The following is a 46,894-nucleotide window of genomic DNA, read 5'->3' on the forward strand; positions in this document are numbered from 1 at the left end:
GTGTGGGCCTCGGCGGCGCCGGGGGGGGCCGGGCCCGCGGTCCCCAACTTAACCGGCCTACCCGGGGGGCGCCCCCGGCGGTATTTGTTCCGGGGGGGGGGCGCCGCCGTATTGTCTAAGGGTCAACACTCCCCGAGGAGCCTTCATGACCGTCCCCGTCGTCCACTCGCTGCGCGAACAGATCCGCGAGCACATCGTGGAGGGGATCGTCAGCGGCCGCTGGAAGCCGGGCGAGCGCATCGTGGAGCGCCGGATCGCGACCGAGCTGGAGGTCAGTCAGACCCCGGTCCGCGAGGCCCTGCGCGAGCTGGAGTCACTGCGCCTGATCGAGTCGGCGCCCAACAAGGGCGTCCGGGTCCGCAATCTCACCGCGGCCGACCTGGAGGAGAGCTACCCCGTACGGGCCGGTCTGGAGCAGATCGCGGCCGAGCTGGCGGCCGGGCGGCTCGCGGCGGACTGCTCGGCCCTGGAGCCGCACGTGGCGGCCCTCTACGAGGCGGACGCGACCGCCGACGGCACGGCGCAGGTGCGGCACACGGTGGCCTTCCACCGGGAGCTGGTGAAGGCCGCGGGGAACGGCGTCCTGCTGCACACCTGGGAGACGCTCGGCATCGAGGTCTTCACGGCCCTGTCGATCCGCTGGCTGGGCACGGTCCAGAAGTCGTACGCGGAGGAGCACCAGGAGCTCGTGGAGGCCTTCCGCCGGGGCGACCCGAACATCGGTGCGCTCGTGAAGGCCCACGTGCTGGGCTGCGCACCCCGAGCCTGACCCCTGACGTCACGCACAGTGAGCGGGTCCACCCCCGGGTGGGCCCGCTCATTCGTGCGAGCACGCCCTCAGACAGCCGCTCCCACCTGCGAGAACAAGGCGAAAACAAGGCAAATTCGAGGCACCCGGTGCCCTCGCGCCTGGCACCCTGTGCCGACTTTCTCGATCTGAAGAGGTTTTCCCCTTCAACCCTTTGATCGATCATCGATCGCTGGCTTACAGTCTTCCGCGGGCCTCACCCGGCCCTTCGCCCTGTCCTGCCAGACATGGCCCCCATCTCTACCCCACCTGTCCGGAAGGCGGCGATCATGACCGATCCCGTAGGCAAGATTCCGAGCGAGCTCGACCAGCTCCCGGACCGTGACACCGAGGAGACCGCCGAATGGGCGGCCTCCCTGGACGCCGTCACCAAGGCCGCCGGCCCTCACCGGGCCGCCTACCTGATGCGTCGTACGCTCCAGCACGCCGAGGGCGCGGGCCTGGCCCTGCCCAAGCTCCTGGAGACGGACTACGTCAACACCATCCCCACCTCCGCGGAGCCGTCGATCGGCGAGTTCGGCGGCGACGAGGAGATGGAGCGGAAGATCACCGCCTGGAACCGCTGGAACGCGGCCGCGATGGTCACCCGTGGTTCCAAGTACGGCGTCGGCGGCCACATCGCCACCTTCGCCTCGGCGGCCTGGCTCTACGAGACCGGCTTCAACCACTTCTTCCAGGGCAAGGAAGCCGACGGTTCCGGCGACCAGCTCTACATCCAGGGCCACGCCTCCCCCGGCATCTACGCCCGCGCGTTCCTCGACGGGCGCCTCGACGAGGCCCAGCTCGACAACTTCCGGCAGGAGTCCGGCGGCAACGGCCTGCCCTCCTACCCGCACCCGCGCCGGCTGCCCTGGCTGTGGGAGTTCCCCACCGTCTCCATGGGTCTCGGCCCGCTCTCCGCGATCTACCAGGCGCGCTTCAACCGCTACCTGACGAACCGTTCCATCAAGGACGTCTCGGCCTCCCACGTGTGGGCCTTCCTCGGTGACGGCGAGATGGACGAGCCCGAGTCGACGGCAGCCCTCGCGCTCGCCGCCCGCGAGGGTCTGGACAACCTGACCTTCGTCATCAACTGCAACCTGCAGCGCCTCGACGGCCCGGTCCGCGCCAACTTCAAGATCGTGCAGGAGCTGGAGGCCCAGTTCCGCGGCGCCGGCTGGAACGTCGTGAAGTCGCTGTGGGGCAACGCCTGGGACGAGCTGTTCGCGCTCGACACCACCGGCGCCCTCGTCCGCCGCCTCCGCGAGGTGCCGGACGCGCAGGTCCAGACGTACCAGACCCGCGACGCCGCCTACATCCGCCAGGACTTCTTCGGCAAGGACCCGGCGCTCGTCGCGATGGCGCAGCTGCTGAGCGACGACAAGATCCTGGAGTGTTTCCACCTCTCCCGCGGTGGCCACGAGCCGCGCAAGGTGTTCGCCGCGTACAAGGCCGCCCTGGAGTTCAAGGGCGCGCCGACGGTCATCCTCGCGCAGACCGTCAAGGGCTTCACCCTCGGTGAGGGCTTCGCGTCGAAGAACGCGAACCACCAGATGAAGAAGCTGACGACCGACGAGTTCAAGAACATGCGTGACCTTCTTGAGCTCCCGATCTCGGACGCGCAGTTCGTCGACGGCCAGGTGCCCTACGGCCACCCCGGCGCCGACTCCCCCGAGGTCCGCTACCTCCAGGAGCGCCGCGCGGCCCTCGGCGGCCCGGCCCCGACCCGCCGCACCCACCCGCTCGCCCCGCTGCCGGCCCCGGCCGACAAGGCGTTCGCGGCCTTCGACAAGGGCTCCGGCTCGCAGTCGATGGCGACGACGATGGCGTTCGTGCGACTCATCAAGGACCTGATCCGCGACAAGGAGACCGGCAAGCGCTGGGTCCCGATCGTCCCGGACGAGGCCCGTACCTTCGGTATGGAGTCGCTGTTCCCGTCGCTCGGCATCTACTCGCCGAAGGGCCAGACGTACGAGCCGGTCGACCGCGACCAGCTGATGTACTACAAGGAGGCCAAGAACGGCCAGATCCTCAACGAGGGGATCACCGAGGCCGGCTCGATGGCCGACTTCATCGCCGCGTCCACCGCGTACTCCACGCACGGCGAAGCGATGATCCCGTTCTACATCTTCTACTCGATGTTCGGCTGGCAGCGGACCGCCGACCAGATGTGGCAGCTCGGCGACCAGCTCGGCCGCGGCTTCCTCGTCGGCGCGACCGCGGGCCGTACGACCCTGACCGGTGAGGGCCTCCAGCACGCCGACGGCCACTCGCCGGTGATCGCGGCCACCAACCCGGCGGCGCTGACGTACGACCCGGCGTTCGCCTACGAGGTCGCCGCCATCGTCAAGGAGGGTCTGCGCCGCATGTACGGCGAGGCCGCCGAGGGCGAGGACCAGAACGTCTTCTACTACCTGACGGTCTACAACGAGCCGATGCCGCAGCCGGCCAAGCCGTCCGGCATCGACGAGGGCATCGTCAAGGGCCTCTACCGCTTCAACACCGCGGAGTCGGCCGGTCTCGACCTGCCCGCGAACGCCTCGCGCATCCAGCTCCTCTCCTCCGGCACGGCGATCCACTGGGCCCTCGAGGCGCAGAAGACGCTGGCCGCCGAGTGGGGCGTGGCCGCCGACGTGTGGTCCGCGACCTCCTGGACGGAGCTGCGGCGCGACGCCCTGGAGGCCGACGCGGCGCTGCTGCGCGGCGAGGAGCAGGTGCCGTACATCCGCCAGGCCCTGGACGGCATCACGTCCCCGGTCCTCGCGGTCTCCGACTACATGCGCCAGGTCCCGGACCAGATCGCGCAGTGGGTCGAGCAGGACTGGTCCTCGCTGGGCGCCGACGGCTTCGGCCTGTCGGACACCCGCGCGGCGGCCCGCCGCCACTTCGGCGTCGACGCCCAGTCGATCGTCGTCGCGGCGCTCGCGCAGCTGGCGCGGCGCGGCGAGGTCCAGGCGACGGCCGTGAAGGAAGCGCGCGAGCGCTACGGCCTGTAAGGGCCCTCACGTCCCGAGGGGCCGTGCCCGTACTTCTCGTACAGGCACGGCCCCTCGGAGCGTCCGGGGCCTGGCCGGGGCCTGGGCCGTCCAGCCCTGGGGCCTGGCGAGTGAGCCGAAGGGGCGCGGCCGGGGGAACGACCCCGAGCGCGCGGCGCCTCCTGAGGAACGAAGGAGGCGAGCACGGTCGGGGTCGTGAGTCCGGCTGGAGCGCCCCGGAGGCGAAACCGAGCCCCGAGAATGGGCTTCATGCGTGCCGCCCGCCTCATCAAGTTGGTCCTGCTGCTCCAGTCCCGTCCGTCGATGACGGGGGCCGAGCTCGCCGCCGAGCTGGACGTGTCGGAGCGGACCATCACCCGTGACGCGCTCGCCCTCTCCGAGGCGGGGGTTCCCGTCTACGCGGACCGGGGGCGGGCCGGCGGCTACCGGCTGGTCGGCGGCTACCGGACGCGGCTCACGGGGCTCGCACGCGGCGAGGCCGAGGCCTTGTTCCTGTCCGGGCTGCCGGGCGCGCTGCGCGACCTGGGGCTCGCCGACGCGGCCTCGGCGGCCCGGCTGAAGGTGTCGGCGGCGCTGCTGCCCTCGCTGCGGGACGCCCCCGACGCGGTGGGCCGGCGCTTCCATCTGGACGCGCCCGGCTGGTACCAGGAGCCGGAGACCCCGGAGCTGCTCGCCCCGGTCGCGGAGGCGGTCTGGGACGACCGGCTGCTCTCCGCCCGCTATCTGCGCGGGGACGGCGAGGAGGTGGAGCGGGAGCTGTGTCCGTACGGCCTCGTCCTGAAGGCCGGTGTCTGGTACGTGTGCGCACGGGCGGACTCCTCCGTCCGCACGTACCGCGTGGACCGGTTCACGGCGGTCGCCGTGGGCGAGGAGCGCTTCGTCCGGGACGAGGACTTCGACCTGCCGTCGTTCTGGGAGGAGCGGGCGGCGGAGTTCGCCCGCTCCCTGCTGCGCGCCGAGGTCGTGCTGCGCGTCTCGGAGGCGGGTGCGCGGCGGCTGCCGTACGTGACGGACCGCGCTGCGGCCGAGGAGGCCCTGGCCGCCGGGGAGCGGGACGAGGCGACCGGCCGGACGACCGTGAGGCTCCGGGTCGAGAGCGAGGAGGTCGCCTTCTCCCAGCTGCTCGGTCTGGGCGCGGAGGCCGAGGTCCTGGCCCCGGACTCCCTCCGCGCCCGCTTCCGGGAGGCGGCCCGAGGCCTTGGGGACCTCTACCGGTAGTCGTTCACGTCCGGGTCGCCCTTCTCGTCCGCGAGCATGAAGCCCCAGGCGTCCGGCTGCGAGCCGTCCGCGTCGGTGAAGCCGTACTCCCCCGCGAGCTGACCGCTCGACAGCGACAGGCCGTTCCAGCGGCGCCGGTCGGGGTCGGCGGCGAGAGCGGCGACGGCCCGTCCCACGTACACCGGGGACTCCGCGACGGCGAAGCCGGGGATCTTCTCGACGGCGTCGCGCCAGTTCTCCTCGGTGACGCCGAAGGCGGCGAGCATCTGCTCGGACCTGAGCCAGCCGGGGGTGAGGGCGACCGCCGTGCCGCCGTACTCCTCCAGTTCCTTGCCGAGGCCGAAGGCCATCCGGAGCGGGGCGTTCTTGGCGAGGTCGTAGAAGAGGTTCTCGCGGAAGCGGGTGCCGTTGTACTCGGTGGTGCCGTCGGTGAGCTCGACGACGAGTCCGCCGGGGTTCCGGATGAGCAGCGGCAGTGCCGTGTACGAGGTGATGACGTGCGTCCGGATGCCGAGTTCGAGCATCCGGAGGCCGCCGGTGAGGTCGTTCTCCCAGGTCTTCTTGCCGAAGACGAGGAGGTGCTCGCCGCCCCACACGTCGTTGACGAGGACGTCGAGGCGGCCCCGTTCGCGGTCGATGCGGTCGACGAGCGCCCGGACCTGGTCCTGCTCCAGATGGTCGGTGGGCACGGCGATGCCCTCGCCGCCGGCGGCCGTCACCAGTTCGGCGGTCTCCTCGATGGTCTCGGTGGCCCGGCCGACCTCGCTGACCTTCTCGCGGGTGGTGCGCCCGGTGACGTACACCGTGGCTCCGGCCGCCCCCAGCTGGACGGCGATGCCCCGTCCGGCGCCCCGGGTGGCTCCCGCGACCAGGCAGACGCGTCCGTGCAGCGGCTTCTTCTCGTGTGTCTCCGTCGTCATGGAATCCAGACTGGCAGGGAAGTGCGACATCTTCTGTCTGGATTCATTTCCGGAATTCTTCGGGCATTCCGGGTGCGTCGCGCTCGCCGAGACAGGATGCTGGTCCCGTGATGGACGAGACGGAGTTCTGGGAGATCATCGACACCACCCGCGAGGCCGCCGAGGGCGACCCCGAGGAACACGCCGATCTGCTCGTGGAGCGGCTGACCCGGCTGGATCCCGACTCCGTGCTCGACTACGCCCGCCATTTCGAGGCCCGCTACAACCGCGCGTACCTCTGGGATCTCTGGGGCGCGGCGGCCGTGCTCCTCGGCGGGGCGGGCGACGACACCTTCGACTTCTTCCGCTGCTGGCTCATCGGCCAGGGCCGGGAGGTCTACGAGGGCGCGGTGCACGATCCGGACGGGCTGGCGGAGCTCCTCGACGACTTCGACACGGAGATCGACGGGGACGGCGAGGAGATCGGCTTCGCGGCGGACGAGGCGTACGAGCAGCTGACCGGCGCCGAGACCCCGGACCTGGGCATTCCGGTGCCGGGCGGGGAGCCGCTGGGCGCGCCCTTCGACCTGGAGGACGACGACGTGCTCGCGGCCCGGTTCCCGCGGCTGTGGGAGCGCTTCGGGGCCGCGTAGACGGTGAGGGACGGCAGAGGTACGGACCCGGGGGCAGGGGCCGTCCTCCCCCGAGGACTTCGTCCAGGGGGGACCCCCACCCCGGGTCCGTACCGGCTCTGCCGCCCGTCAGCCCTGCTGGAGCTGCGGGTTCTCCTGGCCGAGGATCATGTCCGTGCGCGGCTGGAGCGCCGGGAAGAGCTGTTCCGGCTGCGGGATCGCCCAGTACTTCCCCTCGGCGACCATCTCGAAGACGCGCTCGGCGTGCTCCTCGGGCGTGAGCCCGTGCTCGTCGGCGAGGGTCTGCAGGTGCTCGTTGAAGGCCGCGATCTCGGGCGGGGTGCCCTCGCCGGGCCTGGCCGCCTTGAAGATCTCGCTCTTGACCGAGCCGGGGGTCACGACGGACACCTGGATCGGCGCGCCCTTCATGAGCATCTCGTAGTGGAGCGACTCGGTGAGGGCGAGCGTGCCGAACTTGGTGACGCTGTACGGGGCCATCAGCGGGCTCGGCAGCATGCCGCCGATGGACGACACGTTCACCACCCAGGCCTTCTCGCCGCGCTCCAGCATGCGCGGGACGAAGGCACGGATGCCATTGACGTAGCCGCCGATGTTGATCCGGAGCATGGCGTCCCAGCGCTCGGCCGGGATCTCCCAGGAGTAGCCCATGGCCATGATCCCGGCGTTGTTGACCAGCAGGTCCACCGTGCCGAAGCGGGTGTACGCGTGGTCGGCGAGGGCCTCGACGGAGGCGGGCTCGGCGACGTCGGTCACCACGGCCTCGACCTCGGCTCCGGTGGCGCGCAGTTCCTCCGCGAAGGCGGCGAGCCGCTCGGCGGCGACGTCGGCGAGGACCAGCTTCATGCCGAGTCCTGCGGCGTGCCGGGCGAGGCCGGCGCCGATGCCGGAGGAGGCGCCGGTGATGACGGCCGTGCGGCCGCCGAACACGTCCCGGGCGCTCATCAGAAGTGCGTTCCGCCGTCGATGCGGACCTCGGTGCCGGTGATGAACCTGCCGTCCTCGCTCGCGAGCATCGCGACGACGCCGGCGACGGTCTCGGGGCCGGCGAAGCCCTGGCCGAGGGCGGGGGCGAGCTTCATGAAGAGGGAGAAGTCGGCGTCCTCGGGGAGGCCGGGGCCGACGCTCTGGCGGCTGGCGCCGGTGCCGTCGGTCATGCCGGAGGAGATGGAGCCGGGCTGGACGGCGGTGAAGCGGATGCCCTGCTTGGCGTACTCGGCGGCGAGGGCGTGGGTCATGGACTGGATGCCGCCCTTGCTGGCCGCGTAGGCCGCCATGTAGGGGTGGGCGAACATCGCGGAGGTGGAGGAGAAGTTCACGACGGCGGAGCCGTTGCCCTCCAGGAGGGCGGGGATCGACTCGCGGATCATGAGGAAGGTGCCGGTGAGGTTGATCCGGATCACCTGCTCGAAGGAGTCGAGGCTCGTCTCGTGGGTGTGCGAGGAGCGCAGCACGCCGGCCGCGTTGACCAGGACGTCCAGGCCGCCGAGCGCCTCGACGGCGGCGGCGACGCCGGCCCGTACGGAGGCCTCGTCGGCGACGTTCACGACGACGGTGGTGAGGCGGTCGACGGCGTCGCCGGCCTTGGCGACGGTGTCCTTGAGGCCGTCCTCGCTGATGTCGGCGGCGACGACCCGGCCGCCCTCCGCGAGCACGCGGAGCACGGTGGCCTGGCCGATGCCGGAGCCACCGCCGGTGATGAGGGCGCGGCGTCCTTCGTAACGGGTCAGCTGGTTCATGGTGGCAACCTCTCGATGTCAAGCTTTCCGTGGAACGCTGCCACCGTACGCCCGAGTGGCACGTTTTGCCAGAGATGCACGTCATGCACTTCCGGCAGCCGCGGGCGTACGCTTCGTACGGTGAGCACCAAGCCCCCCTCCCTGACGGAGCGCCGCAAGGCCGCGACCCAGCTCGACATCGCCCGCGCCGCCGCCGAGCTCTTCACCGAGCGCGGCCCCGACGGCACCACGGCCGAGGACATCGCCCAGCGGGCCGGGGTCGCGCTGCGCACCTTCTACCGGTACTTCCGCTCCAAGCAGGACGCCGTGGCCCCGCTCCTCGCGGGCGGCGCCGACCGCTGGCGCGAGCAGCTCTCGGCGGCCGGTCCCGGGGCCGGGCTCCCCGAGGCGCTGGAACGCTCGATCGCCGCGTCCCTGACCCCGGAGGACGAGGCGGCGGCCGAGGGGCTGCTCTGGACGCGCGGGCTCCTGCGGGCGGCCGCCGAGGACCCCGCCCTGCGGGCCGTCTGGTACCGGGTCAATCAGGAATCCGAGGAGAAGCTGCGCGAGGTCCTGGCCGGGCTCGCGGGCCCTGAGGCCGACCCGCTGGAGCTCCGGCTCGCGGCGGCGGCGGCCACGGACGCCATCCGGATCGCCCTGGAGAGCTGGGCGGAGTCGGACGCGCCGGTCCGCGGCGAGGGCTCGCCGGCCGCTCTCGCGGTCCGCTGCCTGCGCGAGTTGATGGGCGGGATGCGGCTGCTCGGGGACGCGGGTGCCGGGGACGGCTCGGGGGGCGGCTCGGGGGACGGCTCAGGGGACGGCTCAGTCCAGTAGCGAGCGGCCCATCAGGACGTCGTCCACGTACTCCCCCTCGATCAGCAGCTCGCCCGGCAGGACGCCCTCGACCGCGAAGCCCTCGGAGGCGTAGAGCGCGCGCGCCGGTGCGTTGTGGCCGAGGACCCGCAGGGTGATCCGGCGGGCGCCCTCCGCGCGGGCCCGCTCCACGGCCGCCCGCAGCAGGGCCCGCGCCACGCCCCGGCCCCGGGCGGACTCGGCGACCACGAGGCCCTGGATCTGGCGCACGTGGGCGGTGGCGGCGAGCGGGGTCGGCAGGACGAGCCGGATGTAGCCCACGACCTCGCCGGGCGCTTCGCCGGGCGCCCCTCCGGGCGCTCCGCCGGCCGTCGCGCCGGCGACCTCCGCGACGAGGTAGTCCTCGGGCCGGTGGCGGGCGTCGAAGAAGGGCTCGTACGGCTCCGCGGGGGCGGGCAGCACCGCGTGGAGGGGCGACCAGGCGGCCCGGTCGAGCGCGGCAAGGACGTCCTCGTCCCCGGGTTCGGCGATACGTATCTGCGTCTCCGGCACGATCATGACGGCCACTGTGCCACGCACGGCACCGGGAGGGCAGGATGGGCGTATGCAGCGTTCCGCCACCCGCAAGCGCATCGCCGTCACCGGCGCCTCCGGACTCATCGGCAAGGCCCTGGTTCGCTCCCTGCGCGCCGACGGCCACGACGTCCTCCGCCTCGTCCGGCGGCCCGCCGCGACCGCCGACGAGGTCGAGTGGGACCCGAAACGGCTGTACGTGGACGCCGCGGGGCTCGTCGGGGTGGACGCCGTCGTGCACCTCGCGGGCGCCGGTGTCGGCGAACGCCGCTGGACCGAGGCGTACAAGCGGGAGATCCGCGACAGCCGGGTCCTCGGCACGACGGCGATCGCCCAGGCGCTCGCCTCGCTCGCCGAGCCGCCGGAGGTCCTCGTGTGCGGCACGGCGCTCGGCTGGTACGGCGACACCGGCAGCCGCGCGGTCGACGAGAGCGCGCCCGCCGGGACGGGCTTCCTGCCCTCGGTGTGCGTGGAGTGGGAGGCCGCGGCGGCCCCCGCCGAGGAGGCCGGCATCCGTGTCGCCTACGCCCGCACCGGCCTGGTCGTGGCCCGCGAGGGCGGGGCCTGGGGGCGGCTCTTCCCGGTCTTCCGCGCCGGAATCGGCGGGCGGATGGGCGACGGCCGCCAGTACTGGTCCCACATCTCCCTGCACGACGAGGTGGCCGCCCTGCGCCACCTGGTCGACACCCCGTCCCTGTCGGGCCCGGTCAACCTCACGGCCCCCGAACCGGTCACCAACCGCGAGGTGACGGCCGCGATGGGCCGCGTGCTGCGGCGGCCGACGCTGTGCACGGTGCCCGCGCCCGCCCTGAAGCTGGTGCTCGGGGACTTCGCCCAGGACGTGCTGGGCAGTCAGCGGGTCCTGCCAGGGCGGCTGTTGGAGTCCGGCTTCGACTTCGCCTTCCCGACGATCGACGACGCGATCCGCGCCGCCGCCCGCTGAGCCCGCCGAGCTCGCCGAGCCCGCCGAGCCCGCCGCATCTGCCGAACCCGCTCGGCCCCCCGCCCTCCGTACCCCCGCCCGCGCCCCTCTCTCCGCCCTCCCACCTCCCCGGCCTCCCCCTGCGCTCCCCCGTGCTGCGCGCGCACCGGTGCGCGCGGGCCGACTTCCGTGGGAGCGCTGCCTAGGATCGTGGCGAACTCGGGCATTCCGGGGGCCTGTTGGGGGCATAGGCCTCCCACTGTGGGGGGCATGAGCCTCCCACCAGCCGCGCCGATCCTGGGGAGGGGCACGTGCTCAGCAGCTCAAGTACCGCACAGCGAACGGACGTCGCGGAGGTCGTCGACGTCGTCATCGTGGGGGCCGGGATCGCGGGACTCGCCGCCGCCCACCGGCTGACCGGGGCCGGGCTCTCCGTCACCGTCCTGGAGGCCGAGCCGCGGGTCGGCGGCCGGATGGCCACCGACGCCGTCGACGGCTTCCTGCTCGACCGGGTGGGGCCCCTGCTCACCCTGTCGCCCGAGGAGCTGCGGGCCGTGCCGGGGCTCGACGGCCTCGTGCTGCGCCCCTTCGCCCCTGGCGTGCTCGTGCACAGCGACGGCCGGTACGCGCGGTGGGGCGCCCCGCACCCGCGCCGGGCGGCCGGCGCGCACCGCGGCGGCGGTCACCGGAGCGTGGGGGGAGCGTTCAGCATGGCACGCGCCCTCGCGAGCGCCCCCCGGCGTCCGGCGGCCTCGCTCGACCAGGCACGGCTCGGCGCGTCCCTGGTCCGGCTCGCCGCGACCCCGTCCCAGCGGCTGCTCGCCCGCCCCGAGCGGACCGCGCGCGAGGCCCTGAGCGCCCGGCTGCCCGCCCGGACCGTGCAGGGCGTGCTGCGGCCGCTGCTCGCGGCGCTCCTGGGCGACCCGGACCTCGGTACGTCGAGCCGGCGGGCGGATCTGGCGCTGCGCGCCTTCGCCCGGGGCCGGCTCGCCGTACCGGAGGGCGGTGCGGCGGCCCTTCCGGAACGGCTCGCCGTCGCGCTGCCGCCCGGCACGGTCCGTACCGGCGTCCGGGTGACGGAGGCGTCCGTCTCCCGGGTCACGACCGCCGGGCACGGGGTCGTCGGCTGCCGCGCGGTGCTGCTCGCGACGGGGGCGCGGAGCGCGGCCGAGCTGCTGCCGGGCCTGCGGACGCCCGCCTTCCACGCGGTGACGGTCCTCCACCACACGGCGCCCGCGGCGCCCACCGCGGACCCTGCGCTGCTCCTGGAGTCCGACCCGGGCGGGCCGGTGGCCCACACGGCCGTGATGAGCGCGGTCGACCCGGCCCGCGCCCCGGAGGGCCGGGTCCTGATCACCTCGACGGTGCTCGGGGCGCCGCCGGACGACACGGAGCGCCGGGTCCGCAAGCACCTCGCGACGCTGTACGGGACGTCGACGGACGAGTGGGAGCTGCTCGCCCTGCACCACACCCCGGACGCCGTGCCGGCGATGCCGCCCCCGCACGACGCCCGCCGCCCGGTCCGGCTGCTCGCGGGCCTGTACGTGTGCGGCGACCACCGGGACGCGGGGACGCCGCACGGCGCCCTCGCCTCGGGGGCACGTGCGGCCCGCGCGCTCCTCGGCGACCTCGGCTTCCGGCTCCCGAAGGAGGACGAAGAGCCGGCGGAGGAGGCCGCGTGACTCAGCCGATGGCGGCGACGCGGTCGCGGTAGGTGCGGGCGGCCGCGGCGTCGCGGTACGGCTCCAGGCGGCGCTCGAAGTCGCGTACGTACTCGACGGCACGCGCCGACCGCATCTCGGAGGCCTGCTGGGCGGCCTCCGCACCGAGCGCGCAGGCCTGGTCGAGCTCGCCGAGGGCGAGGCGCGAGGTGGCGAGGACGACCCGGCAGAAGAGCCGGCTGCGGGCGAAGCCGGGCGCGCGGAGCTGGAGCGCGCGCTCGGCGTGCTGGGCGGCGGGCCGGTACTGCTGGAGGTCGCGGTGGCAGTGCCCGAGCTCGTCGGCGAGCTGGGCCTCGTCGAAGAGCCTCGCCCAGTAGGGCACCTCGTCGCCCGGCCGGGCCGCTTCGAGGGCCCGCTCGGCCCGTACGAGGGAGGCGCTGCACGCGCGGGCCTCGCCGAGGACGGCGTGCCCGCGGGCCTCGATGGCGTGCAGCATCGCCTGGACGACGGGCGGCGCGGCGGGCCCGACGCCCTGCTGGGCGACCCGGGCGAGCTGCACGGCCTCGCGCCCGTGGCCGAGGTAGACGGCCTGGCAGCTCATGGTGAGGAGCACGTACGAGCCGTAGGCCCGGTCCCCGGCGGCCTGGGCGAGGCGCAGGGCCTGGACGAAGTAGCGCTGGGCGAGGCCGTGGGCGGCGATGTCGTACGAGGTCCAGCCGGCGAGCCGGGTGAGGTCGGCGGCGGCGGCGAAGAGGCGGCGGCCGACGGCCTCGCCGTAGGTGCCGCGCAGCATCGGCTCGGTCTCGTGCTCCAGGTAGCGGACGAGGGCCTGGCGCGCGTGGCCGCCGCCGTAGGCGTGGTCGAGGGTGCGGAAGAGCTCGCCGACGGAGCGGAGGGCGGCGATGTCCCCGCTGGAGACCCGCTGGCCGGGCCCCCGGTCCGTGCCGCGCTGCCGGGGCACGGAGAAGCGGCCCTGCGTCGGGACGCGCGGGTCGCCGGTGATCCGCGGGTCGTGCGGGACGCGGGGTTCGTGCGGGGAGCGGAGGTCGTGCGGCGCTCGGGGGTCTCCGGCCGCCCCGCCGGGCGCCCGGGAGCCGGGCGGACCGGGGGCGAGCTCGCCGCGGGCCACCCGGTCGTCGGCGCGGCCGATGAGCCAGTCGCGGCTGGGGACGACGAGTCCCGCCGGGGTGAAGGCGATCTTGCGGAGTTCGGCGTGGCTGCCGGAGTCCTTGCGCCAGAGCCCGCTGACGATGTCGACGGCCTCCTCGGGGGTCGCCGCGAACTCCAGGCCCGCGTAGACCGGCGCGCAGGCGTCGAGACCGAGGTCCTGCGCGGAGAGCCGGCGGCCGAGGCGCCGGGTGAAGACCTCGGCGATGAGGGCGGGGGTGGTGCCGCGCGGCTGCTGGCCGCGGAGCCAGCGGGTCACGGAGGTCTTGTCGTACCGCAGGTCGAGGCCGTGTTCCAGACCGAGCTGGTCCACCCGTCTGGCGAGGCCCGCATTGGAGAACCCGGCTTCGGCGATGAGCGCGGCGAGCTGGCGGTTCGGGATGCGCTGCGGTGGTCGTTCCGTCATCAGCTGTGCGGTCTCCTGCCTTCCGGGCCCAGGTGCAGCCCGTTCGGACCCTCATGGAACGGCGCGAATTTAGCGGTCCTCACGGCCCGTACCGCCACCTTCGCCCCACATTCATCCGATCGTGTGAGGATTGACGGCGTCGCTGACGTAGCCGTCTCGGTCCATCTGACGGAGGGGGTGACCCGGCACCGCCCGTAGACGGACCCCCGGCGGCGCATCTACACGCGTCCCCGGCACCCCCGTACAGGTGTCCGTGGTGTCGCCGTACAGTGGCATGGGCGCGAATGACGCGTGGTGCCCCGCCGGCCCGGGATGATCCCCGGAACCCGGCCGCGGCACCCAGGAGGAGGCATGGCCGTGAGTGAGCTGCGATTCGTCCGCCTTGGATTCGGCGCTGATGCCGTCGACTACCAGGTGGCCTGGGACAAGCAGCGCGAAGTGCACGCCGCACGGTTCGCCGACGAGACCGCCGACACCTGTCTGCTGCTCGAACACCCGCCGGTCTACACCGCGGGCCGGCGCACGGCGGAGAACGAGCGGCCGCTGGACGGCACGCCCGTCGTGGACGTGGACCGCGGCGGCAAGATCACCTGGCACGGCCCCGGCCAGCTGGTCGGCTACCCGATCATGAAGCTGCCCCGCCCGGTGGACGTCGTCGCGCACGTCCGCCGCCTGGAGGACGCCCTGATCCGTACGGCCGCCGAGTTCGGCGTGGAGACGAGCCGGGTCGAGGGCCGCAGCGGCGTCTGGGTCCTCGGGGACCCGGTGGAGGACCGGCCGTCGTTCGGCGGGCTCTCCCTCGACTTCGACCCCCGGCTCACCGACGAGGAGTTCGATCCGCGGCTGAACGGCCCCGAGTACGCCCCGTCCAACGCCGGCCAGCGCCGCGAGGACCGCAAGCTCGCCGCCATCGGCATCCGGGTCGCCAAGGGCGTCACCATGCACGGCTTCGCCCTCAACGTGAACCCGGACAACGCGTGGTTCGACCGGATCATCCCGTGCGGCATCCGCGACGCGGGTGTGACCTCGCTCGCCAACGAACTGGGCCGGGACCTCACGATCGAGGAGGTACTCCCGGTCGTGGAGCGCCATCTGCGGGAGGTCCTGGAGCAGGCGGAGCTGAGGCCCCGCGAGATCGAGCGTCCGGCGGAGCCGGCGCCGGTCTCGCCCTGAGACCGCCTCTGAGGAATGCATGGCTCTGGCCACAGGTTGGCCAGACGTAAAGGCATGGGAAGCAACGGGCGTACCCTGGTGTGCGCCGAAGAATCGAAGCTACAGGAGCCGATGTGTCCGCAGTCGCACCCGACGGACGCAAGATGCTGCGCCTGGAGGTCCGGAACGCCCAGACCCCCATCGAGCGCAAGCCCGAGTGGATCAAGACCCGCGCCAAGATGGGTCCCGAGTACACGAAGATGCAGAGCCTCGTGAAGAGCGAGGGCCTGCACACGGTCTGCCAGGAGGCGGGCTGTCCCAACATCTTCGAGTGCTGGGAGGACCGCGAGGCGACCTTCCTCATCGGCGGCGACCAGTGCACCCGGCGCTGCGACTTCTGCCAGATCGACACGGGCAAGCCCGAGGCGCTGGACCGTGACGAGCCGCGTCGCGTGGGCGAGTCGGTCGTCACGATGGACCTGAACTACGCCACGATCACGGGCGTCGCGCGCGACGACCTGGAGGACGGCGGCGCCTGGCTGTACGCGGAGACCGTGCGCCAGATCCACCAGCAGACGGCGGAGCGCTCCGACGGCCGGACCAAGGTCGAGCTGCTCGCCCCCGACTTCAACGCGGTGCCGGAGCTCCTGAAGGAGGTCTTCGACTCGCGCCCCGAGGTCTTCGCGCACAACGTCGAGACGGTGCCGCGGATCTTCAAGCGGATCCGTCCGGGCTTCCGCTACGAGCGCTCGCTCGACGTCATCACGCAGGCGCGTGACTACGGTCTGGTCACGAAGTCGAACCTGATCCTCGGCATGGGCGAGACCCGCGAAGAGGTCAGCGAGGCGCTCCAGCAGCTGCACGACGCGGGCTGCGAGCTCATCACGATCACGCAGTACCTGCGCCCCTCCGTCCGGCACCACCCCGTCGAGCGCTGGGTGAAGCCGCAGGAGTTCGTGGAGCTCAAGGAGGAGGCCGACGAGATCGGCTTCTCCGGTGTGATGTCGGGCCCGCTGGTCCGGTCGTCGTACCGTGCGGGGCGTCTGTTCCAGCAGGCGATGGAGAAGCGCAGCCGAGCCGGAGCGTAGGTTGCGGGTCCGCCCGAGGAACGAGGGCGGGCACGCGGCCGAAGCGGTGGCGAGGCGGAGCTCGACCAGAAGGCCGGAGAAGCGCGGCGCGGTGGACAACGCCACACAGGCTGTGTGAATCGGAGCACAAGTAGTTACCGGCCGGTAGTGGCCGGATTCGACGCGGCCCGTACGGCCCCGCAGCTCAGCGGGGACGTGCGGGCCGCGTCGGCGTATCCGGCGTCGCGCACATGGCCGCATCAACGTTTCATCAGTGTTTGACCAGCGGGTCACGCCCTGGTAACACCGATCTGTGAGCCTGATTTCACTCACCGCCACCACCCGCTCGCATCCCCCCACCTCTCATCCGCAATCGAGGGAGGACCCCGACATGCCGGCCGCATCGACGCACGTCCGCGTCACCGCGATCCCGTCCGTCACCGACGCCCTGAAGGCCGTGGAGGCCCTGCTGCTCGGCGCCGGGCAGCGCACCGCCCGCCGCAACGCCTGGACCTCCGTCCTGGAGGACCGCCGCCACGCCAAGGACCGGGTCGAGGCCCAGCATGTGATGGAGGCCGCGTCTGGCCACGCCTCGCGAGCCACGTAAACTTCAGGACATGGCGAGGAAGGCAAACACGGGCAGCGCTGACGCTGCGAACCAGGGGCGGCTCAAGCAGATCGCCCTCACGTACAAGATGACCCGAAAGGCTGACCCTAAGGTCGGACTTGTCGTCGCAGGCGTGGGCATCGTCGTACTCGGTGTCCTCCTCGCGATCGGCTTCCTCATCGGTCATCCGGTCTATCTGGGCATCCTGGGCTTCGTCCTGGCGCTCCTGGCGGCGGCCATCGTGTTCGGGCGGCGCGCCGAGCGCGCGGCCTTCGGGCAGATGGAGGGCCAGCCGGGCGCGGCGGCGGCGGTGCTGCAGAACGTCGGGCGCGGCTGGACGACGACCCCCGCGGTCGCGATGAACCGCAGCCAGGACGTCGTGCACCGCGCGGTCGGCCGCGCGGGCATCGTGCTGGTGGCGGAGGGCAACCCGAACCGGGTGAAGACTCTGCTCGCGGCCGAGAAGAAGCGCATGAGCCGTGTCGTGGTGGACGTGCCGGTGCACGACATCATCGTCGGCGACGGCGAGGGCCAGGTGCCGCTGAAGAAGGTCCGCACGACCATGCTCAAGTTGCCCCGCGTGCTCACCGGCCCGCAGGTCACCGCGGCCAACGACCGGCTGCGTGCGATGGGCGACCTCATGAGCAACATGCCGCTGCCGAAGGGTCCGATGCCGAAGGGCATGCGGATGCCGCGCGGCGGAAAGACGCGCTGACGCGCCCGACCCCGTACGTGAGAAGGGCCCCGGACCACACGGTCCGGGGCCCTTCTCACGTACTCGGGGGTTCAGATGCGGACCTGGACGGCGCCGGAGAGGCGGTCGTGGAGGCCGCGGCCGTCGCGGTCCCAGATGAGGGCTGGGATGGCGAGGCAGACGAGCACGGAGCGGATCGCCACGCGCGGCAGGCTCAGCCGGCCGCCGTTCGCCAAGACGACCCGCAGACCGAAGAGGCGCTTGCCGGGAGTCGAGCCGATCGTGCCGACGGTCAGCACGCTCAGGACGAGCAGGAGCACCAGGGCCCAGTTGCCGGTGGCCTGGTTGTAGCCGTCGGTGATCAGGCCGTATGCGATCAACAGGCAGAGGGCCCAGTCGGCGGCGAGAGCGCCCAGCCGGCGGCCCGGGCGGGCGATCGAGCCGGGCCCCTCCTCGGGCAGTCCCAGCTGCTGACCCCGGTAACCGAAGTCCACGCCTGCTTGCTCCGCCGCGGCGCGGGGGCCGGAGAGCCACGATCCGAGTGCTTGCCTGTTGTCCACCCGACCACCGTACTGCGCCCGTTTTCGATCACTTCCGGCCGGGTCGGCCCAGGCACGTCGCAGCGCGCCGCACACCCGCTCCGGTTAACTTCGACGAAACAAATGGGTCATGCTTGAGAAATCCCGTCTGCCTATGGTCGGGTCCAGCGTGTGCCACCGCACTGGCCGCACGACCGAGCTGCAACCCCGCCCCTCCCCGGGCCGGGAGTAGGAGGAGTTGGATGTCCGAGAAGCACGGGTTCCAGAACGCCGACGAGGTCAACAAGTTCATCAAGGACAACGACGTCAAGATGGTCGACGTCCGGTTCTGCGACCTTCCGGGCGTGATGCAGCACTTCACGATCCCGGCGACGGCCTTCGACCCGGCGGAGGAGCTCGCCTTCGACGGCTCGTCGATCCGCGGCTTCCAGGCGATCCACGAGTCCGACATGTCGCTCCGCGCCGACCTGTCGACGGCCCGCGTGGACCCCTTCCGCCGCGACAAGACGCTGAACATCAACTTCTTCATCCACGACCCGATCACGGGCGAGCAGTACAGCCGTGACCCGCGGAACATCGCGAAGAAGGCCGAGGCGTACCTCGCCTCCACCGGCATCGCCGACACCGCCTACTTCGGCCCCGAGGCGGAGTTCTACGTCTTCGACTCGGTGCGCTTCGAGACCTCGGCGAACCAGGGCTTCTACCACATCGACTCCGAGGCCGGCGCCTGGAACACCGGTTCGGAGGAGAACAACCGCGGCTACAAGGTCCGCTACAAGGGCGGCTACTTCCCGGCCCCGCCGGTCGACCACTTCGCCGACCTGCGCTCCGAGATCTCCCTGGAGCTGGAGAACGTCGGCCTCCAGGTCGAGCGCCAGCACCACGAGGTCGGCACCGCCGGCCAGGCCGAGATCAACTACAAGTTCAACACGCTGCTCGCCGCGGCCGACGACCTGATGCTCTTCAAGTACATCGTGAAGAACGTCGCCTGGCGCAACGGCAAGACCGCGACCTTCATGCCGAAGCCGATCTTCGGCGACAACGGCTCGGGCATGCACGTCCACCAGTCGCTGTGGGCCAACGGCGACCCGCTGTTCTACGACGAGACGGGCTACGCCGGCCTCTCGGACACCGCCCGCTACTACATCGGCGGCATCCTCAAGCACGCCCCGTCGCTGCTCGCCTTCACCAACCCGACGGTGAACTCGTACCACCGCCTGGTCCCGGGCTTCGAGGCCCCGGTCAACATGGTGTACTCGCAGCGCAACCGCTCCGCCGCCATGCGCATCCCGATCACGGGCTCGAACCCGAAGGCCAAGCGCGTCGAGTTCCGCGCGCCGGACCCGTCCTCGAACCCGTACCTCGCCTTCTCGGCGCTGCTCCTCGCGGGCCTCGACGGCGTCAAGAACAAGATCGAGCCGGCGGAGCCGATCGACAAGGACCTGTACGAGCTCGCTCCCGAGGAGCACGCGAACGTCCAGCAGGTCCCGACCAACCTGGAGGCCGTCCTCCACGCCCTCGAGGACGACAACGAGTACCTCCAGGCCGGTGGCGTCTTCACGTCCGACCTGATCGAGACGTGGATCGACTACAAGCGCACCCACGAGATCGCCCCGATCCAGCTGCGCCCGCACCCGCACGAGTTCGAGCTCTACTTCGACCTCTAAGCCGGACGCGCCGCACGTACGAAGGCCGTCGCACCCGGAGCTCCGGGTGCGGCGGCCTTCGCCGTCTCCTCGGTCCCGCCCGGGGTCAGCGGCCGTAGCGGATCAGGGCGCGGACCATGCGGCAGGTGGTGTCGGAGGGCGGGTGGATGCCGATGTCGGCGGCCGTCGTGCGTATCGTCGCGTTCGTGGCCTTCGACGGGACGTAGACGCCGGCGTCGAGGAGGGCGATCGCGAGACGCATGGCCTTGAGGCGGCGGTTGTGCGTCACGTACCACTCGCGGGGGCGGCCCGCCGGGAGCGGCTTCCTCTGGAGGGGCTTCCAGGGTTCGAGGGACGGTGTCCGGATCACGGCGAGAGCCATGGGCTACCTCCTGGCGAACGATGGGGTGCGGGCCCTCCCCGGGACCCTCACCTTCACCCCTTATTTTAGTGGCCCCCACTGACAATCGCCCCTGGCCAGACAGGGTTTGGGGGGTGGTGGCGGGAGGCCTGGGGGGTACCGTGGGGGCATGGAGATCTGGATCAATCCCGCCTGTTCCAAGTGCCGCAGCGCCCTCACCCTGCTCGACGCCGAGGGCGCCGAGTACACCGTGCGGCGCTACCTGGAGGACGTGCCCTCGCCCGAGGAGATCCGGCAGGTGCTCGACCGGCTCGGGCTCGAACCGTGGGACATCACGCGGACGCAGGAGGCCGTCGCCAAGGAGCTCGGGCTGAAGGAGTGGCCCCGGGACGCGGCGAACCGGGACCGGTGGATCGAGGCGCTCGCCGGGCACCCCAAGCTGATCCAGCGGCCGATCATCACGGCGGAGGACGGCACGGCCGTCGTGGGCCGGTCGGAGGAGGCCGTGCGGGACGCCCTGTCCCGTTGAGCCGTCGGGGACACGGGCAGGGCCGGGAGGGAGTGCGGTGAGCGGGACGGTGAGCGGGACGGTGGACGGAGGGCCCGGCGGGCTCGGGGTCGATCTGCATCTGGAGCTCGGTGCGGGCGGCAGCCGGCGGGCCGTGCTCGCCGAGGCGCTGCGCGAGGCCGTGCGCGGCGGACGCCTTGCGCCCGGGACCCTGCTGCCGCCCTACCGGTCGCTCGCCGCCGACCTCGGGATCGCCCGGAACACCGTCGCCGACGCCTACGCCGAGCTCGTCGCCGAGGGCTGGCTGACCTCCCGCCAGGGCTCCGGGACGCGGGTGGCCGAGCGGGTCCTCGCTCCGGCCCCCGGACCGGCACGGCCCGCCGCGCCGGCAGCGCTCCCGTACGACCTCGTCCAGGGCAAGCCGGACCCCGGCGCCTTCCCGCGCGCGGCCTGGCTGGCGGCCGCCCGGCGGGCGCTGACCGCCGCGCCCCACGAGGCCTTCGGCATCGGGGACCCGCGCGGCCGGATCGAACTGCGCCGGGCCCTCGCCGCGTACCTGGCCCGGGTCCGGGGCGTACGGACCACCCCGGACCGGATCGTGATCTGCTCCGGCACCGCGCACGCCCTGCGGCTCCTCGCGCGCGTTCCCCTGGCGACGCACGCCCGCGAGAAACCCGCCCGCCAGACGGCCGCCCACAAGGCGCCGCCCCGTCCCTGGGCCGTCGAGGCCTACGGACTCCCCTACCACCAGGGGCTGCTGGGCGAGGCGGGCATCCACACGCTGCCCCTGGGCGTCGACGAGGACGGGGCGCGCGTCGCGGAGATCCCCCCGGAGGCGGGCACCGTCCTGCTCACCCCCGCCCATCAGTTCCCCACCGGCGGGCCGCTCCACCCCGAACGCCGGGCCGGCGTCCTGGAGTGGGCGCGGCGCTCCGGCGGGCTCGTCGTGGAGGACGACTACGACGGCGAGTTCCGCTACGACCGGCGGCCGGTGGGCGCCGTCCAGAGCCTCGACCCCGACCGGACCGTCCTCCTCGGCTCCGTCAGCAAGAGCCTCTCCCCCGCGCTGCGGATCGGCTGGATGTGCCTGCCGGAGGCCCTGGTGGACGGGGTCGTCGAGGCGAAGGGCGTGCGCGAACCGCACACGTCGGCGACGGAGCAGCTCACGCTCGCGGAGTTCGTCGACTCCGGCGCGTACGACCGGCACGTCCGTCGGATGCGCCAGCACCACCGCGTGCGGCGCGACCGGCTGGTCTCGGTGCTCGCGGAGCGCGTGCCGGCCGTCCGGGTGACCGGTCTCGCCGCCGGGCTGCACGCGCTCGTGGAACTGCCCCCGGGCACGGAGCGGGCGGCCGTCGCCGCCGCGGCCCGGCACGGGGTCGCCGTGGAGGGCCTCGCGGACTACCGGCACCCGGAGGCCCTGGGCCCGGCCCTCCCCGACGGCCTCGTCGTCGGCTACGCCACGCCCCCGGACCGGCTGTACCCGGCCGCCCTGGACGCGCTCTGTCAGGCCTTGTCCGCCGCGCTCTGAGCGGCGAGCCGCTCCGCCTCCGTCAGGATCTCGGTCAGCCGGAGGCCGAAGCGGGCGTCGCAGGGGTGCGGTTCGCCGGTGCGGGCCGCGGTGAGCAGGGCGTCCACGGCCGCGCCGAAGGCGTCCACCGCGCCGCCCCAGCGGGGCAGTTCGGCCCGGCCGGCGGTGCCGTGCAGGGAGAGCGTCACCTCCGCCGCCTCCGGTGGGGCGCTGAGCGTCAGGGTGGCCGTGCTGCTCGCGCCCGAGCTGTGGCGCAGGACCAGGTGGTGGGTGTCCTCCGGGCCCGGCACGGCCGTGATCGCGGTGACGTCGCCGAGGACCGGCAGGTAGACGGAGAGGACGTGCGGGCCGACGTCCCACAGCCCGCCCTTCTCCCGCCGCCAGGGCGAGGCCGCGTACGCGCTGGCGGAGCCGGGGCCGTAGAGCGAGCCCAGCCAGTGCGCCTCGCCAAGGAACCAGCCGCCCGCCGCCGCCCGCTCCTCGATCCAGCGGGCCGTCGTCTCCGCGAAGCGGAGGGTGCAGAACACGACGGAGGCGACTCCGGCCTTCTCCGTCGCCTCGGCGACCTCGCGGGCCCCCTCGACCGTCGTGGCGACCGGCTTGTCGAGCAGGACGTGGCAGCCGGCCCGCGCCGCCCGCACCGCCAACGGGGCCTGGACGTCCGGCGGGAGCGCGAAGGCCACGGCGTCGCTCGCCGCGAAGAGGGCGTCCACGTCGTCGTACGCGCGCGTGCCGGACGCGGCGGCGAGCCCGGCCGCCGCCTCCGGGCGTCTGCCCCACACGCCGCTGAACTCGATGCCCGGATGCCCGGCGAGCGCGGGCGCGTGCGTGCGGGCGGCCCAGGGGCCGGTGCCGAGGAGTCCGATACGGGGCTTCGCGCCCGGGTGCTTCGCCATGCCCCCAGTCTGCCGGGTGCCACCGACAGCGCGGGGTCCGGGCCGCCCGGGACCGTAATCCGCTGGCGGGGGTCCCCCTCCCCGGTGTTAGCGTTCGACGGCCGGCCGCGGGACTTCGGTGCGACTTCCGGAACCTGCCTATGAAGCAACGTCTTCGCTGTTCGTGCCCCCATTCCCCGGCCGGCGCCCACGAGAAGGGGAGAGCCTTGTCCGAGCTCGTCGCCGCCGAGGACGTGCTCCTCTTCGTCAACGCCGCCGTGACCGCCACCGGCCAGCGCGAGTTCCGCTCGTCCGCCGCCGCGCAGCACTTCTCGCTGCGGTTCGTCCACGAGTACGTACGGGTCAACTACCGGCCCGTGTACGCCGCCGCGCTCGCCCTCGACATCAACCACCACAACGCCGCCCTGATCGTCGAGCAGCTCCTGCGCACGCCCCACGACGCCGGCGGGCCCGAGGCGAAACGGGCCGAGGGACGGCTGATCGCCGCGCGGCTCGCGCTGCTGCCGCCGCAGCGCGTCTACCGGCTGTTCCGCACCCTGCGCGCCGCCGGGGTCAACAACCGCCGCACGCGCGCGATCGTGCGCGCGTGGCTCGCCGCGCGGCCCGATCCGACGCTGGACGCCGTGAAGTACCGGCCCGGGATGAAGGCCGCCCTGCGGCACGTCCACGGGCGGCCGGCCGACCCCGAGACGGGCGACTTCCTCTTCGCGCCGGGCCGCCGCGTCCGGTACGAGAGCGCCACCCTCGACGCGTACCGCCGCGCGCACTACGAGCAGACCGCCCTGTACGAGCTGCCGTTCACGGTCGCCGAGGGTTTCGCCGCGCGGCACAAGGTGCCCCGCGCGGTGTTCCTGGAGCGGATCGCGCCCCGCATGACCCGGCTGGAGCGGCTCCGGGCGGACCGGACGACGCGCGCGGTCACCGGGGCGGGGGCCGACCTGTCCGTCATGCCGCTCACCCGGCTCGCGCTGTACGTCCTCGCGCTGCCGTTCGGCGAGCGGGTGGCGCGGCGGGCCGAGCTGACGGGTGCGCTGCGGGCCGCCGCCCGGCGTGCGGCCGGGCCGTACGCGGGGAGCTGGGGGCGGGTCGCCGCCGTGCTCGACGACAGCTTCTCGTCGTCCGGTTCGACGGTGAAGCGGCGCCGTCCGCTGGCCGTCGCGCTGGGCTGCCACTTCCTCCTGGAGGCCCTCGCGGCGCCGGGGGCGTACACCGCGCTCTGGACCTCGGGCGGCTCCGATCCGCTGCTGGTCCGGCCGTACGGGCCGACGCCGCTCGGCCTGCGGATCCTGGACGCCCTGGAGACCGGCCCCGACCGGGTCGTGATCGTCTCGGACGGCTGGGACAACGCGCCGCCGGGGCTCGCTGGCGAGGTCCTGCGGGTGTGGCGCGCGCGGCTCGATCCCGGGCGCCGGACGAGCGTCGTGCACCTCAACCCCGTATACGACGCGGAGGGCTTCGACGTGCGCCGGCTGGCGCCGAGCGTGCCGACGGCCGGGATCCGGGACGCGGAGGACCTGGCGGCCCTGGTGGAGATCGCGCAGTTCGCGGAGGGCCGGACGGGGTTCGCCGAGCTGCGGGCGTATCTGGACCGGCGCGTGGAGCTGTTCCTGCCGGCCGGTCCGAAGGAGGCCGGGGGATGACGCGGATCGATCTGACCGGGCTCGACGTCCGGCCGGCGCAGGTGTGGGGCGGGGTGCGGATCGTGCCGCTGGTGCGGGACGAGCCGGTGCCCGGGCTGCGGCTGCGCCGGGAGGTGTACGAGGGCTCGGGCCTCGGCGCCGTGGACCTCGGCGACCGGACGACGTACACCTCGTACGTCCCGCACGGCTTCGTCGCCGACTGGACGGCGCCGGGGGCGGCGGCCGGGGCCGGAGCGGAGTCCGCCGTGTACGGGACCCTGCTCGGCGGCGAGGGCGCGCCGTCCTCGTGCGTGCCCGTGCGCCGCCTGCACCGGCTGGCGAAGCGGCGGCCCGCCGAGCGGCGGCTGCGCTTCCTGCCGCTCCACCTCGCCCTTGAGGGGTATCTCGCGCTGCACTTCGGCGGGCCGTCCGTGGTCTGGGACGACTGGTCGCGCAAGGCCCTCGGGCACGGTCTCTCGCCGCGCGCCGAGGCGGCGTACGCGGGGTGGACGGTGCCCGGGCTCGCGGAGGCCCTGCGGATCTTCGAGCTCCATCCGGGCCAGTGCGGGCTGCTCCTGTACGTGGCCGACGCCCTGGCCGCGGCCTTCGTCGTCCCGCACCCGGACGACTACCGCCTGCTGCACCCGACGCTCGTGGAGGACCTGTACGGGGAGCTGGTCCACCAGTACGCGTACTACGGCGGTCCGGTGCCGGAGTTCACGGCGCGGATCCGGGACGGCGCCGGCGGCATCCGTACGCTCGCGGACCTGCGGGCGGCGGCGCGCGCGCAGGAGCGGGCCTGGGTCGAGGCGCACGACGGGCTGATGGCGCGGGACCTCCTGGAGACCTCGTACGCCTTCGAGCGGGTGTACCGGATGGGGGGCTTCGACCTGCACCGGTTCCTGCCGCCGTTCCTGCGGGACGGGCGGGAGCAGCACATCGGCGAGCTGATCACCGACCACAAGGGGCGGGCGGCCTATCTGAAGACCTTCCGGCTCTCCGAGAAGCAGATCCGCAAGGGGCACCTGCTGCGGGTGCTCGCGGACCGCGACTGGCACCTGGAGCGGACGGCGGAGGCCCTCGGCACCTCGTACGCGGAGGTGGTGCGGCGGATCGAGGCGGCGGGGCTCGGGGCGCTGCTCGACGCGCACGTCGTCGCACGGCGCCTGCGGGAAAAAGAGGAAGGCTGAGTAACACGGGGTTCACAAACGGGCAACCGACGGGAAATCCCGTGTTGCGAAGCTGCGACCGGACACCGACACCGCAGCTTCTCGCAGCGCAGCGAGCCGCCGCGCACCCGCAGCAGCACGCACAAAGGATGACGCCCGTGACCTTCAAGGCTGAGTACATCTGGATCGACGGCACCGAGCCGACCGCGAAGCTCCGCTCCAAGACGAAGATCATCGTGGGCGGCGGCGCCTCGCTCGACGAGCTGCCGATCTGGGGCTTCGACGGTTCCAGCACGAACCAGGCCAAGGGCCACGCCTCGGACCGTGTCCTCAAGCCGGTCTTCGTCTGCCCGGACCCGATCCGCGGCGGCGACGACATCCTGGTGCTGTGCGAGGTCCTCAATACGGACATGACGCCGCACGACTCCAACACGCGTGCCGCGCTCGCCGAGGTGGCCGCGAAGTACGCCTCGCAGGAGCCGATCTTCGGCATCGAGCAGGAGTACACCTTCTTCGACGGCGAGCGTCCGCTCGGCTTCCCGGTCGGCGGCTTCCCGGCCCCGCAGGGCGGCTACTACTGCGGTGTCGGCGCCGACGAGATCTTCGGCCGCGACATCGTCGAGGCGCACCTGGAGAACTGCCTCACCGCGGGTCTGGGCATCTCCGGCATCAACGCCGAGGTCATGCCGGGCCAGTGGGAGTTCCAGGTCGGCCCGCTCTCCCCGCTCGTGGTCTCGGACCAGCTGTGGGTGGCCCGCTGGCTGCTGTACCGCACGGCCGAGGACTTCAAGGTCTCCGCGACCCTGGACCCGAAGCCGGTGAAGGGCGACTGGAACGGCGCGGGCGCGCACACGAACTTCTCCACCAAGGCGATGCGCGAGGGCTACGACGCGATCATCACCGCCGCCGAGTCCCTCGGCGTGGGCTCGAAGCCGCTCGACCACGTCAAGAACTACGGCGCCGGCATCGACGACCGCCTGACGGGCCTGCACGAGACCGCCCCGTGGGACGAGTACTCCTACGGCGTCTCGGACCGCGGCGCCTCGGTCCGCATCCCGTGGCAGGTCGAGCAGGACCAGAAGGGCTACATCGAGGACCGTCGCCCGAACGCGAACGTGGACCCGTACGTGGTGACCCGCCTGCTGGTGGACACCTGCTGCGAGGCCCTGGAGAAGGCCGGCCAGGTCTGACCCTCCGGTCCCGTCCCGGACCGCCGCACGCGCACCTCCGGAGAGGCGCCCACCGTTTCGTACGGTGGGCGCCTCTTCCGTCATGTGGGATGGACGACACGGGGTTTGGCCGGGGAATGACTCGTCGAGGGCATTCCCTTCTGGTTCAATAGGGATATGGCCACGATGAAGAACGAGACCGCGACAGGTCGCTGCGACCTTGAGCCGTTCTGGCCTTCCCGGCAGCACGACGACTTCGACCGAGTCTGTTGCCGCGCGAGGAACGCGTCGGCCCTCTAAAGCCCCCGATCGGTTCGGTCCGATCCCGGCCTTCGGCCGACGCGCACGACGAATGACGTACGACGCCTGTCCGTTCGTTTCTCCGCGCGAAAGAGCTGACCTTCCATGGCCCACATCCAGACTGCCCCCCTCGCCGCCGTCCGCCCCGGGCGGCACCGGCTGCGCGCCGTCGACCCCAACGAGGTCGTCGGTCTCCCGCCGCTCTCGCCGCTCGCCCAGCTCTCCCAGGTGGCCGACCTGCTGCCGCCGGGTGCCACCCTGCTGCCCGCGCCGCAGCACGCGCTGCCGACGCTGCCGGGGCGCCCGCCGATGGTCGGGTACCTCGTGCTCGTACCGGCCGATCAGCAGCCCCCGGCGCCCGTGGCCGCCCCCGTCCCCGCGCCGTCCTCGGCCGCGGAGGAGCAGGGGCCGGTGACCATCGACGGGGTCCGGCGGATCGCCGTCGTCGACGGGGAGGAGCTCGACCTGACATATCTGGAGTTCGAGCTCCTCGCCCATCTGGTGGCGAACCCCCACCGGGTGCACACCCGCGACCAGTTGGTCACGACGGTGTGGGGGTACGGGCACGTGGGCGACGGCCGTACGGTCGACGTGCACGTGGCCCGGCTGCGCCGGAAGCTGGGCGCCGAGCACCGCCACACGATCCAGACCGTGCGGCGGGTCGGCTACAAGTACACGCCCTGATCCCGGACTTGATCAGGCGTTCCGCGTGGACCTCGCCCTCAGCCTCGCCACGAGGGCGAGGGTGAGGTCCACCGCGAGGAACAGCAGCAGGCTGAGGCCGAGCAGCGGGACGAACCAGCCGACGAGGGCCGTGACCGCCGCGAGCGGCAGCAGCATCGTCACCGGGACCTTGCGCCAGGCCCCGCGCGCCACCGGGCGGCCCGGGCGGCGCTGCCACCACATGCGGTAGCCCCAGAGGATCAGCAGGATCAGGGCGAGCGCGAGGGCCGCGAGCGCCAGCTGGTTGAACAGGCCGAGGAACACTCCGGTGTGCGCGTCGATGCCTATGCGGGTCAGCTTGGCGAGGAGCGGGTAGTCGGCGAAGGCGAGGCGGTCGAGGACCGTGCCGTCCGCCGGGTTCACCGCCGCCGAGTCCAGCTCCAGCGGGAACTGCGTGTCGGTCTCCTTGACCACGTACCCCTTGCCCTCGGCGGGCAGGACGACCGAGATCCTCGGGCTGTCGATGCCGGCCGCGCGGGCCGCCTCGACCGCCTTGTCGACGCCGATGTCCGGGCCCTGGGCGGTGGAGCCGCCCTGCGGGTGGCCGCCGCCGTGGCCCGCGTGCTCCGAGCCGGCGCCGGCCGCGCCGTCGAGCGTCGCGGTGAGCGTGGGGGTCGCGCCGCCGAGACCGTCCTGCACGGTGCCGATGTTCTCGCCCGCGTACCGCGACCAGGTCAGGCCCGTCGCGGAGAGCAGGACGAGTCCGGTCACGGCCCACAGGCCGACCGAGCCGTGCCAGGAGAGCGTGCGGCGGCGGGACTTCGGGCCGCCCTCGGGGACGAACAGCGCACGGCGGTTCTTCCTGCGGCGGCCGAGCCAGAGCGCCAGACCGCCGAGGGCGATCACCCACAGCCAGCTCGCGGCCAGTTCGCTGTAGTTGCGGCCGAGCTCGCCGAGGTGCAGATCGGCGTGGAGTCCGTCGATCCAGGTGCGCAGCGGGAGGGCGCCGGAGCTGCCGAAGCTGGGCAGCTGGCCGCGGACGTCCCCGGTGTACGGGTCGACGAAGACGGCGAGCGAGGTGCCCTCGGGGACGTCCGGGTCGGCCATCAGGACCCGGGTGGTGGCGCCCGGTTCGGCGCCGGGCCAGACGGCGGTGACGGTGCCGTTCGGGTTGACCTTGCGGGCGGTGTTCACCTGCTGCGAGAGCGGCAGGGCGGTGTCGCCGACGGGGACCTCCAGCTCGTGCGCGTAGATCACCTTCTCGGCCTGGAAGGAGAGCGCGTAGAGCAGGCCGCTGGCGGCGGCCACGAGGAGGAACGGGGCGACGAGGACGCCCGCGTAGAAGTGGAGCCGCAGGACGAGGGGGCGCAGGGCGCTCCAGGTGCCCGCCTTGCGCGGAGCGGTGGTGTCGGGCGTCTCCGACGGTGGCGCCTCGGTGGTGTCGGGGCGTGCGGGATCGTCGATGGTCATGGCTGACCGTCCTTGGAGTCGGTGGGACAACGGGAGGAGACCCCCGGTGTCAGACGTGTGCTCCGAGGGCCGTGGCGCGGGGTACGGACGGCCGGGGCGGCCCGCGCCGGGAGACGGTGTGCGCGAGGACGACGGTGTGGGGACGGTGGGCGTGGCCGCGCGTCCTGCGGACCGGGCCGCGCGGGGCCTCGGGGACGCGGACGCGCGCGCACAGCAGGCGCAGCGGGGTGAAGGCGTACGCGAGGGCCGCCTCGGCGAGCGTGAAGAACGCGGCTTCGCCGTGGGCGAGCCAGAGGCCGCAGAGGAGTGCGGCGAGAAGGTGGACGGCGAGCATGCCGGGGTCGGAGTCCATGGCCGCGCCCGCGCTCATGGCGGCGTCATGGGCGCCTGTCGTGCCCGCCATGACATGCGGGGTCGTCATGCCCGGCATGTGCATCGCGTCGTTCGCGGTGTGCGCCGACGGGTGAGAACCGGCCATCGAGAAGAGCAGGTGCAGCGCGCCCTGGAGGACGAGCATGGCGCCCGCGATCGTCGGCACGCCCCGGCGGCGGCCGGCGGCGGCCCAGGCGGCGACGGCCGTCGCGGCGAGGGCGCCGAGCAGGCCGGACGCCGGGAGCTGATGCGCAGACATGGACGAATGCCCCACGGCGGCCAAGGTCACGCACACCACCGCGAAAAGCGCGGCTCGCAGGGCGCGCAGCGGCGACCGGGCATCCGTCATCGCCCGCCATGGTGCCATCCCGCCATCTGGCCGAACAGACCCCCTCCCCCCGGGCTCGCGCGTTCCTCCTGGGCCCGGTGCGTTCCTCCCCCGGTCCGGTGCGTTCCTCCCCCGGCGGAATCCTCCCGGAGCGGAATCCCCTGGCCCCGCCCGCCGCCGCCGGGCACTCTTCGATCATGAAATTGCTGATTCTCGGTGGTACGGAGTTCGTGGGTCGCGCGGTCGTCGAGGCGGCGCTCGGCCGGGGCTGGGAGGTGACGGTCTTCCACCGGGGCCGCCACGCGCCTCCGGCCGGAGTCCACTCCCTGCACGGCGACCGCACCGCGGGACCGGACGGTCTCGCCGCCCTCGCCACCGGCTCCTGGGACGCCGTCGTGGACACCTGGTCGGCCGCGCCCTCGGCGGTCCGGGACGCGGCCCGGCTGCTCGCGGACCGGGTCGGGCGGTACGCGTACGTGTCGAGCCGCTCCGTCTACTCCTGGCCGCCGGCCGCCGGACTCGGCGAGGACGGCCCGCTGGTGGAGGGATCGCCCGACGACGGGGACATGCCGTACGCGGAGTCCAAGAGGGGCGGCGAGCTCGCCGCGACGGCCGCCTTCGGGGCGGAGCGGACGCTGCACGTCCGCGCGGGCCTGATCATCGGCCCGTACGAGAACGTCGGCCGGCTCCCCTGGTGGCTGGGCCGGATCGCCCGCGGCGGGACGGTCCTGGCGCCCGGGCCGAGCACGCTCCCCCTCCAGTACGTCGACGCCCGCGACCTCGCCGAGTGGACGCTCGACGCGGTGGCGGCCGGGCTCTCGGGGCCGTACAACCTCGTGTCGCCGCCCGGGCACACCACCATGGGCGAGCTGCTCGACGCGTGCGTGCGGGCGACGGGCGCGGAGGTCGAGCTGCGGTGGGCGGAGCCGGAGGCGCTCCTCGCGGCCGGGATCGAGCCCTGGTCGGAGCTGCCCGTGTGGCTGCCGCCGGGCGAGATGTACGACGCGATGCACACCGCCGACGTCTCCCGGGCGGTCGCGGCCGGGCTGCGCTGCCGGCCGGTCGAGGAGACCGTCGCGGACACCTGGGCGTGGCTGGAATCGCTCGGCGGTGTCGCGCCGAGGCGCCCCGACCGGCCGGAGGTCGGACTCTCCCCCGAGCGGGAGGCGGAGTTCCTGGCGAAGCACGCCCTCGGCGTCGAAAGCCACTGACGAACTGCCCCACTTCGGACGATCCACTACGGTCGATAGGAAAGGGACGAACCGGAGGAGTCGACGCCCATGCCCGCCATCCCCGCAGCCTCCGTCGCCAATCTCCGCGACCTCGGCGGCCTGCCCCTCGGTGACGGGCGCGCCGTCCGGTCCGGTCTCGCCCTCCGCTCCGCGCAGCTCGACCGGCTCGACCCGGCCGAGCCGGTGGTGGCGGACCTCGGCATCCGTACGGTCGTCGACCTCCGGACGGAGAGCGAGCGCGGCGACCGGCCGGACCACCTGCCGGCCGGCGCGCGGCTGCTCGTCGCGGACGTCCTCGCCGACCATCTGGCCGTCAGCGGGCTGCCGCCCGCCGCGCGGCTGAAGATGCTGCTCACCGACCCCGCGCTCGCCGAGGAGCACCTCGGCGGGGGCCGGGTGCGGGCGGCCTTCGCGCGCACCTACCGGACCTTCGTGTCCGGCGACTCCGCCCGCGCCGCGTACCGCGCCCTGCTGACGGAGCTGGGAACGCCGGGGGCCGGGCCGGTGCTCTTCCACTGCTCTGCGGGCAAGGACCGGACGGGGTGGGCGGCGACGGTCGTCCTGTCGCTGCTGGGCGCGGACGAGGAGACGGTACGGACGGAGTACCTGTCGGTGAATACGGCGGTACGGCAGGCGTTCGCGCCGATGATCGAGGGGTTCACGGCCCAGGGCGGGGACCCCGAGCTGGCGCTGGACCTGATCGGCGTCCTGCCGGAGTACCTGGCGGCGGGGCTCGACGAGGTGGCGGTCCGGCACGGCTCGATGGAGAAGTACGTACGGGAGGGTCTGGGCGTTCCGGACGAGGTGACGGAGCTGATCCGCGAGCGGCTGACGGTCCACTCGGCCTGAGCCGCCGCCCGGGCCGCCGCCGGGACTTCCGGGCGGCACCGGGCGCCGGGGTGACCATCGGAAGAATCGCTCGTTCTGCTGAACGTGAGCACCCAGGATCTCGACCCCTCGCCCGTGGGCCCCGTCGACGTCGAGCAGGCCGAGGCCGCGCTCGTCGAGCGGTATCCGCGCCTCGTGCGCATCGCCTATCTCGTGCTGCCGCCGACGCTCGGCCGCAACCGCCGGGTGCTGACCGCGCACGCGCTCGTCCAGCGCTCGCTGCCGCGCCGCCGGGTGCCGGGTCCCGCGGTCCCGGGTCCCCGGCGCACCGAGGACGCGGTCGATCCCGGCTACGCGTACGTGCGGGGCGAGGTGCTGCGGCAGGCCCTGATCGCCGGGCTGCCGCTGCGGCGGCGCGCGCTGCCGCGCCGGGCCCAGTTCCCGCCGCTGCTGCCGCAGGTGTGGGGGCTGCGGGTCTTCCCGAGGGTGGGCGGCGCGGACGAACTCGCCCTGGACCAGCGCCTGTCCGCCCTCTCGGGCGCCGGCCGGGCGGCGTACGTGCTCCGCGGCCTGGAGCGCCAGGGCGACCCGGAAGTCCTGCGGGTCCTGGCCGCGGCGGGCGTCACCGACCCGGCGGCGGCCCTGGCGGAGGCGGACGCGGTCGACGCGGCGGAGGAGTACGACGACGACCTGTCGGAGTCGCCGGGTACCGCCGACGGGACCGGCCGCGTGGGCGGGACCGGAGGCCCGGGCGGGACCGGAGGCCCGGCCGGATCCGGGAGCGCGCGCCGGTCCGGCGAACCGGCCCTTCCTGGCGGGGACGGCCGCGCCGAGAGGGTCGGCGAGCAGGCCGGGCCCGGCAGGACCGGCAGCCCGGGCAGGCCGGGCGACCGCGCCCGGCTCGCGGACGCCTGGCGCCGCGAGGAGAACGGCCCCGCCGGAGGGCCCGGCGACGGGCCCGGCTACGGCGAGGACACCCGGGACGACGGAGGGCCCGGAGCCTCCGGGAGGGACGGCGGCAGTGGTGCCGCCGCCGGGTACGGCGGGCGGCGGGGGGTGCGGGTCAGCGGCGCCGCTCTGTTGGAGTCGGCCGAGTTCGATCCCTGTTCCTTGCAGGCCCGGCCGACCGATCTGCTGCGGCGGCGGCAGCATGCGCGGGCCGCGCTCGTCGCCGTCGCCGCGCTCGTCGTGTGCGGGACGCTGCTCGGCCTGCCCGGGGACGGCTGGGGCAGAAACGGTGCTGCCGCCCCCTCGTACGCCCGTAACCCCGCCGCCGAGGCCGCGCTCGACCCGGGTGCCGTCAAGCGCGTGCCGCCCGCCGCCTGGCCCGCGTCGACCCGGCAGGACTTCTCGGTGTGGCCCGCGCGCGGCGGTCTCACCGGGGACCGTGCGCTGCTGCGGCGGGCGCTCGCCGTGTGGGCGCGGCCCGGGCTCTCCGTGCAGTCCTCGGCGACGCCCGGGACGCCCGTGGGGCCGCCGATGGGGCCGCCGCAGCTGTTGTTCGCGGGGCTGGTGGACGGGGTCCGGGTGGTGCTCTTCCACGACGGGCTGCGGGCCGTGCGGTACGCGGAGCCGGTGGCGGGGACCGCGGGCGCCGCGCTGGACTTCGCGCGGACGGACGCGGCCGACGCCGTCGGTGCGGCCGCTCTCGTGGTCTCCCGGTCCTCGGGCAACGTCCGCTATCTGACAGCCCCTTGGGTGCGGGAGGCGGGCGTACGGGACCTGCTCGCGCCCACGAAGGAGCCCTGGCCGCTGGCCCGGGACGCGTACGGGGTGACCGAGCCGGTGCCGAGTCCCGCGCAGGCGCAGGGGTGCGAGCGCTGGAACTCCCTCCAGGTGCGGGATGGTTCGGGCACCCGGCTGCTCACGGACCTGGGCGAGCTGGCGCCGGCCCGGCTCCTGTGGGGGCCGCCGGACGCGCCGGCGGACGTGACGGCGAAGGAGGCGCGCGAGGCGTGGGCGCGGACGGCCTGCCAGCTGACGGCCGTACGGGCGCACGGGGTGCGGTCGGTGAACGCCTGGCGGTTCGCGACGCAGCCGCTGCCCGAGGGCGCCGGGCGCGGCACCTGGGTGTGCACGCGCGCCGAGACCTGGCGCGGCACGGGCAGCCGGGTCCTCGCCCAGTTCCTCGTGCCGTCGCCGAAGGCGCCGGCGGCGCTCGCGGCCCGCTCCGAGGGTTCGCCCGCGTGCGGGGTGCGGGATCCCCGGGTCCTCGCGGGCGTGCTGTGGCGGGCGCCGGGCGGCGGGTGGTACGTCCTGGCGGCGGGCAGCCCGGACGTCGCCTCCCTGGAGACCTCCGGCGGGGTGAAGGGCCGTGCGGCCGGTCCGGTGCTCGCCGTGAAGGCGAAGGCGGGGGCGCGGGCCGATCTGGACGGCACCCTGCGGGACGGCACGCGGGTGGCCGCGCTGCGGTGAGGCAGGGGCGTCCGGGGAGCGCGGCCCGTGCGGCCCGTACCGCCGAAAAAGGCGGCGCACAGGCCTGTTGCCGGCGCCTACCCCTCAGTACATTGACGACATGTCTAATACGCAGCCTGCACCGGTGGCGTCGGAACACGTCGAGCTCAAGGCCCGCAAGGTCTCCTTCGACTGGGCGGAGACCCCCCTCCACTGGGTTCCCGGCGACCCCTTCACCACGCACACGATCAACGTGCTGCACCTGCTGCTCCCGGCGGGCGAGCGGTGGTTCGTGCACGTCTACAAGCAGGCCCTGCCGTACATCACCGACGACCGGCTGCGCGAGGACGTCATCGGCTTCATCGGCCAGGAGGCCATCCACTCCCAGGCCCACGACGACGTCCTCCCCCACCTGAGGAAGCTGGGCCTCGACCCGACCCCGTACACCGCGCAGGTCGACTGGTTCTTCGAGAAGCTCCTCGGGGACCGGACCCTGCCGCCCGGCCGGCCGCGCCGCTGGTGGCTGATGGAGCGGGTCGCGATCATCGCCGCCATCGAGCACTACACCGCCTTCCTCGGCAACTGGGTCCTCAACGCCGACGAGCTCGACCGGCGCGGCGCCGACCCCGTCATGCTCGACCTGCTGCGCTGGCACGGGGCGGAGGAGGTCGAGCACCGCTCGGTCGCCTTCGAGCTCTTCATGCACCTCGACGGCGGCTACCGGCGCCGCGCCCGCACCTGGGCGCTGGCCTTCTCCGCGCTCGTCTTCCTCTGGCAGCGGGGCGCCCGCTTCTTCATGGAGAACGACCCGAGCCTCCTCGACGGCAAGGCCTCCTTCGGCCAGTTCTACCGCAAGGGCCGGCAGGGCATGCTGCCCTCCACCCCGTCCATGCTGCGCTCCGTCCCCCGCTACCTCAGCCGCGCCTACCACCCCTCCCAGGAGGGTGACACCGCGCAGGCGCTGGCCTACCTCGCCTCCTCCCCCGGCGCCAACGGAGGCCACTGATGCCGCGGTTGGCCACCGTCGCCCTCGTCGCCGGCGCCGCGCTGCTCGTCCGGCGCGCCGTGCGCAGCCGGATGTCCACGGCCCCGCTGTGGCCGATGCCCGCCCTCGACGTGCCCGTGTCCGGGTACGGCCGGGGCAGCACGGTCCCCCGCCGGGTCCTCGTGACCGGGCGCGCCACGCCCGCCGACGGTGTCGTCGAACTGCGCCTGGAGGGCTCCGGGTTGCCCGCGTGGCAGCCGGGCGCGCATGTCGACCTCGTCCTGCCCTCCGGGCTCGTGCGGCAGTACTCGCTCTGCGGCGACCCGGCCGACACCGGCTCGTACACGGTCGCGACGCGCCTCATCGAGGACGGCCAGGGCGGTTCGCGCGAGGTCCACGAGCAGCTCCACGAGGGCACGGAGGTCGAGATCCGCGGGCCGCGCAACCGCTTCCCGCTGGTCGACGCCCCCGCGTACGTCTTCCTCGCCGGCGGCATCGGCATCACCCCGGTCCTGCCGATGGTGCGCGCCGCCGAGGCGGCCGGGGCGGACTGGCGGCTCGTGTACTGCGGGCGGAGCCGGGCCACGATGCCGTACGCGGAGGAGATCGAACGGCTCGGGGGCGACCGCGTCACGGTCGTCGCCGAGGACGAGTCCGGCTTTCCCGAGCTGGACTTCCTCGCGCACGTGCCCGTCGAGACCCTCGTCTACTGCTGCGGTCCCGACGGGCTGATGGACGCGGTGGGCGCGGCGATGCCCGAGGGCCGGGTGCCGCGCCTGGAGCGCTTCTCCGCCGCCGCGCCGGCCGGCGGCACCGCCTTCGAGGTCGAACTGCGCCGCTCCGGGCGGACGGTGACGGTGGCGGCCGACCAGTCGGTGCTCGCCGCGGTCCGCGAGGAGGTGCCCGGCCTCATGTACTCCTGCCGGCAGGGCTTCTGCGGGACCTGCCAACAGCGGGTCCTGGAAGGGGAGATCGACCACCGGGACGAGCTGCTCACCGACGCGGAGCGGGACGACTCGATGCTGATCTGCGTCTCGCGCTGCGCGGGGAAGCGGCTCGTCCTGGACCTGTAGGCCCTCTCAGGGCTTACGGCAGGATCAGCCAGTCGAAGGCGAGGGCGGCGAGCAGGCCGCTCACCAGGAGCCAGGTGGCCAGTCGCGTACGGCCGTTGCGGGAGAGCTCGATCACGACGCCGCAGAGGATCATCGCGAGGCCGTACACGCCGACGACCAGGACGGACGTACGGCTCGCGAGGCGGATCACCAGGACCACGGCGAGGGCGACGAGCAGGACGGACGCGGCGGCCACGCGGAGCCGTCGCGCCTGCTTGGGCGTGAGGCCGCCCGTCAAGGGCGCCTCGTCGGCGTCCTCGTCGAGGATCTCGTCGGCGTCCTCTTCGGCGTCCTCTTCGAGGATCTCGTCGGTCTCCTCGTCGGTCTCCTCGATGGCCTCTTCGGAGGTCTCGTCGGTCTCGGGGGCCTCAGGTGCCTCGGGGGCCTCGGCGGCCGGGGTGTCCTGGTCGGAAGCGGTCATGGAGCAGGAGCGTAACGGACCCCGTTAGGCTGTTCGTATGACGACCGGGGTACGCCGCAGGATGGGCGTCGAGGAGCGCAAGCAGCAGCTGATCGGGGTGGCTCTCGAACTCTTCAGCCACCGCTCTCCCGACGAGGTGTCCATCGACGAGATCGCCGCGGCCGCGGGGATCTCGCGACCGCTGGTCTACCACTACTTCCCCGGGAAGCAGAGCCTCTACGAGGCGGCGCTGCGGCGGGCGGCCGACGAGCTGGCGGCCCGGTTCGTGGAGCCGCCGCAGGGCCCGCTGGGGGCGCGGCTGCTACGGGTGATGGGCCGGTTCTTCGACTTCGTGGACGAGCACGGGCCGGGCTTCGCGGCGCTGATGCGCGGCGGTCCCGCGGTGGGCTCCTCCACGACGAACGCGATGATCGACGAGGTGCGGCAGGCCGCGTACGAGCAGATCCTGGCCCATCTGAAGGTCGACCGGCCCTCGGCCCGGCTCGAACTGGTCGTCCGCTCCTGGGTGTCGCTCGCCGAGTCGACGGCCCTGCTCTGGCTGGACGGCCGCCGGATCCCGCGCGCGGAGCTGGAGTTGCAGCTCGTGCACGACTTCGCGGCGCTGGCCGCGGTGAGCGCCGCGTACGACCCGGAGATGGCGGAGATCCTGGTCGGCATCCTCGCCGACGAGCCGGCCGACGGCCCCTTCGGGGACCTGGTGGCCCGGCTCGCCTCGCTCGTGCCGGCGGCCGGGGCGGCGCCCGCCGTGTCCGCCGTGCCCGATCAGCGCTTGCGGTAGGACACTTCGAGGTCGCGGATCTCGACGGAGAGCCGGACGTTCTCGGTCGCCTTGACGTACTGCGGCAGGAGGGCGAGGACGGCCTTCGACAGCCGGATCTTGGCGTCGTCGGTGCGGCCGTGCAGCAGGGCGATCTCGACGTGGACGATGACGTCCTCGGTCGATCCGTCGCCGACGACCGTCTCCTCGACCTCGCGGAAGCGGGTCTTGCAGGCGTCGAGCGTGGCGTTCACGGTCTCGACGACGAGCGGGTGCAGGGCGAGCGCGAAGCCGCGCCGGTCGAGGGGCGCGGAGTAGTCCACGGTGATCTGCGGCATGGGGTCACTCCCGGACGGTAGGGGTGCGGATGTCGAATGTCTGGCCACACCTTTACGGTGATCGGCATGACGACACAAGTGACCTTCCGGCAGGCGGACGCCGGTGATCTGGACCTTCTGGTGGGGCTGTTCGACGGGCTGGCCCACTGGATGGTGCGGAACGGGATCGACCAGTGGAAACCGGGCGCGAAGGGTGCGGAGCACTTCCGGGGGCGCATCGCCGACGGTGAGGTGTGGCTGGCCCTCGACGGGGGCCGGGCGGTCGGCGCGTACGAGCTGTGGTGGGAGGACGAGCAGGCCTGGGGCCCGCAGCCGCCGGTCGCCGGGTACGTGCACCGGCTGATGACCGACCGGGAGGCGGCGCCCGCCGGGGCCGGGCGGGTGCTGCTCGCCCACGCGGAGGAGCGGATCGCGGCCCGCGGGCGGGAGGTCGCGCGTCTCGACTCCATGACGAGCAACCCGCGGCTCCGTACCTACTACGAAGCCGCGGGCTATCGGGCCGTCGGCGAGGAGCCGGGAAAGCTCGCCGCCGACGGCACGCGCTACGGGGTCATCCTGTGGGAGAAGGCGCTCACCCGGCCGTGAAGACCGCCACCGTCCGGGCCGGGACCGTGAAGGTGCCCGAACCGGCCTCGTAGGACGCGGACTTCACCACGGGGTCCGAGCCGTTCGCCTGGACCGGGTGGAGGCGGTAGCCCTTGCCCGCCAGGTCCGCGACCTTCTGCGTCCGCTGCCCCGGGGTCGCGTTGAGGACGACGACCAGGTCGCCGAGGCGCATGGTGATGACGCCGGGGGTCTCCTCGCTGCCCGAGAGCGGGAAGGACAGGGCGGACTGGACCTGACCGGCCGTGGCCAGGGAGAACACCGGCTCGGTGGTGCGGATCTTCTGGAGGTCGCGGTAGGCGGCGGAGGCGCCGTCGATCTGCTCGCAGCCGGCCGTCAGGGCCGGGTTCACGAGGAGCGGCTTCCCGTAGGACCACTTGGCCTTGTTGTCGGGGGCCGGGGGCAGGCCGCGGCCGAAGCCGTTGCCGTCGCGGCAGTCCCAGTGGATCGCGTTGAACCAGTCGCCGCTGTCGTACGAGTTGCGGTCGAGGGACTTGGAGCGCAGCAGGTCCGAGCCGGCCTGGGAGAGCGCCGGGCCCTGGGAGAGGGTGGCCGTCGCCATGGCGAGGACCTGCATGCGGGCCCGGTCCGTGGCCGGCGTGCCGGCCGGGAGCTTGAACGCGAGCGCGTCGTACAGGGCCTCGTTGTCGTGGGCGTCGACGTAGGCGAGGGCGTCGCCGGGGGCCGCGGCGTAGCCGGCCGGGGCTCCGTTGTAGTCGACGTCGGAGCCCTTGACCGTACGCCCGGAGGTGTCGGTGAAGGTGTACGCGGCGAGGTTGCCGGTCAGGCCGACCTTGATCAGGTCCTGGTAGTGCAGGAGGCGGGCCTTCTGTTCGGCCGGGGTGCCGTTGGCCGTCGAGGAGTTGGGGTCGGTGAAGAGTCCGGAGGCGAAGCCCTGGACGCCCGGGTCCTCGTCGAAGGGGCCGCCGCCGCGCACGGCGTCGCGGGCGCGGTCGGAGAAGGTCGCGACGCCGGTTCCGGCCATGTTCTTCTGGGTGGCCTGGACGAAGCGGGAGTCGTCGGCGATCTCGCCGAAGTTCCAGCCCTCGCCGTAGAGGACGATCGCCTTGCCGTCGACGCCGTCCTTGGCGACGGTCAGGGCGTCGAGGGCCTTCCGTACGGCCAGGATGTTGGCCTTCGGGTGGTGGCCCATGAGGTCGAAGCGGAAGCCGTCCACCTTGTAGTCGCGGGCCCAGGTGACGACCGAGTCGACGACGAGCTTGCCCATCATGGCGTTCTCGGGCGCGGTGTTGGCGCAGCAGGTGGAGGTGGCGACGGTGCCGTCGGCCTGGAGGCGCTGGTAGTAGCCGGGGACGATCTTGTCGAGGACGGACTTGTCGGACTGTCCGGCGGCGACGGTGTGGTTGTAGACGACGTCCATGACGGTGCGCAGGCCGTTGCCGTTGAGGGCCTGGACCATCTGCCGGAACTCGACCGTGCGGCGGGTGCCTTCGGGGTCGGTGGCGTAGGAGCCCTCGGGGACGGTGTAGTGCAGGGGGTCGTAGCCCCAGTTGTAGGCGTCCTTGGCCGCGGCGGCGGCGACGCAGGCCTGCTGCTCCTCGGAGTCGGGGGCGTAGACCTTCAGGTCGCAGGCGGGGGTGGTCTGGTCCGACTTCTTCTCGGGGATGGTGCCGATGTCGAAGGCCGGGAGGAGGTGGACGTAGGAGGTGCCGGTGGCGGCGAGGTCGCGGAGGTGCTGCGAGCCCTTGCTTCCCTTGTCGGTGAAGGCGAGGTAGGTGCCGCGGTGGTCGGCCTTCGCCGTCGGGTCCGCGATCGAGAAGTCGCGGATGTGGAGTTCCTGGATCTGGGCGTCCCGCAGCGGTACGGCGGCGGGCTTCCGCAGGTTCTTCCAGCCCTGGGGTGCGAGCCGGGTGTCGGTGAGGTCGACGGCGAGGCTGCGGGCGGAGTCGGTGGTGAGGGCGGTGGAGTAGGGGTCGGTGACCTTGTTGACCACGACCTTCTGGACGCTGGGGGCCCAGACCTTGACCTCATACCGGTACGGCTTGCCGGTCCAGGACTTCGGGCCGGTGACCGACCAGACGCCGGAGCTGTCGTCGCGGCGCATGGGCACGGTCCGGCCGTCGAGTTCGAGGCTGACGGACCGGGCGGTGGGGGCCCAGAGGGAGAGGGTGGTGCGGCCGTCGCGGAACGTCGGCCCCAGGTTCGCGCCGGTGGCCTTCGTCGCGTACAGGTCGTCGAGGACGCCGGCGGTCTGGACGCCGGTGGCGGCGAGCAGGGCGCCGTTGGCCGCGCGCTGGGTGGCGACGAGCTGGCCGCGGAGGGAGGCGCGGACGCGGTCGGCGTCGCGCGGGTCGAGGGTGAAGGCCGGGTACTCCTTGAGGTGCGGGTACTTCGCCTTCTGGGCGTCGCTCAGGGAGGAGGGGGTGAGCCGGAGCCACTGGCCCTCGGTGTTCAGGGCCCCGTCGGTGACGGTGATCCCGCCGTCCTTCGCGTACACCAGCTGCTGGCTGGTGGCGTCGGTGGTCTTCACCTTCCAGACGACGGTGTTCCGGTCGATCCACTGGGCCTCGGCCTTGGTGAGGTCGAGGTTCGGGGCGCCGCCGACAGTCGGGAGCAGGTACTTCTGCTGGCCGGAGAGCGCCCAGATCTCGTGGCCGTAGGTGGCGAGGTCGAGGGACTGGTCGGTGGGCAGGTCCTTCTCGTCGCCCTTGTGGAGGATGTACGAGAGGGAGGTCGCGCCCTCGGTGAGCGGCACCTCGTAGACGGCGCCGTACGCGTCGAAGCGGACCGGCAGGAGGGGCTTGGACCAGTCGGTGGGCTGGGCGGCGCCGGTCCAGGTGTGGAGGCCCCAGCCGTCGTAGTTCCCGTCGGGCCGCTGGTAGTGGACGACGGCCTTGGTCTTGTCCTGCGGGGCGGGGGCGGGGGCGGTGTCGGACTGGCCGTCCTGGCCCTGCGTGATCCAGACCTCGCCGGTGCGGCCGAGGGTGATGCTCCGCTGGGGGCCGTCGGCGGCGCCGTCCTTCTCGACGGTGTAGGAGACGGTGGACGCGCCGTCGGGGACCTTGACCCAGGCGAAGGCGCCGTGGGCGTCGCGGCCGGTGAACGCGCTCTCCTGGCCTGCGGCCTTGAGGGTCCAGCCGTCGTAGTTCCCGTCGGGCCGCTGGTAGTGGACGACGGCGTACGTGCGCTCGACGGCGACGGGCTTCTCGGGTGCGGGGACCTGTCCGGCGGTGGTGGCGGCGGCGGCGCTCGCGGTGCGGCCCGCGCTGTCGACGACGACGGCCTTGTACCGCAGGGCCGTGCCGGCGGCGGCGGTCACGTGCTGGGTGACCTTGTAGGGGGCGTGGTCGGCGGTGCCGAGGGTCTGCCAGCGGCCGTTGCCGACCTGGGCGGCGAAGACGACGCGGTTGAGGCCGCCGCCGGTGACGTCGGCGGTGAGCTCGACGGTGCCGGTGGCTCCGGCGGCCGGGGCGTCCAGCGTCAGGCTGGGCCCGGTGGCCGGGGCCGGGAGGGCGCGGTCGGCCTTGAGGACCAGGGAGGAGAGCCCCGGGACGGTGACGGTGACCTTGCCGTCCTTCGCGGCGACGGCGCCCTGACCCCCGTACAGGGCGTGGAAGGCCGCGGAGTCGACGGGGACGGTGACGGTCTTCTCGGTGGTGGCGCTGTTGGTGGCGACGAGGTACTCGGTCCGCGTCTTCGTGTCCGTACGGGAGAAGGCGTAGACGGAGCCTTCGGCGAGCCGCTCCTGCTGGACGCCGTCCCGGAGGGCCGGGTGCGTCTTCGTGAGGCGCGACAGTTCGGCGACGGAGGCGTAGACGGGGTGCTTCGTGTCGTACGCGTCGGTGGCGTGGGTGCGGTCGGTGCCGAGCTGGTCGTCGTCGAGGTAGTCGGCGGCCCGGGAGGCGAAGAGGGGCTGGCGGGCGTCCTTGTCGCCGCCGGCGCCGGTGAAGCCCTGCTCGTCGCCGGAGTAGATCACCGGGTTGCCGCGCGACAGGAACATCAGCTCGTTGGCGAGCTCGGCCCGGCGGAGGAGTTCGGCGTCGGAGGCGTTCGGGTTGTCCTGCTTGAGGAAGGTGCCGATGCGGCCCATGTCGTGGTTGCCGAGGAAGGTCACCTGCTCGTAGGCGTTGGCCTTGTCGGTGGTGTACCGGTAGTCCTCGGCGAAGACCTTCGCGAGGCGGTCGGCGCCGGCACCCTGGGAGGCGAAGGCGCGGGCCGCGTCCTGGAAGGGGAAGTCGAGGGTGGCGTCGAGGCGGCCCCGGGTGACGTACGGGGCGGTGACGGTGGTGTCGGCGGAGTAGACCTCGCCGAACATGAAGAAGTCCTCGCGGCCGCGCTTCTTGGCGTACGTGTCGAGGGCGGTGGCCCACTGGGTCCAGAAGTCCAGGTCGACGTGTTTGACGGTGTCGATGCGGAAGCCGTCGATCTTGAAGTCGCGGACCCACTTCTCGTAGATCCGCTCCATGCCCTCGACGACCTCGGGGCGCTCGGTCCACAGGTCGTCGAGGCCGACGAAGTCGCCGTACTCGGCGGACTCGCCGGCCCAGGTGGAGTCGCCCCGGTTGTGGTACATCGTGGGGTCGTTGAGCCAGGCGGGGACCTTGGTGTTCGCCTTCTCGACGGGCGTGTACGGGAAGGAGTCGGCGTCGGTCTTCCCGATCGCGGTCCGGTCGTCGAAGGGGCGGCCGTCCTTGTCGAGGTACGGGTAGGCGCCCTTGGGGCGGTAGCCGTACTTCTTCTCGGCGTAGTCGACGGTGTCGGCGGTGTGGTTGGTGATGACGTCGAAGAAGACCTTCATGCCCTTGGCGTGGGCGGCGGCGATCAGCTTCTCCAGGTCCTCGTTGGTCCCGAAGTGCGGGTCGACCTGGGTGAAGTCGGTGATCCAGTAGCCGTGGTAGCCGGCGGAGGCGTCCTTGCCCTCGCCCTGTACGGGCCGGTTCTTGAAGATCGGGGCCATCCAGATGGCGGTGGTCCCGAGGCCCTTGATGTAGTCGAGCCGCTGGGTGAGGCCCTTGAGGTCGCCGCCCTGGTAGAAGCCCTTGTCGGTGGGGTCGAAGCCGGTCTGGGTGCGGCTGCCGGTGAGGCCGCCGCGGTCGTTGGACGTGTCGCCGTTGGCGAACCGGTCCGGCAGGACGAAGTAGAACTGCTCGCGCGTGAGGTCCTGGCGGGCGGGCTCGGCCGCGAGCGCGCGGTCGGAGGGCGGGGCGGGGGGCCGGGGCGCGGCGGCCGCGGGGACGGCGGGCACGAGGGCCGCGCACAGGGCGGCGGCCAGCGCGACCGCCGTTCTCTTGGGTGTCACGGGGGTGCTCCCTGGAGGAGGGACGGGGGTACGGGTGGGAGGGCCGCCCCGTTGGAGGGGCGACCCTGCGAGGAGGGGAGAGTCAGCTGCGGAAGGTGTCGTTCAGGACGATCTGGCCGGAGGCCGGGACGGTCGCGGTGCGGTTGGCGCCGGACTCCCAGGTGACGTTTCCGGCGGCGTCCTTGCGGACGTACTTGTACTCGAAGGTCGTTCCGGCGGGCAGGCCGACGGTGAGCTTCCAGACGGGGTACGCGGCAGGGTCGAGCTTCAGGGCGGAGGCCGGGGCCCAGTTGCCGAGCTCGGCGCGGTTGCCGGTGACGTAGATGTTCTGGCCGGTCACCGTGGTGGCGGTGGCGTTGAAGGACGCGCCGGCGGTGGCCGGGGGCGTCGTCGGCGGCGTGGTGGGGGTGGTGCCCCCTCCGCAGCCGGTGGCGTTCACGTGCAGGGCCAGGGCCGTGTTGGCGGCGAGGGTGGCCGTGAACTGGCCGGACGAGTTCACCGTCACGGGCGTGTTCGACTGGACGTCGCAGTAGGCGCCGGGGGCGAGCTGCGTCTGGAAGGTGCGGGTGAGCGCCGAGGACTCGTGGTTGATCGCCACGTACGCCTTGGAGCCGCGGCCGAACGCGATCGCGTTGTTGCCGTTGTCCCACCAGTCGGTGACGGACTGGCCGCGTGCCGCGTTGCGGAAGCCGACCATGGAGGAGATCTCGCGCCAGGCGTGCTGGCACTTCCAGCCGTCGGTGTAGCAGGCGTTCACCTGGCCGCCGTTGGGCGGTCCGGCGTCCTTGTCGGTCCACTCGTAGCCGGAGTGGACGTCCGGGGAGCCGTAGGGCCAGGCGAGCATGAAGACGGAGGCGAGGGTGTAGTTCGCGCCGTCCTTGTAGCTGAGGGTGTCGCCGCCGCGCTCGGTGTCGTGGTTGTCGACGAAGACGCCGGACTGGCCGGAGGGCATGTAGCCCCAGGCCTCGCCGAAGTTCTTCAGGTGGGCGAGTTTCTCGCCCTGGACGACGCGCTTGAGGTCGCGGGCGTAGCGGAACTCCTGGACGTCTCCGGTGCCGAGGTACTCGCTCGGGGAGACGGCCTCGCCGGCGCCGTGGATGGCCTCCTGCTTCCAGTAGGCGTTCGGGTTGCTCAGCCGGGACTTGATGTTCGCGAGGTCGGCGGCCGGCATGTGCTTGGCGGCGTCGATGCGGAGGCCGTCGACGCCGAGGGAGAGCAGGTCGTTCAGGTAGCCCGCTATCTTCCCGCGGACGTACTCCTCGCCGGTGTCGAGGTCGGGGAGCTGGACCAGTTCGCAGTTCTGGACGTTGCCGCGGTCCTGGTAGTTGCTGATCGAGGAGCGGCAGTCGTCCATGTCGGAGCCGGAGTAGAGGCCCGGGTAGTCGTACTTGGAGAACGGGGTCCCGCCCGTTCCCGTGCCGGAGCCGTTCGCCATGTGGTTGACGACGGAGTCGGCCACGACCTTGACGCCGGCCGCGTGGCAGGTGTCGATCATGTTCTTGAAGGCGGTGCGGTCGCCGAGGCGTCCGGCGATCTTGTAGCTGACCGGCTGGTACGAGGTCCACCACTGGCCGCCCTGGAGGTGTTCCTGGGGCGGGGAGACCTGGACGTATCCGTATCCGGCGGGGCCGAGGCGGTCGGTGCACTCCCGGGCCACCGAGGCGAACTTCCACTCGAACATCACCGCGGTGACGTCCTTCTCGCCGGGCGGGGTGGCCTGCGCGGGGGCGTTGCCCGTGACGGCCACAGCGGCTCCCGCCACGAGGGCGAGTGCAGCTGCCACGGTCTTTCTGGCCATGTTTCCTCCTGCTGACTTCACTGTCGCAAGAAGTTGCCGAAAGTATCAGCAACTGTTTTCAGCCGTGACCGTACGAGTGCCCCGACGCCCGGTCAACCCTCCGGACGCCGCTCCGGACACCTCAACGCAAGTTGTTACGAAAGGACTTGCGGGACCCTGCCGGGCGGCTGCGCCGTGGAGCCGCGGACCACCAGCTCCGGCTGGAAGACGAACTCCGTGCGCTGCACGGGGTTTCCCTCGATCTCCTCCAGGAGCGCGCCGACCGCCGCCGTCGCCATCGCCTGCACCGGCTGGCGCACGGTGGAGAGCGGCGGGCTCGTGAAGGCGATGAGCGGCGAGTCGTCGAAGCCGACGACGGAGACGTCCCCGGGCACGTCGAGGCCCCGGGCGCGGACCGCGCGGATCACGCCGAGCGCCATCAGGTCGGAGGCGCAGACGATGCCCGTGCACCCCTCGCGGAGCAGGATGTCGGCCGCCGCGTGCCCGCCCTCGACGCCGAACAGCGTGGGCCTGATGAACCGTTCGGCCTCGGCCCGTTCGATGCCGAGGAGCTCGTACAGCTCGGCGGCGAAGCCCTCGGCCTTGCGGCGCGACGGCACGTACCGGGTGGGGCCGATGGCGAGCCCGATCCGCTCGTGGCCCAGCTCGACGAGGTGCCGCACGGCCATGCGGGCCGCGGCCCGGTCGTCCGGGGAGACGAAGTTGGCGTCGATGTGCTCGTTGTAGCCGTTGATGAGGACGAACGGCACGCCCCGGGCCGCGAGGCGCGCGTAGCGGGCGGGGTCGGCGGTGGCGTCCGCGTGCAGCCCGGAGAGGAAGACGATGCCGGACACCCCGCGCTCCACGAGCTGTTCGACGAGCTCGTCCTCGGTGGCGCCGCCGGGCATCTGCGTGCAGAGCACCGGCGTGTAGCCGTGGCCGGCGAGGACCTGCTCGACGACCTGCGCGAACGCCGGGAAGATCGGGTTGGTCAGCTCGGGCACGACGAGCCCGACGAGGCCCGCGCTGCGGCGTTTGAGCCGTACGGGACGCTCGTAGCCGAGCACGTCGAGCGCGGCGAGCACCTTGTGCCGGGTCGCTCCGGCCACCCCCGCCTTGCCGTTGAGGACCCGGCTGACGGTGGCCTCGCTGACGCCGGACTGGGCCGCGATGTCCGCGAGCCGCGGGGGGGCGGGGCCCGCGCCCCCCCGCCGGGGGGGGGGGCCAAACCCCCCCCCACCCCGGTGGGGGCGGGGGGGTGGATGAAGGGGTGGGGCGGGGGGTTA

Annotated in this window: 40 protein-coding genes; 25 read left to right on the top strand and 15 right to left on the bottom strand. The window is 73.1% G+C overall.

What is annotated here, in order from left to right:
* Positions 1 to 145 precede the first annotated feature (145 nt).
* The 3 genes from ACFC0G_RS37265 (at position 146) to ACFC0G_RS37275 (ending at position 5,001) form a co-directional block, all read left to right on the top strand.
* Complete coding sequence (locus ACFC0G_RS37265) at positions 146 to 769, top strand: GntR family transcriptional regulator (protein WP_150271015.1); 624 nt, start codon at positions 146 to 148, stop codon at positions 767 to 769.
* Between the two features lie 308 nt (positions 770 to 1,077).
* Positions 1,078 to 3,783, top strand: a complete 2,706-nt coding sequence (gene aceE, locus ACFC0G_RS37270) for a pyruvate dehydrogenase (acetyl-transferring), homodimeric type (protein ID WP_376412816.1) — start codon at positions 1,078 to 1,080, stop codon at positions 3,781 to 3,783.
* A 249-nt stretch (positions 3,784 to 4,032) separates the two neighbouring features.
* Complete coding sequence (locus tag ACFC0G_RS37275) at positions 4,033 to 5,001, top strand: helix-turn-helix transcriptional regulator (RefSeq protein ID WP_376412819.1); 969 nt, start codon at positions 4,033 to 4,035, stop codon at positions 4,999 to 5,001.
* Here ACFC0G_RS37275 and ACFC0G_RS37280 read toward each other — a convergent pair.
* Complete coding sequence (locus ACFC0G_RS37280) at positions 4,992 to 5,921, bottom strand: SDR family oxidoreductase (RefSeq protein WP_376412822.1); 930 nt, start codon at positions 5,919 to 5,921, stop codon at positions 4,992 to 4,994. The two genes, ACFC0G_RS37275 and ACFC0G_RS37280, sit on opposite strands and share 10 nt — an antisense overlap.
* 110 nt (positions 5,922 to 6,031) lie before the next feature.
* Between ACFC0G_RS37280 and ACFC0G_RS37285 the strand changes: the two genes are divergently transcribed.
* Complete coding sequence (locus ACFC0G_RS37285; RefSeq protein WP_376412930.1) at positions 6,032 to 6,553, top strand: DUF4240 domain-containing protein; 522 nt, start codon at positions 6,032 to 6,034, stop codon at positions 6,551 to 6,553.
* Positions 6,554 to 6,661: 108 nt separating this feature from the next.
* Here the strand turns inward: ACFC0G_RS37285 and ACFC0G_RS37290 are convergent, their stop codons facing one another.
* Positions 6,662 to 7,495: an SDR family NAD(P)-dependent oxidoreductase gene (locus ACFC0G_RS37290; protein WP_376412825.1), complete on the bottom strand. Its 834-nt coding sequence runs from the start codon at positions 7,493 to 7,495 to the stop codon at positions 6,662 to 6,664.
* A complete protein-coding gene (locus ACFC0G_RS37295; RefSeq protein WP_376412828.1) occupies positions 7,495 to 8,289 on the bottom strand; it encodes an SDR family NAD(P)-dependent oxidoreductase in 795 nt (264 codons plus the stop codon). The genes ACFC0G_RS37290 and ACFC0G_RS37295 overlap by 1 nt, the downstream gene beginning before the upstream one ends.
* A gap of 120 nt (positions 8,290 to 8,409) precedes the next feature.
* On the opposite strand from ACFC0G_RS37295, the gene ACFC0G_RS37300 reads away from it, so the two are divergent.
* Complete coding sequence (locus tag ACFC0G_RS37300; RefSeq protein WP_376412832.1) at positions 8,410 to 9,102, top strand: TetR/AcrR family transcriptional regulator; 693 nt, start codon at positions 8,410 to 8,412, stop codon at positions 9,100 to 9,102.
* Here ACFC0G_RS37300 and ACFC0G_RS37305 read toward each other — a convergent pair.
* Positions 9,091 to 9,639: a GNAT family N-acetyltransferase gene (locus tag ACFC0G_RS37305; RefSeq protein WP_376412835.1), complete on the bottom strand. Its 549-nt coding sequence runs from the start codon at positions 9,637 to 9,639 to the stop codon at positions 9,091 to 9,093. The two genes, ACFC0G_RS37300 and ACFC0G_RS37305, sit on opposite strands and share 12 nt — an antisense overlap.
* Before the next feature lie 46 nt (positions 9,640 to 9,685).
* Here ACFC0G_RS37305 and ACFC0G_RS37310 point away from each other — a divergent pair, with 46 nt between their 5' ends.
* Positions 9,686 to 10,597 (top strand): TIGR01777 family oxidoreductase, encoded by a 912-nt coding sequence (locus ACFC0G_RS37310; protein ID WP_376412839.1) that lies wholly within the window; start codon positions 9,686 to 9,688, stop codon positions 10,595 to 10,597.
* Positions 10,598 to 10,887: 290 nt separating this feature from the next.
* Positions 10,888 to 12,258, top strand: a complete 1,371-nt coding sequence (locus ACFC0G_RS37315; protein ID WP_376412842.1) for an NAD(P)/FAD-dependent oxidoreductase — start codon at positions 10,888 to 10,890, stop codon at positions 12,256 to 12,258.
* 1 nt (position 12,259) lies between these two features.
* Here ACFC0G_RS37315 and ACFC0G_RS37320 read toward each other — a convergent pair whose 3' ends face one another.
* Positions 12,260 to 13,810, bottom strand: coding sequence for a regulator (locus ACFC0G_RS37320; protein WP_376412845.1), 1,551 nt, complete (start codon positions 13,808 to 13,810; stop codon positions 12,260 to 12,262).
* Between the two features lie 357 nt (positions 13,811 to 14,167).
* Between ACFC0G_RS37320 and lipB the strand changes: the two genes are divergently transcribed.
* The 4 genes from lipB (at position 14,168) to ACFC0G_RS37340 (ending at position 17,351) form a co-directional block, all read left to right on the top strand.
* Complete coding sequence (lipB, locus tag ACFC0G_RS37325; protein WP_376412848.1) at positions 14,168 to 14,983, top strand: lipoyl(octanoyl) transferase LipB; 816 nt, start codon at positions 14,168 to 14,170, stop codon at positions 14,981 to 14,983.
* 113 nt (positions 14,984 to 15,096) lie between these two features.
* On the top strand, positions 15,097 to 16,050 hold the full coding sequence (gene lipA / locus ACFC0G_RS37330; protein ID WP_376412851.1) for a lipoyl synthase: 954 nt from the start codon (positions 15,097 to 15,099) through the stop codon (positions 16,048 to 16,050).
* A 370-nt stretch (positions 16,051 to 16,420) separates the two neighbouring features.
* Entirely contained in the window at positions 16,421 to 16,636 is a 216-nt protein-coding gene (locus tag ACFC0G_RS37335) for a hypothetical protein (protein ID WP_141295984.1), read from the top strand.
* A gap of 10 nt (positions 16,637 to 16,646) precedes the next feature.
* A complete protein-coding gene (locus ACFC0G_RS37340) occupies positions 16,647 to 17,351 on the top strand; it encodes a DUF4191 domain-containing protein (protein WP_376412854.1) in 705 nt (234 codons plus the stop codon).
* Positions 17,352 to 17,422: 71 nt separating this feature from the next.
* Here the strand turns inward: ACFC0G_RS37340 and ACFC0G_RS37345 are convergent, their stop codons facing one another.
* Positions 17,423 to 17,890: an RDD family protein gene (locus ACFC0G_RS37345; RefSeq protein ID WP_376412857.1), complete on the bottom strand. Its 468-nt coding sequence runs from the start codon at positions 17,888 to 17,890 to the stop codon at positions 17,423 to 17,425.
* A gap of 221 nt (positions 17,891 to 18,111) precedes the next feature.
* On the opposite strand from ACFC0G_RS37345, the gene glnA reads away from it, so the two are divergent.
* Positions 18,112 to 19,536, top strand: a complete 1,425-nt coding sequence (gene glnA, locus ACFC0G_RS37350) for a type I glutamate--ammonia ligase (protein WP_376412860.1) — start codon at positions 18,112 to 18,114, stop codon at positions 19,534 to 19,536.
* A gap of 85 nt (positions 19,537 to 19,621) precedes the next feature.
* On the opposite strand, the gene ACFC0G_RS37355 is transcribed toward glnA, so the two are convergent.
* Entirely contained in the window at positions 19,622 to 19,897 is a 276-nt protein-coding gene (locus ACFC0G_RS37355) for a hypothetical protein (RefSeq protein WP_024758496.1), read from the bottom strand.
* A 148-nt stretch (positions 19,898 to 20,045) separates the two neighbouring features.
* On the opposite strand from ACFC0G_RS37355, the gene ACFC0G_RS37360 reads away from it, so the two are divergent.
* Together ACFC0G_RS37360 and ACFC0G_RS37365 are read left to right on the top strand one after the other, a co-directional pair.
* On the top strand, positions 20,046 to 20,405 hold the full coding sequence (locus ACFC0G_RS37360; RefSeq protein ID WP_376412864.1) for an arsenate reductase family protein: 360 nt from the start codon (positions 20,046 to 20,048) through the stop codon (positions 20,403 to 20,405).
* A 37-nt stretch (positions 20,406 to 20,442) separates the two neighbouring features.
* Positions 20,443 to 21,915 carry a PLP-dependent aminotransferase family protein gene (locus ACFC0G_RS37365; protein WP_376412867.1) on the top strand — a complete coding sequence of 491 codons (1,473 nt, stop codon included), beginning with the start codon at positions 20,443 to 20,445 and terminating at the stop codon, positions 21,913 to 21,915.
* On the opposite strand, the gene ACFC0G_RS37370 is transcribed toward ACFC0G_RS37365, so the two are convergent.
* The gene (locus tag ACFC0G_RS37370; RefSeq protein ID WP_376412870.1) at positions 21,891 to 22,811 is read right to left on the bottom strand and encodes a Gfo/Idh/MocA family protein; all 921 of its coding nucleotides are present in this window, start codon (positions 22,809 to 22,811) and stop codon (positions 21,891 to 21,893) included. The genes ACFC0G_RS37365 and ACFC0G_RS37370 overlap by 25 nt on opposite strands.
* 206 nt (positions 22,812 to 23,017) lie before the next feature.
* Here ACFC0G_RS37370 and ACFC0G_RS37375 point away from each other — a divergent pair, with 206 nt between their 5' ends.
* The 4 genes from ACFC0G_RS37375 (at position 23,018) to ACFC0G_RS37390 (ending at position 27,752) form a co-directional block, all read left to right on the top strand.
* Positions 23,018 to 24,451 carry a hypothetical protein gene (locus tag ACFC0G_RS37375; RefSeq protein ID WP_376412873.1) on the top strand — a complete coding sequence of 478 codons (1,434 nt, stop codon included), beginning with the start codon at positions 23,018 to 23,020 and terminating at the stop codon, positions 24,449 to 24,451.
* Entirely contained in the window at positions 24,448 to 25,620 is a 1,173-nt protein-coding gene (locus tag ACFC0G_RS37380) for a hypothetical protein (RefSeq protein WP_376412876.1), read from the top strand. Before ACFC0G_RS37375 ends, ACFC0G_RS37380 begins: the two co-directional genes overlap by 4 nt.
* Positions 25,621 to 25,757: 137 nt before the next feature.
* Positions 25,758 to 26,789, top strand: coding sequence for a glutamine synthetase (gene glnII, locus ACFC0G_RS37385; RefSeq protein ID WP_376412879.1), 1,032 nt, complete (start codon positions 25,758 to 25,760; stop codon positions 26,787 to 26,789).
* Positions 26,790 to 27,173: 384 nt separating this feature from the next.
* Positions 27,174 to 27,752, top strand: a complete 579-nt coding sequence (locus ACFC0G_RS37390; RefSeq protein WP_376412882.1) for a winged helix-turn-helix domain-containing protein — start codon at positions 27,174 to 27,176, stop codon at positions 27,750 to 27,752.
* 12 nt (positions 27,753 to 27,764) lie between these two features.
* On the opposite strand, the gene ACFC0G_RS37395 is transcribed toward ACFC0G_RS37390, so the two are convergent.
* Together ACFC0G_RS37395 and ACFC0G_RS37400 are read right to left on the bottom strand one after the other, a co-directional pair.
* On the bottom strand, positions 27,765 to 29,201 hold the full coding sequence (locus ACFC0G_RS37395; RefSeq protein ID WP_376412885.1) for a PepSY-associated TM helix domain-containing protein: 1,437 nt from the start codon (positions 29,199 to 29,201) through the stop codon (positions 27,765 to 27,767).
* Positions 29,202 to 29,250: 49 nt separating this feature from the next.
* Entirely contained in the window at positions 29,251 to 29,832 is a 582-nt protein-coding gene (locus tag ACFC0G_RS37400) for a hypothetical protein (protein WP_376412888.1), read from the bottom strand.
* A gap of 266 nt (positions 29,833 to 30,098) precedes the next feature.
* On the opposite strand from ACFC0G_RS37400, the gene ACFC0G_RS37405 reads away from it, so the two are divergent.
* The 5 genes from ACFC0G_RS37405 (at position 30,099) to ACFC0G_RS37425 (ending at position 36,413) form a co-directional block, all read left to right on the top strand.
* Positions 30,099 to 31,112 carry an NAD-dependent epimerase/dehydratase family protein gene (locus ACFC0G_RS37405; protein ID WP_376412891.1) on the top strand — a complete coding sequence of 338 codons (1,014 nt, stop codon included), beginning with the start codon at positions 30,099 to 30,101 and terminating at the stop codon, positions 31,110 to 31,112.
* A 69-nt stretch (positions 31,113 to 31,181) separates the two neighbouring features.
* Positions 31,182 to 31,982, top strand: a complete 801-nt coding sequence (locus ACFC0G_RS37410; RefSeq protein WP_376412894.1) for a tyrosine-protein phosphatase — start codon at positions 31,182 to 31,184, stop codon at positions 31,980 to 31,982.
* A gap of 84 nt (positions 31,983 to 32,066) precedes the next feature.
* On the top strand, positions 32,067 to 34,376 hold the full coding sequence (locus ACFC0G_RS37415) for a hypothetical protein (protein WP_376412897.1): 2,310 nt from the start codon (positions 32,067 to 32,069) through the stop codon (positions 34,374 to 34,376).
* A 100-nt stretch (positions 34,377 to 34,476) separates the two neighbouring features.
* Positions 34,477 to 35,361 carry a metal-dependent hydrolase gene (locus ACFC0G_RS37420; protein WP_376412900.1) on the top strand — a complete coding sequence of 295 codons (885 nt, stop codon included), beginning with the start codon at positions 34,477 to 34,479 and terminating at the stop codon, positions 35,359 to 35,361.
* The gene (locus ACFC0G_RS37425; RefSeq protein WP_376412903.1) at positions 35,361 to 36,413 is read left to right on the top strand and encodes a PDR/VanB family oxidoreductase; all 1,053 of its coding nucleotides are present in this window, start codon (positions 35,361 to 35,363) and stop codon (positions 36,411 to 36,413) included. The genes ACFC0G_RS37420 and ACFC0G_RS37425 overlap by 1 nt, the downstream gene beginning before the upstream one ends.
* A gap of 13 nt (positions 36,414 to 36,426) precedes the next feature.
* On the opposite strand, the gene ACFC0G_RS37430 is transcribed toward ACFC0G_RS37425, so the two are convergent.
* A complete protein-coding gene (locus ACFC0G_RS37430) occupies positions 36,427 to 36,873 on the bottom strand; it encodes a hypothetical protein (protein WP_376412906.1) in 447 nt (148 codons plus the stop codon).
* Positions 36,874 to 36,910: 37 nt separating this feature from the next.
* Between ACFC0G_RS37430 and ACFC0G_RS37435 the strand changes: the two genes are divergently transcribed.
* Positions 36,911 to 37,651, top strand: coding sequence for a TetR/AcrR family transcriptional regulator (locus tag ACFC0G_RS37435; RefSeq protein WP_376412909.1), 741 nt, complete (start codon positions 36,911 to 36,913; stop codon positions 37,649 to 37,651).
* Here ACFC0G_RS37435 and ACFC0G_RS37440 read toward each other — a convergent pair.
* Positions 37,636 to 37,968 (bottom strand): 5-carboxymethyl-2-hydroxymuconate Delta-isomerase, encoded by a 333-nt coding sequence (locus tag ACFC0G_RS37440; protein ID WP_376412912.1) that lies wholly within the window; start codon positions 37,966 to 37,968, stop codon positions 37,636 to 37,638. The genes ACFC0G_RS37435 and ACFC0G_RS37440 overlap by 16 nt on opposite strands.
* A 66-nt stretch (positions 37,969 to 38,034) precedes the next feature.
* Here ACFC0G_RS37440 and ACFC0G_RS37445 point away from each other — a divergent pair, with 66 nt between their 5' ends.
* Positions 38,035 to 38,553, top strand: a complete 519-nt coding sequence (locus ACFC0G_RS37445) for a GNAT family N-acetyltransferase (RefSeq protein ID WP_376412915.1) — start codon at positions 38,035 to 38,037, stop codon at positions 38,551 to 38,553.
* Here ACFC0G_RS37445 and pulA read toward each other — a convergent pair.
* The 3 genes from pulA to ACFC0G_RS37460 form a co-directional block, all read right to left on the bottom strand.
* A complete protein-coding gene (pulA, locus tag ACFC0G_RS37450) occupies positions 38,540 to 43,831 on the bottom strand; it encodes a pullulanase-type alpha-1,6-glucosidase (protein WP_376412918.1) in 5,292 nt (1,763 codons plus the stop codon). The genes ACFC0G_RS37445 and pulA overlap by 14 nt on opposite strands.
* 82 nt (positions 43,832 to 43,913) lie before the next feature.
* The gene (locus ACFC0G_RS37455; RefSeq protein ID WP_376412921.1) at positions 43,914 to 45,629 is read right to left on the bottom strand and encodes a carbohydrate-binding module family 20 domain-containing protein; all 1,716 of its coding nucleotides are present in this window, start codon (positions 45,627 to 45,629) and stop codon (positions 43,914 to 43,916) included.
* 134 nt (positions 45,630 to 45,763) lie between these two features.
* On the bottom strand, positions 45,764 to 46,780 hold the full coding sequence (locus ACFC0G_RS37460) for a LacI family DNA-binding transcriptional regulator (protein WP_376412933.1): 1,017 nt from the start codon (positions 46,778 to 46,780) through the stop codon (positions 45,764 to 45,766).
* Positions 46,781 to 46,894 lie beyond the last annotated feature (114 nt).

The organism is Streptomyces sp. NPDC056169 (assembly GCF_042268445.1).
Taxonomy (GTDB): Bacteria; Actinomycetota; Actinomycetes; order Streptomycetales; family Streptomycetaceae; genus Streptomyces.

What these genes read in the sequence shown, in the direction of transcription:
- ACFC0G_RS37400 (WP_376412888.1), bottom strand. Translation starts at nt 29,832, where the DNA reads ATGTCTGCGCATCAGCTCCCGGCGTCCGGCCTGCTCGGCGCCCTCGCC.
- ACFC0G_RS37275 (WP_376412819.1), top strand. Translation starts at nt 4,033, where the DNA reads ATGCGTGCCGCCCGCCTCATCAAGTTGGTCCTGCTGCTCCAGTCCCGT.
- ACFC0G_RS37280 (WP_376412822.1), bottom strand. Translation starts at nt 5,921, where the DNA reads ATGACGACGGAGACACACGAGAAGAAGCCGCTGCACGGACGCGTCTGC.
- ACFC0G_RS37340 (WP_376412854.1), top strand. Translation starts at nt 16,647, where the DNA reads ATGGCGAGGAAGGCAAACACGGGCAGCGCTGACGCTGCGAACCAGGGG.
- ACFC0G_RS37335 (WP_141295984.1), top strand. Translation starts at nt 16,421, where the DNA reads ATGCCGGCCGCATCGACGCACGTCCGCGTCACCGCGATCCCGTCCGTC.
- ACFC0G_RS37410 (WP_376412894.1), top strand. Translation starts at nt 31,182, where the DNA reads ATGCCCGCCATCCCCGCAGCCTCCGTCGCCAATCTCCGCGACCTCGGC.
- ACFC0G_RS37455 (WP_376412921.1), bottom strand. Translation starts at nt 45,629, where the DNA reads ATGGCCAGAAAGACCGTGGCAGCTGCACTCGCCCTCGTGGCGGGAGCC.
- ACFC0G_RS37420 (WP_376412900.1), top strand. Translation starts at nt 34,477, where the DNA reads ATGTCTAATACGCAGCCTGCACCGGTGGCGTCGGAACACGTCGAGCTC.
- ACFC0G_RS37265 (WP_150271015.1), top strand. Translation starts at nt 146, where the DNA reads ATGACCGTCCCCGTCGTCCACTCGCTGCGCGAACAGATCCGCGAGCAC.
- glnA (WP_376412860.1), top strand. Translation starts at nt 18,112, where the DNA reads ATGTCCGAGAAGCACGGGTTCCAGAACGCCGACGAGGTCAACAAGTTC.
- ACFC0G_RS37285 (WP_376412930.1), top strand. Translation starts at nt 6,032, where the DNA reads ATGGACGAGACGGAGTTCTGGGAGATCATCGACACCACCCGCGAGGCC.
- ACFC0G_RS37360 (WP_376412864.1), top strand. Translation starts at nt 20,046, where the DNA reads ATGGAGATCTGGATCAATCCCGCCTGTTCCAAGTGCCGCAGCGCCCTC.
- ACFC0G_RS37390 (WP_376412882.1), top strand. Translation starts at nt 27,174, where the DNA reads ATGGCCCACATCCAGACTGCCCCCCTCGCCGCCGTCCGCCCCGGGCGG.
- ACFC0G_RS37405 (WP_376412891.1), top strand. Translation starts at nt 30,099, where the DNA reads ATGAAATTGCTGATTCTCGGTGGTACGGAGTTCGTGGGTCGCGCGGTC.
- ACFC0G_RS37425 (WP_376412903.1), top strand. Translation starts at nt 35,361, where the DNA reads ATGCCGCGGTTGGCCACCGTCGCCCTCGTCGCCGGCGCCGCGCTGCTC.
- ACFC0G_RS37355 (WP_024758496.1), bottom strand. Translation starts at nt 19,897, where the DNA reads ATGGCTCTCGCCGTGATCCGGACACCGTCCCTCGAACCCTGGAAGCCC.
- ACFC0G_RS37305 (WP_376412835.1), bottom strand. Translation starts at nt 9,639, where the DNA reads ATGATCGTGCCGGAGACGCAGATACGTATCGCCGAACCCGGGGACGAG.
- ACFC0G_RS37295 (WP_376412828.1), bottom strand. Translation starts at nt 8,289, where the DNA reads ATGAACCAGCTGACCCGTTACGAAGGACGCCGCGCCCTCATCACCGGC.
- ACFC0G_RS37380 (WP_376412876.1), top strand. Translation starts at nt 24,448, where the DNA reads ATGACGCGGATCGATCTGACCGGGCTCGACGTCCGGCCGGCGCAGGTG.
- aceE (WP_376412816.1), top strand. Translation starts at nt 1,078, where the DNA reads ATGACCGATCCCGTAGGCAAGATTCCGAGCGAGCTCGACCAGCTCCCG.
- ACFC0G_RS37290 (WP_376412825.1), bottom strand. Translation starts at nt 7,495, where the DNA reads ATGAGCGCCCGGGACGTGTTCGGCGGCCGCACGGCCGTCATCACCGGC.
- ACFC0G_RS37440 (WP_376412912.1), bottom strand. Translation starts at nt 37,968, where the DNA reads ATGCCGCAGATCACCGTGGACTACTCCGCGCCCCTCGACCGGCGCGGC.
- ACFC0G_RS37445 (WP_376412915.1), top strand. Translation starts at nt 38,035, where the DNA reads ATGACGACACAAGTGACCTTCCGGCAGGCGGACGCCGGTGATCTGGAC.
- ACFC0G_RS37430 (WP_376412906.1), bottom strand. Translation starts at nt 36,873, where the DNA reads ATGACCGCTTCCGACCAGGACACCCCGGCCGCCGAGGCCCCCGAGGCA.
- ACFC0G_RS37435 (WP_376412909.1), top strand. Translation starts at nt 36,911, where the DNA reads ATGACGACCGGGGTACGCCGCAGGATGGGCGTCGAGGAGCGCAAGCAG.
- ACFC0G_RS37320 (WP_376412845.1), bottom strand. Translation starts at nt 13,810, where the DNA reads ATGACGGAACGACCACCGCAGCGCATCCCGAACCGCCAGCTCGCCGCG.
- ACFC0G_RS37370 (WP_376412870.1), bottom strand. Translation starts at nt 22,811, where the DNA reads ATGGCGAAGCACCCGGGCGCGAAGCCCCGTATCGGACTCCTCGGCACC.
- ACFC0G_RS37395 (WP_376412885.1), bottom strand. Translation starts at nt 29,201, where the DNA reads ATGACCATCGACGATCCCGCACGCCCCGACACCACCGAGGCGCCACCG.
- ACFC0G_RS37310 (WP_376412839.1), top strand. Translation starts at nt 9,686, where the DNA reads ATGCAGCGTTCCGCCACCCGCAAGCGCATCGCCGTCACCGGCGCCTCC.